This window comes from Kocuria sp. HSID17590 (assembly GCF_003989485.1).
Taxonomy (GTDB): Bacteria; Actinomycetota; Actinomycetes; order Actinomycetales; family Micrococcaceae; genus Kocuria; species Kocuria salsicia.
Genome location: NZ_RBMB01000001.1, coordinates 1 through 57,170 on the forward strand (window position 1 = coordinate 1; position 57,170 = coordinate 57,170).

The 57,170-nt window shown below is 69.9% G+C and carries 52 protein-coding genes and 1 pseudogene; 22 read left to right on the plus strand and 31 right to left on the minus strand.

Annotated features, from left to right (window positions below; all coding sequences use genetic code 11):
- The 4 genes from D8M39_RS00005 to D8M39_RS00020 all read right to left on the minus strand — a co-directional run.
- Positions 1 to 2,490, minus strand: a 2,490-nt coding sequence (locus D8M39_RS00005; protein ID WP_148111753.1) for an MMPL family transporter, incomplete at its 3' end; no start/stop codon positions are given.
- 135 nt (positions 2,491 to 2,625) lie between these two features.
- Positions 2,626 to 3,291 carry a TetR/AcrR family transcriptional regulator gene (locus D8M39_RS00010; protein ID WP_055082971.1) on the minus strand — a complete coding sequence of 222 codons (666 nt, stop codon included), beginning with the start codon at positions 3,289 to 3,291 and terminating at the stop codon, positions 2,626 to 2,628.
- Positions 3,292 to 3,381: 90 nt separating this feature from the next.
- The gene (locus tag D8M39_RS00015; protein WP_094393320.1) at positions 3,382 to 5,004 is read right to left on the minus strand and encodes a D-serine ammonia-lyase; all 1,623 of its coding nucleotides are present in this window, start codon (positions 5,002 to 5,004) and stop codon (positions 3,382 to 3,384) included.
- A gap of 47 nt (positions 5,005 to 5,051) precedes the next feature.
- Positions 5,052 to 6,308: an MFS transporter gene (locus tag D8M39_RS00020; RefSeq protein WP_055082949.1), complete on the minus strand. Its 1,257-nt coding sequence runs from the start codon at positions 6,306 to 6,308 to the stop codon at positions 5,052 to 5,054.
- A gap of 329 nt (positions 6,309 to 6,637) precedes the next feature.
- Between D8M39_RS00020 and D8M39_RS00025 the strand changes: the two genes are divergently transcribed.
- Entirely contained in the window at positions 6,638 to 8,239 is a 1,602-nt protein-coding gene (locus D8M39_RS00025) for a GMC family oxidoreductase (RefSeq protein ID WP_094393318.1), read from the plus strand.
- Between the two features lie 188 nt (positions 8,240 to 8,427).
- On the opposite strand, the gene D8M39_RS00030 is transcribed toward D8M39_RS00025, so the two are convergent.
- The 3 genes from D8M39_RS00030 to D8M39_RS00040 form a co-directional block, all read right to left on the minus strand.
- On the minus strand, positions 8,428 to 8,634 hold the full coding sequence (locus D8M39_RS00030; protein ID WP_012399300.1) for a cold-shock protein: 207 nt from the start codon (positions 8,632 to 8,634) through the stop codon (positions 8,428 to 8,430).
- Positions 8,635 to 8,881: 247 nt separating this feature from the next.
- Positions 8,882 to 9,964 (minus strand): alkene reductase, encoded by a 1,083-nt coding sequence (locus D8M39_RS00035; RefSeq protein ID WP_126874113.1) that lies wholly within the window; start codon positions 9,962 to 9,964, stop codon positions 8,882 to 8,884.
- Positions 9,965 to 10,200: 236 nt separating this feature from the next.
- Positions 10,201 to 11,607, minus strand: a complete 1,407-nt coding sequence (locus D8M39_RS00040) for an aldehyde dehydrogenase family protein (protein WP_126874114.1) — start codon at positions 11,605 to 11,607, stop codon at positions 10,201 to 10,203.
- A gap of 200 nt (positions 11,608 to 11,807) precedes the next feature.
- Between D8M39_RS00040 and D8M39_RS00045 the strand changes: the two genes are divergently transcribed.
- Positions 11,808 to 13,292, plus strand: a complete 1,485-nt coding sequence (locus D8M39_RS00045) for an APC family permease (RefSeq protein WP_126874115.1) — start codon at positions 11,808 to 11,810, stop codon at positions 13,290 to 13,292.
- A 169-nt stretch (positions 13,293 to 13,461) separates the two neighbouring features.
- Positions 13,462 to 14,793, plus strand: a complete 1,332-nt coding sequence (locus D8M39_RS00050) for an NAD(P)/FAD-dependent oxidoreductase (RefSeq protein WP_055082941.1) — start codon at positions 13,462 to 13,464, stop codon at positions 14,791 to 14,793.
- A gap of 216 nt (positions 14,794 to 15,009) precedes the next feature.
- On the opposite strand, the gene D8M39_RS00055 is transcribed toward D8M39_RS00050, so the two are convergent.
- Positions 15,010 to 15,960 (minus strand): helix-turn-helix domain-containing protein, encoded by a 951-nt coding sequence (locus tag D8M39_RS00055; RefSeq protein WP_126874116.1) that lies wholly within the window; start codon positions 15,958 to 15,960, stop codon positions 15,010 to 15,012.
- 201 nt (positions 15,961 to 16,161) lie between these two features.
- Here D8M39_RS00055 and D8M39_RS00060 point away from each other — a divergent pair, with 201 nt between their 5' ends.
- The gene (locus D8M39_RS00060; protein ID WP_012399306.1) at positions 16,162 to 16,602 is read left to right on the plus strand and encodes a PaaI family thioesterase; all 441 of its coding nucleotides are present in this window, start codon (positions 16,162 to 16,164) and stop codon (positions 16,600 to 16,602) included.
- Here the strand turns inward: D8M39_RS00060 and D8M39_RS00065 are convergent.
- From D8M39_RS00065 to D8M39_RS00075, 3 genes are read right to left on the minus strand one after another with little or no spacing between them, the layout of a single operon-like run.
- Positions 16,550 to 16,921 carry an SDR family oxidoreductase gene (locus D8M39_RS00065; protein ID WP_238693872.1) on the minus strand — a complete coding sequence of 124 codons (372 nt, stop codon included), beginning with the start codon at positions 16,919 to 16,921 and terminating at the stop codon, positions 16,550 to 16,552. The genes D8M39_RS00060 and D8M39_RS00065 overlap by 53 nt on opposite strands.
- A gap of 43 nt (positions 16,922 to 16,964) precedes the next feature.
- Complete coding sequence (locus D8M39_RS00070) at positions 16,965 to 18,626, minus strand: amidohydrolase (RefSeq protein ID WP_126874117.1); 1,662 nt, start codon at positions 18,624 to 18,626, stop codon at positions 16,965 to 16,967.
- 25 nt (positions 18,627 to 18,651) lie between these two features.
- Positions 18,652 to 20,046: an MFS transporter gene (locus tag D8M39_RS00075; protein WP_126874118.1), complete on the minus strand. Its 1,395-nt coding sequence runs from the start codon at positions 20,044 to 20,046 to the stop codon at positions 18,652 to 18,654.
- A 324-nt stretch (positions 20,047 to 20,370) separates the two neighbouring features.
- Here D8M39_RS00075 and D8M39_RS00080 point away from each other — a divergent pair, with 324 nt between their 5' ends.
- On the plus strand, positions 20,371 to 20,562 hold the full coding sequence (locus D8M39_RS00080) for a hypothetical protein (protein WP_012399310.1): 192 nt from the start codon (positions 20,371 to 20,373) through the stop codon (positions 20,560 to 20,562).
- A gap of 3 nt (positions 20,563 to 20,565) precedes the next feature.
- Positions 20,566 to 20,742 carry a hypothetical protein gene (locus tag D8M39_RS12710; protein ID WP_164497785.1) on the plus strand — a complete coding sequence of 59 codons (177 nt, stop codon included), beginning with the start codon at positions 20,566 to 20,568 and terminating at the stop codon, positions 20,740 to 20,742.
- Here the strand turns inward: D8M39_RS12710 and D8M39_RS00085 are convergent.
- The 4 genes from D8M39_RS00085 to D8M39_RS00100 form a co-directional block, all read right to left on the minus strand.
- Positions 20,739 to 22,472, minus strand: a complete 1,734-nt coding sequence (locus tag D8M39_RS00085) for a choline/carnitine O-acyltransferase (protein WP_126874119.1) — start codon at positions 22,470 to 22,472, stop codon at positions 20,739 to 20,741. The genes D8M39_RS12710 and D8M39_RS00085 overlap by 4 nt on opposite strands.
- Before the next feature lie 64 nt (positions 22,473 to 22,536).
- Positions 22,537 to 23,745, minus strand: coding sequence for a PLP-dependent aminotransferase family protein (locus D8M39_RS00090; RefSeq protein WP_126874120.1), 1,209 nt, complete (start codon positions 23,743 to 23,745; stop codon positions 22,537 to 22,539).
- Between the two features lie 173 nt (positions 23,746 to 23,918).
- Positions 23,919 to 24,143: a hypothetical protein gene (locus D8M39_RS00095; protein ID WP_126874121.1), complete on the minus strand. Its 225-nt coding sequence runs from the start codon at positions 24,141 to 24,143 to the stop codon at positions 23,919 to 23,921.
- Between the two features lie 34 nt (positions 24,144 to 24,177).
- Positions 24,178 to 24,849 (minus strand): DedA family protein, encoded by a 672-nt coding sequence (locus D8M39_RS00100; protein ID WP_126874122.1) that lies wholly within the window; start codon positions 24,847 to 24,849, stop codon positions 24,178 to 24,180.
- Between the two features lie 102 nt (positions 24,850 to 24,951).
- Between D8M39_RS00100 and D8M39_RS00105 the strand changes: the two genes are divergently transcribed.
- The 7 genes from D8M39_RS00105 (at position 24,952) to D8M39_RS00135 (ending at position 30,210) form a co-directional block, all read left to right on the plus strand.
- A complete protein-coding gene (locus D8M39_RS00105; RefSeq protein ID WP_012399315.1) occupies positions 24,952 to 25,401 on the plus strand; it encodes a pyrimidine dimer DNA glycosylase/endonuclease V in 450 nt (149 codons plus the stop codon).
- 26 nt (positions 25,402 to 25,427) lie between these two features.
- Entirely contained in the window at positions 25,428 to 26,105 is a 678-nt protein-coding gene (locus tag D8M39_RS00110) for an alpha/beta hydrolase (protein ID WP_238693873.1), read from the plus strand.
- Between the two features lie 124 nt (positions 26,106 to 26,229).
- A complete protein-coding gene (locus D8M39_RS12785) occupies positions 26,230 to 26,298 on the plus strand; it encodes a hypothetical protein (RefSeq protein ID WP_202975508.1) in 69 nt (22 codons plus the stop codon).
- A 71-nt stretch (positions 26,299 to 26,369) separates the two neighbouring features.
- Positions 26,370 to 27,968: an AlkA N-terminal domain-containing protein gene (locus tag D8M39_RS00120; RefSeq protein WP_126874123.1), complete on the plus strand. Its 1,599-nt coding sequence runs from the start codon at positions 26,370 to 26,372 to the stop codon at positions 27,966 to 27,968.
- Entirely contained in the window at positions 27,965 to 28,468 is a 504-nt protein-coding gene (locus D8M39_RS00125) for a methylated-DNA--[protein]-cysteine S-methyltransferase (RefSeq protein ID WP_126874124.1), read from the plus strand. The genes D8M39_RS00120 and D8M39_RS00125 overlap by 4 nt, the downstream gene beginning before the upstream one ends.
- 216 nt (positions 28,469 to 28,684) lie before the next feature.
- Positions 28,685 to 29,470 (plus strand): glycosyltransferase family A protein, encoded by a 786-nt coding sequence (locus tag D8M39_RS00130; RefSeq protein ID WP_238693874.1) that lies wholly within the window; start codon positions 28,685 to 28,687, stop codon positions 29,468 to 29,470.
- A gap of 263 nt (positions 29,471 to 29,733) precedes the next feature.
- On the plus strand, positions 29,734 to 30,210 hold the full coding sequence (locus D8M39_RS00135) for a hypothetical protein (RefSeq protein ID WP_238693875.1): 477 nt from the start codon (positions 29,734 to 29,736) through the stop codon (positions 30,208 to 30,210).
- A gap of 119 nt (positions 30,211 to 30,329) precedes the next feature.
- Here the strand turns inward: D8M39_RS00135 and D8M39_RS00140 are convergent, their stop codons facing one another.
- From D8M39_RS00140 to D8M39_RS00150, 3 genes are all read right to left on the minus strand, one after another.
- The gene (locus tag D8M39_RS00140; RefSeq protein ID WP_238693876.1) at positions 30,330 to 30,590 is read right to left on the minus strand and encodes a hypothetical protein; all 261 of its coding nucleotides are present in this window, start codon (positions 30,588 to 30,590) and stop codon (positions 30,330 to 30,332) included.
- Positions 30,590 to 31,012 (minus strand): organic hydroperoxide resistance protein, encoded by a 423-nt coding sequence (locus D8M39_RS00145; RefSeq protein ID WP_110920538.1) that lies wholly within the window; start codon positions 31,010 to 31,012, stop codon positions 30,590 to 30,592. The genes D8M39_RS00140 and D8M39_RS00145 overlap by 1 nt, the downstream gene beginning before the upstream one ends.
- A gap of 372 nt (positions 31,013 to 31,384) precedes the next feature.
- Positions 31,385 to 32,461 (minus strand): 2,3-butanediol dehydrogenase, encoded by a 1,077-nt coding sequence (locus D8M39_RS00150; RefSeq protein ID WP_058954294.1) that lies wholly within the window; start codon positions 32,459 to 32,461, stop codon positions 31,385 to 31,387.
- 309 nt (positions 32,462 to 32,770) lie between these two features.
- On the opposite strand from D8M39_RS00150, the gene D8M39_RS00155 reads away from it, so the two are divergent.
- From D8M39_RS00155 to D8M39_RS00170, 4 genes are read left to right on the plus strand one after another with little or no spacing between them, the layout of a single operon-like run.
- A complete protein-coding gene (locus D8M39_RS00155) occupies positions 32,771 to 33,610 on the plus strand; it encodes a PTS sugar transporter subunit IIA (RefSeq protein ID WP_012399324.1) in 840 nt (279 codons plus the stop codon).
- Between the two features lie 50 nt (positions 33,611 to 33,660).
- Entirely contained in the window at positions 33,661 to 35,247 is a 1,587-nt protein-coding gene (locus D8M39_RS00160; RefSeq protein ID WP_012399325.1) for a PTS ascorbate transporter subunit IIC, read from the plus strand.
- Positions 35,244 to 35,915: a hypothetical protein gene (locus D8M39_RS00165; protein ID WP_121031213.1), complete on the plus strand. Its 672-nt coding sequence runs from the start codon at positions 35,244 to 35,246 to the stop codon at positions 35,913 to 35,915. Before D8M39_RS00160 ends, D8M39_RS00165 begins: the two co-directional genes overlap by 4 nt.
- Entirely contained in the window at positions 35,916 to 36,422 is a 507-nt protein-coding gene (locus D8M39_RS00170) for a GNAT family N-acetyltransferase (protein ID WP_126874127.1), read from the plus strand.
- Positions 36,423 to 36,468: 46 nt separating this feature from the next.
- Here the strand turns inward: D8M39_RS00170 and D8M39_RS00175 are convergent, their stop codons facing one another.
- Positions 36,469 to 37,056: a GNAT family N-acetyltransferase gene (locus D8M39_RS00175; protein ID WP_110920721.1), complete on the minus strand. Its 588-nt coding sequence runs from the start codon at positions 37,054 to 37,056 to the stop codon at positions 36,469 to 36,471.
- 169 nt (positions 37,057 to 37,225) lie between these two features.
- On the opposite strand from D8M39_RS00175, the gene D8M39_RS00180 reads away from it, so the two are divergent.
- The 3 genes from D8M39_RS00180 (at position 37,226) to D8M39_RS00190 (ending at position 41,003) form a co-directional block, all read left to right on the plus strand.
- Positions 37,226 to 39,445, plus strand: coding sequence for a catalase (locus tag D8M39_RS00180; RefSeq protein ID WP_126874128.1), 2,220 nt, complete (start codon positions 37,226 to 37,228; stop codon positions 39,443 to 39,445).
- A 224-nt stretch (positions 39,446 to 39,669) separates the two neighbouring features.
- Positions 39,670 to 40,728 carry an iron-containing redox enzyme family protein gene (locus D8M39_RS00185; RefSeq protein WP_121031207.1) on the plus strand — a complete coding sequence of 353 codons (1,059 nt, stop codon included), beginning with the start codon at positions 39,670 to 39,672 and terminating at the stop codon, positions 40,726 to 40,728.
- Between the two features lie 38 nt (positions 40,729 to 40,766).
- Positions 40,767 to 41,003: a CDGSH iron-sulfur domain-containing protein gene (locus D8M39_RS00190; protein WP_371413713.1), complete on the plus strand. Its 237-nt coding sequence runs from the start codon at positions 40,767 to 40,769 to the stop codon at positions 41,001 to 41,003.
- Between the two features lie 68 nt (positions 41,004 to 41,071).
- On the opposite strand, the gene D8M39_RS12715 is transcribed toward D8M39_RS00190, so the two are convergent.
- Entirely contained in the window at positions 41,072 to 41,239 is a 168-nt protein-coding gene (locus tag D8M39_RS12715; RefSeq protein WP_164497786.1) for a hypothetical protein, read from the minus strand.
- 240 nt (positions 41,240 to 41,479) lie between these two features.
- Here D8M39_RS12715 and D8M39_RS00195 point away from each other — a divergent pair, with 240 nt between their 5' ends.
- Positions 41,480 to 42,394, plus strand: a complete 915-nt coding sequence (locus D8M39_RS00195) for a sulfite exporter TauE/SafE family protein (protein ID WP_126874129.1) — start codon at positions 41,480 to 41,482, stop codon at positions 42,392 to 42,394.
- A gap of 75 nt (positions 42,395 to 42,469) precedes the next feature.
- Here D8M39_RS00195 and D8M39_RS00200 read toward each other — a convergent pair.
- A pseudogene (locus D8M39_RS00200) lies at positions 42,470 to 43,308 on the minus strand (IS5/IS1182 family transposase).
- A gap of 201 nt (positions 43,309 to 43,509) precedes the next feature.
- On the opposite strand from D8M39_RS00200, the gene D8M39_RS00205 reads away from it, so the two are divergent.
- Positions 43,510 to 44,823 (plus strand): phospholipase D family protein, encoded by a 1,314-nt coding sequence (locus D8M39_RS00205; protein WP_121031203.1) that lies wholly within the window; start codon positions 43,510 to 43,512, stop codon positions 44,821 to 44,823.
- Here D8M39_RS00205 and D8M39_RS00210 read toward each other — a convergent pair.
- The 10 genes from D8M39_RS00210 to D8M39_RS00255 form a co-directional block, all read right to left on the minus strand.
- Positions 44,806 to 45,648 carry a DNA adenine methylase gene (locus D8M39_RS00210; RefSeq protein ID WP_121031201.1) on the minus strand — a complete coding sequence of 281 codons (843 nt, stop codon included), beginning with the start codon at positions 45,646 to 45,648 and terminating at the stop codon, positions 44,806 to 44,808. The genes D8M39_RS00205 and D8M39_RS00210 overlap by 18 nt on opposite strands.
- Entirely contained in the window at positions 45,649 to 46,893 is a 1,245-nt protein-coding gene (locus tag D8M39_RS00215; protein WP_126874130.1) for a type II toxin-antitoxin system RelB/DinJ family antitoxin, read from the minus strand.
- A 1,026-nt stretch (positions 46,894 to 47,919) separates the two neighbouring features.
- Complete coding sequence (locus tag D8M39_RS00220) at positions 47,920 to 48,174, minus strand: hypothetical protein (RefSeq protein ID WP_126874131.1); 255 nt, start codon at positions 48,172 to 48,174, stop codon at positions 47,920 to 47,922.
- 464 nt (positions 48,175 to 48,638) lie between these two features.
- Positions 48,639 to 49,583, minus strand: a complete 945-nt coding sequence (locus D8M39_RS00225) for an electron transfer flavoprotein subunit alpha/FixB family protein (protein ID WP_126874132.1) — start codon at positions 49,581 to 49,583, stop codon at positions 48,639 to 48,641.
- Positions 49,584 to 49,744: 161 nt separating this feature from the next.
- Entirely contained in the window at positions 49,745 to 50,551 is an 807-nt protein-coding gene (locus D8M39_RS00230) for an electron transfer flavoprotein subunit beta/FixA family protein (RefSeq protein ID WP_110920179.1), read from the minus strand.
- Complete coding sequence (locus D8M39_RS00235) at positions 50,548 to 51,396, minus strand: CoA ester lyase (protein WP_126874133.1); 849 nt, start codon at positions 51,394 to 51,396, stop codon at positions 50,548 to 50,550. Before D8M39_RS00235 ends, D8M39_RS00230 begins: the two co-directional genes overlap by 4 nt.
- A complete protein-coding gene (locus D8M39_RS00240; protein WP_238693877.1) occupies positions 51,393 to 52,016 on the minus strand; it encodes a MaoC family dehydratase in 624 nt (207 codons plus the stop codon). The genes D8M39_RS00235 and D8M39_RS00240 overlap by 4 nt, the downstream gene beginning before the upstream one ends.
- A 79-nt stretch (positions 52,017 to 52,095) precedes the next feature.
- Positions 52,096 to 53,259 (minus strand): acyl-CoA dehydrogenase family protein, encoded by a 1,164-nt coding sequence (locus tag D8M39_RS00245; protein ID WP_110920188.1) that lies wholly within the window; start codon positions 53,257 to 53,259, stop codon positions 52,096 to 52,098.
- A 137-nt stretch (positions 53,260 to 53,396) separates the two neighbouring features.
- Positions 53,397 to 55,469: a biotin carboxylase N-terminal domain-containing protein gene (locus D8M39_RS00250; RefSeq protein WP_126874134.1), complete on the minus strand. Its 2,073-nt coding sequence runs from the start codon at positions 55,467 to 55,469 to the stop codon at positions 53,397 to 53,399.
- A gap of 11 nt (positions 55,470 to 55,480) precedes the next feature.
- Positions 55,481 to 57,088, minus strand: coding sequence for a carboxyl transferase domain-containing protein (locus tag D8M39_RS00255; protein ID WP_194074922.1), 1,608 nt, complete (start codon positions 57,086 to 57,088; stop codon positions 55,481 to 55,483).
- Positions 57,089 to 57,170: the final 82 nt, after the last annotated feature.

The following is a 57,170-nucleotide window of genomic DNA, read 5'->3' on the forward strand; positions in this document are numbered from 1 at the left end:
CGCTCCGGTGTGCTGCGCGGTGCCGCGCTGGCGCCCGGGGGACTCCGCGCGGTGGCGACCCCTCGCGTGGGAGCGGCGTGCGGCGTCGTCGTCCGCCGAGGCCGTGCCAGCGGCGACCGCCACACCGGCGCTCGCGCGGGCCAGGGACTCGCCCTCGACGTCCACGTTCGGCATGATGCGGTCCAGCCAGCGCGGCAGCCACCAGGCCTTCTCGCCCAGCAGACGCATGACCGCCGGGACCAGGAGCATGCGCACCACGAAGGCGTCCAGCAGCACACCGCCCGCGAGCGCGAAGCCGATGGGCTTGATCATCGCCAGCTCCGAGAAGATGAAGCCCGCAAACACGGAGATCATGATGATCGCGGCCGCGGTGACCACGGAGCGCCCGGCCCGGAAGCCGTACACCACGGCCTGGCGCGCGGGGTGCCCGTGGACGTACGCCTCGCGCATGCCGGAGACCAGGAACAGCTGGTAGTCCATGGCCAGGCCGAAGAGGATGCCGATCATCAGGGTGGGCAGGAAGCTCAGGATGGGCCCGGGATCGTGCACGCCGAACACGGCACCGCCCCAGCCCCACTGGTACACGGCCACCACGGCGCCCAGGGAGGCGAGCACCGAGAGCAGGAAGCCCAGGGTGGCGATCACGGGAACCAGGATCGAGCGGAACACCATGAGCAGCAGCAGGATGGAGATGACCATGACCACGCCGAGGTAGAGCGGGAGCTTCTCGCCGAGCAGCTGGGAGACGTCGATGTTCGCGGCGGTGGTGCCCGCCACGCCCACGTGGACGTCCTGCTGGGAGCCGAGATCCCCGTTGAGGTCACGAATGCTGCCCACGAGGTTCTCGGTGGCCGCCTCCGCGGGACCGGACTCGGGGATCACCTGGATCACACCGGTGGCGCGGTCGTCCGTAAGCTGGCCGGGCAGGACGTTGGCCACGTCCTCCTGCTGCGCCAGGCGGTCCGAGACGGCGTCCATCTTCTCCTGCGCCCGGGCCTTGTCGAGACCCTCGGGCAGGTCCACGACGACGGCGATCGGGCCGTTCTCGCCCGCACCGAAGTCCTCGGCGATGCGCTGGTACGCCCTGTACTGGGTGCTGTCCTGGGCCTCGGTGGAGGCGTCCGGCAGCCCGAGGCGCATGCTCTGGGCCGGCAGGGCGAGCACGATCAGCACCGCCGCGCACGCCACGGTGCTCAGCCACGGGTGGCGCAGGTGCAGGGGCACGTTGTGCTCGTCGATCACGCCCTCGCGCGGCTCGGCGCCACGCTGCTTCCTGGGCAGCACCCGCGTGCCGGCCAGGGACAGCAGCGCGGGGGTGAGCGTGAGGGTCATGAGCAGGGCCACCAGCACGGCCAGACCCGCCGCGGTGCCCATCAGGCCCAGGAACGGGATGCCGGTGACGTTCAGCGCCACGAGCGCCACGATCACGGTCAGCGCCGCGAAGAACACCGCGGTGCCCGCGGTGCCCACGGCCATCCCGATGGACTCCCGCACGGGCATTCCCCCGCGCAGCTGCTGGCGGTGCCGGTTGAGCACGAACAGCGAGTAGTCGATGCCCACCGCCAGGCCCAGCATCACGCCGAGCATGGGCGTCACGGACATCATGTCCACCACGCCGGAGAAGGACAGGGTGATGCACGAGGCCACGGCCACGCCCAGCAGCGCGGTGAGCACGGGCAGCACCGCGGGCACCACCGCCCGCAGCATGATCAGCAGCACCAGCGCGGCCACGACCACGCCGATGACCTCCGAGGGGCCCAGCAGCGCGGTGATGTCCTGCGCTATCTCCTGGGAGAAGTCCACGTCCACGCCGTCCACCGGGTGGCTGCGGACCGCGTCCATCACGGCGTTCTTGGTGTCCGCCTCCACCGCGTTCTGCTCCTGCGTGAAGTTGACCACGCTGATCGCGGAGTTCTGGTCCTTGGACACCACGCGGTAGTCGCCCATGCGCTCGAAGGACTTCTCGCCCTCCTCGAGCTGGGCCTTCTGCTGCTCCATGGCGGCGGGATCCACCCCGCGCTGCTTGAGCACCTGCTCCGCGCTCACCCCGGGCGGCAGGCTCTGCTTGAGCTGGGCGATCTGCTTCTCGCCCTGGTCCAGCTTCGCGCGGCCGTCCTTGAGCTGCTGGCGGCCGTCGTCCAGCTGCTGCTGGCGTTCGAACGGGTTCACGGTGGAGGCCACGCCGGAGACGTCCTGCGTGGCCTTGAGCGCATCGGCGACGCCGTCCTTCTGCGCCTGCGTGAACGCGGAGCCGTCCGTGGTGTGGAAGACCACCCGTCCGGTGCCCTGGTTGGCCTCGGGCATCTCCGCCTTGAGCCGGTCCGCCAGGTTCTGGGTCTCGGTCCCGGGGATGGTGACCGCGTTGCTGAGGTTCACCCCCGAGAGGGCCACCCCGCCCACGGCCAGCGCCAGGACGGCGAGCCACACCAGGATCACCGCCCACGCGTGAGCGGCTGCGCTCTTGCCCAGCCTGTAGAGAAGTCGTGCCACGGGATGTCTCCTACTGAATCGGAAGGGTTCTCTTGCGTGCGCCGCCGGGTGTGCGCCGCAGCGCGTGCCCGGACGGTGCGGGGCGGGCCCCGCGCGAGGTCGGAGGGCGCCGGCGGACAGGCCGACGCCGCGTGGTCAGGAGTCGAAGCCCCGCCCCAGGACGTCCAGGGCGGTGGAGAGCAGCTCGTCCCACGTGCGGCGGCCCCGCTCGTCCAGGACGCCGCCGGTGCGGGCGAGCCACTCGTCCAGGCACTCGGCGAAGGAGTTGATGAGGGTGGTGGCCACCAGGTGCGTCTGGAACGGCGTGTACCGGGGCAGCCGTTCCCGCAGCACCTCGTCCAGGCGCTGCACCGCGGTGCTGGTGACCCGGAAGCTCCACAGGGACGCCGCCGGGGTGCCCTTGACGTCCACGGAGAGCACCGGCTGCAGCTCGGCGATCAGCCCGCGGGAGCGCAGGGCGTGGATCAGCTGCCGGTAGACGTCCCCCAGGCTCGCCTCCCCCGCCGGCCCGGGGTCCGGCAGCTCCTCCAGCACCCGGCCGATGAGGTCGGTGGCCAGTTCCGACAGGTGCTCGAACACCGCGTCCTGCGCCGAGGGGAAGTGGTTGAAGATGGTGCGGCGGGACACCCCCGCGCGCTCCGCGAGCTCGTTGACGGTCACACGGTCCGCGCCCCGCTCCGTGGCCAGCTCCCCCGCGGCCACGATGATGGCCCGGCGGTTGCGCAGCCGGATGGCCTCGCGCTTGTCCTTGGGCTCCGCCGCGGGCCGCTGGCGGCATCCGGAGATCAGCTGGGGTGTCACGTGCGCCATCGTACGGCAGTCATTGCACTGTGTGCACCTTTCTGTGCGGAGGGTCTCACCGGTCCGCACCCGGGGGCGCCGGTCTCCACCTCAGTGCAGGTAGCGCGCCCGCACGTCGGCGGGCAGCATGCCCCCGCCCGTGAGCCACGCGAGGTGGGTGGCGCCCTCCGGAACCCGCACCCCGGCACTCTCGGGGGAGCCACCACGCGCCGCGTCCCCCGCCACCCGGAGGATGGATTCCAGCGCCGCGGCAGCCGACGGTTCCACGACCATGCCTTCTGTGGCATACAGAGCCTTGACCTGGTCCGTCATCTGCTCGTCCGACGCCGTGACGCAGCCCGCGATCAGCCCCTGCATCGCACGTCCCACGAAGCCCGAGGGACGCCCCACGGCCAGACCGTCCGCGAGCGTGCGGGTGGTGAGTCCGAGCTCCGCCACGGAGATGCCGTCGTGGAGTCCCGTGTGCAGCCCCAGGAGCATGCACGGCGCCTGGGTGGGCTCCACGAACACGCAGCGCACCGCATCCCCGAACTCCCGCGCCAGACCGTAGGCCACCCCACCGGGTGCCCCTCCGATCCCGCACGGCAGGTACACGTAAAGGGGATGGTCCTGATCCACGGCGATGCCCTGGTCCGCGAGCTGGCGTGCCACGCGCGCGCCCGCCACGGCGTACCCGGCAAACAGGCTCAGGGAGTGCTCGTCGTCCACGAAGTGCACCGCATCGTCGTGCTCCGCCGCCCGGCGACCCGCCGCCACGGCCTCCGTGTAGTCCGTGCTGTGCTCCACCACCTCCACGCCCCGCGAGCGCAGCAGGTCCTTCTTCCACTGCTGGGCGTGGGTGGACATGTGCACCGTGGCCTGCAGTCCGAGCGCGGCGGAGATGATCCCGATGGACAGTCCCAAGTTGCCGGTGGAGCCCACCACCACGCGGTGCTCGGCCATGAGGGCGCGCAACGGTGCGCTGCTGAACGCCGTGCAGTCCACCGTGCGGGAGGCTGTGCCGTCGGTGGGGCGTGCCGCACCGGTCCGCGCAGCCTCGTCCGGACCGTCTGCTGCGCCGACCGCAACGCCCGCACTCAAGCCGGGGGCAGCAGCCCCGCCCGACGACGGCCGGTGGGCCGGGAGTGCCGGGGCCACGACCGGGGCCAGCCCTGCGCCTGCGTCCGAATCCGGGTCCGGGTTCTTCATCGGGCCCGGGCCCAATGTCGAGTCCGCGTCCGCCGTGGAGTCCCAGCCCGTTGTCGGGCCCGGGCCCGGGTCCGGCAGGAGGCCGTGGGCCACGGCCAGTGACTCCGCGTACTGCAGCACCTCGTGCACTCCTCCGCGCGCCTTGACGGAGCCGCTGACCGGGAGGATGTCATCCCTCTTGAGGAGCACCCGCCCACTCCGCACCCCGGCGGCGTCCTGCCAGGCCGAGGCCTCCTGCAGCGGCGACTCGATGAGTCCGCCCGCTGCGGCGGTGTCCGGGAAGGTCGCCGCGATCCAGGGGCGGAAGCGCTCGAGGCGCGCGGCGGCGTCGTCAACGATGGCGGGGTCCACCCCGGACGCCGCGAGCCCCTGCGCGGCGTCCGTCGCGGCGGGATTCCACCAGGTCAGGGGCTCTTCCCGGGCCAGGCGCGCGGTCAGCGGATCTGCGAGGAGACCGCCGGGGAAGACGTCCTCCCGAGCCGGGGGCAGGGATACGGGGCGCGGGTCGGGGCGCTGGGCTGTCATGCGTCCATCATGGCGCCGTCAGGGGAAGGGGACCACCGGGGGGCGCCTCACACCACCCGGCGCGTGCTCTCCGGGCGGGTGAGGTGCATGCCCACCGCGGCCACGAGGCCGGCGATGCCCGCGCCCAGGGTGATCAGGAACCCGCGCTGCGGCACCTCGGACAGGAACCCGCCCATCGCGGAGCCGAACGAGACCCCCAGGACGATGCACGTGGTGAGCATGGTCATCACACTGGCCATGCGGTGAGACGGCGCGGCCCGCTCGCCGCGCGTGTATGCGCTGACCAGCAGGGTCCCCACGCCGAGGCCCGTGGCCGCGTAGAGCACACCGAGGGGCACCGGGCCGGGGACGGTCATGAGGGCCACAGCCGTGGCGCCCACGATGAGACCACCGGCCGCCACCCGCACCGACAGGGGCACGCGCGACGGCAGCCGGGACACCAGCAGGCTCGCTAGCGCGCTGCCCACCCCCATGCAGCCGTAGATCAGACCTGTGTAGGCCTCCGTGCCGCGCTCGGCGTTGATGGCGGTCAGGGCCGTCTGCGTGGAGCCGAACACGGTGCCCACGCACAGGCACGCGAGCATGGGCGGCAGCACCGCGGCCCAGCGGATCCGGGGGGCGGTGCCGTCCGTGACCTCCATCGAGCGGGTGTCCAGGCTCAGGTTCCGGCGCTGCGCGAGGTAGACGATGAAGCAGCCCTGACCGAGCAGCACCCACACCATGAGCACCACGAGCGCGGGGTTCGGACCCAGCACCCCCACCAGCACGCCCGCGATCACGGGGCCCAAGACGAACCCCACCTCGTCGCACGCCGTTTCGTAGCCCAGCGCCCTGCTCACCAGCCCGGGCGTACGACGACGCCGCGCGAGCGCCGACCAGCGCGCCCTCGCGATCGCGCCGATCTGCGGATTGGCGGCGCCGATCACGGCACCGCACACGAGGATGAGGGAGGAGGGCGCCTCGAGCAGCACCACGGCCAGCAGGGAGCTCATGCCCAGCAGCTGCACCACGGTGGCGGACACGACCACGGGCAACGGTCCGAAGCGGTCCACCATCCGACCCAGCAGAGGGGCCCCCACCGCTGACCCCAGGCCCGTGGCGGCCACGGTGAGACCGGCGAGCCCCAGCCCCAGTCCCGCGCCGCTCACGTAGAGCAGCACCCCCAGCTGGACTGTGGCGGCGGGCAGGCGGCCGATCAGCCCCGTGATCAGGAACGGCCAACCACCCGCGGCCACGAGCGAAGGGGCACCTGCCGGCGCGGGCGTCGTCGTGCGCGGGGATTCGTGGGGCGGGGGTGTGCTCATGTGCGTGCTCCTGGGTACGTCGGACAACCGCGCACCCGACCACACACGCGGAGAACCCCTGTCTACGCCGCCGATTCTACCGGGGCGCCGCCGGGGGATGGTGCTGTCTTGTGGAGTAAACGCAGCCTGAGCAGCGAAAATCCGCGTTTGCTCCGTTGGTGCAGACACCCACCCCAGGATTAAGTGCAGCTTTTGCCGCTTACTCGGTGGTAGACAGCAAAACCTGCCCTTAATCCTCACCGGGGGGGGGCAGACGGCCCAGCACGCATCCCCAAATGTCCTGCACGCCAGGACCAGCGGCCGCGTGTCCCGCGTCACATACTGGGGGCATGACGGACACAGCAGACAGCGCCCGCCACACCGTCGTCGTGGGCGCGGGCACCGCAGGATCCATCGTCGCCGGGCGCCTCGCCGAGGCCGGGCACCGCGTCACCCTGATCGAGGCGGGCGGCGAGGACACCAACCCGGCCATCCCGCACCTCTCCCGCCTGGGCGAGCTCTGGCACAGCCCCGAGGACTGGGACTACTTCACCGTGCCGCAGGAGCACGCCTCCGGACGGGTGATCCACTGGCCCCGCGGGCGCGTGCTCGGCGGCTCCCACGCGCTCAACGCCGCCATTTGGGTGCGCGGCAACCCGCTCGACTACGACGACTGGGCCGCGGCCGGCTGCGTTGGCTGGGCATGGCGCGACGTCGCCCCCGTCTTCGAGGCGCTCGAGGCCTGGGACGGGCCCACCGCGGACGACGCCGCCGCGCCCCGCGGCACGGACGGTCCCGTTCCGGTGGTCGGCAGCTACCGGCGCAGCCCGATCTTCGACTCCATCATCGCGGCCGCGGAGGCCGTGGGGGTGCCGTTCAACGCCGACTACAACTCGGGCTCCCAGGAGGGCATCTCCCAGGAGCAGCTCACCGTGGCGGACGGCAGGCGCGTGACCACCTACATGGCGTACGCGAAGCCGTGGGTGGACCGGGGCGCCATCGAGATCCACACCGGGGCGGTGGTGGAACGGCTCGTGGTCACGGACAACCGGGTCACGGGGGTCCAGCTGCACGCGGGCCCGAACGCCGAAGTGGAGGGCGTCTCACCCGAGGAGCCCACCGCGGACCTCCGCTCGGACGGGGAGATCATCGAGGCGGACGAGGTGGTGCTGTGCGCCGGGGCGCTCGACAGCCCCAAGATCCTCATGCGCTCGGGCATCGGCCCCGCGGAGCACCTGCGGGAGGTGGGGATCGAGCCGGTAGTGGACCTGCCCGGCGTGGGCGAGAACCTGCACGACCACCTGCTCGTGCCCGTGATCGCGGAGGCCACCGCCCGGACCATCGAGCACCCCGAGAACGAGATCGCGGTGACCCAGACGCACCTGTTCTGGAAGTCCACCCCGGACCAGGACCGCCCGGACACCCAGCCCCTCCACTTCTGCGTGCCCATGTACGACGACCAGATGGAGGGACCCGCCAACTCCTTCACCCTGCACACCGGGCTGGTGCGCCCGTACTCGCGGGGCAGGATCACCCTGACCGGGCCCAGCAGCACGGACCCCGCCCACTACGACCCCAACATCTTCTCGGACCCCCGGGACCGGGAGGCGCTGCGGGCATCGCTGCGGCAGGGACGGGCCATGGCGGCGTCGTCCCCTCTGGCCGAGGAGTGGGGCGCGCGGGAGATCTACCCCGGACCGGACGTGGTCACCGAGGCGGACGAGGACGCCTACATGGACCGGGCCGTGACCACCTACCACCACCAGGTGGGCACGTGCCGCATGGGCACCGACGAGATGGCCGTGGTGGACCCCGCCACGCTGCGCGTGCGGGGGGTGGACGGCGTGCGGGTGGTGGACGCCTCCGTGATGCCGTTCATCACCAACGGCAACACGAACGCCCCCTCCGCCATGATCGGCGAGAAGGGGGCGCGGATGCTGCTGGGAGGGTGACCTGAGACCGGGTCACCGGGGCCGAGGCCCGGCCAGAGCCCGGGAGAGCGTGTGCACTCCGGGGCGGCGTGCAGACCCCCAGGCACCCGTCGGACCACGAGAAATGCGCCCCGCCGCAATCGGCAGAGCGCATTTCTCGTGGTCCCCGGGGAGCTGTCCTCGCCCGCGGACGAATGATCAGGGAGTGATCAGGAGATCACGGAGATGTTCGTGGCCTGCAGGCCGCGGTCGCCCTGCTGGACCTCGAACTCCACCTTGTCGCCCTCGTTGAGGGAGCGGAAGCCGCCGGAGTTGATGCCGGAGAAGTGGGCGAAGACGTCGTCGGAGCCGTCCTCGGGGGCGATGAAGCCGAAGCCCTTGTCAGCGTTGAACCATTTGACGGTGCCAGTAGTCATAGTCAGACCTGTCTTTCTGAGAGAAAGTGAGCTCGTCCCGAATTTCGGGGGCTCGGCGTTGCGATGCTTGCCACGAACGTTTCTTCAGAAAAACTGCCACACCTCAGACGGTGGGGTGATGCTTAAAAGACAAAACGAAACCTCAACAACTTCTCCTCAAGCTACGGCCCCGGCGTGCCGGAGTCAAACGCCGCGCCCCGGCGCCCCTCCGACCCGCCCTCCTCCAGACGGCCCCGGGTGCCCGGTCTCAGACGCGCGCTGCGGCGAACGGGTAGTCCACGTAGCCCTTGGGGCCGCCCAGGTAGAACGTCTTGGGATCCGGGGTGTTCAGCTCCAGGCCGTCGCGCCAGCGCTCCACGAGGTCCGGGTTGGCGATCAGCTCGCGCCCCACCATGACGCCGTCCGCGAGGTCCGCGGCCATGATGTGCTCGGACTCCTCGAGCTCCGTGTACTCGCTGAACCCGCTGTTGAGGTAGAACACCCCGTCGAACTGGCCGCGCAGCTCCTGCACGAACTCGCCGTCGATGTCCTTGTACAGCACGGACAGGTAGGCCAGCCCCAGGTCCCGCAGGCCGGCGAGCAGCGCGGAGTAGGTGGCCCGGACGTCGTCGTGGTCGTCCTCGATGGCGCCCTGGACGTTGTGCTCGGGGGAGATCCGCAGACCCACCCGGTCCCCGCCGATCTCCTCGACGACGGCGCGCACCACCTCGACCACGAAGCGCGCCCGGTTCTCGGGCGAGCCGCCGTACTCGTCCTCGCGGTGGTTGGCGGACGGGGCCAGGAACTCGTGGAGCAGGTACCCGTTGGCGCCGTGGATCTCCACGCCGTCGATCCCCGCGTCCACCGCACGGCGCGCGGCGGAGACGAACTCCTGCCGGATCCGCGGCAGCTCATCAACCTCCAGCGCGCGGGGCACCGGGATGGGCTGCTTACCGCTGGGCACGTGCGTCTGCTGGTCGATGCCGACGGCGCTCGGGGCCTCCGGCGTGGCACCTCCCGTGAGCTCAGGGTGCGAGACGCGGCCCGCGTTCATGACCTGCATGAACATCACGCCGCCCTTGTCGTGGACCCCCTCGGCCACGCGGGACCACCCGAGCGCCTGCTCGGTGGTCTCGATCCCGGCCTGTCCCCAGAACCCCCGGCCGGTCACGGCGGGGAACGTGCCCTCGGTGACCACCAGGCCCGCAGAGGCACGCTGGGCGTAGTACTCCACGTTCATGTCCTTGGGCACGCCGTCCTCGTCGGAGCGCATCCGGGTGAGCGGCGCCATGGCCACACGGTTCTTGAGCTCGAAGGCTCCTACGGTGATGGGGTCGAACAGGGTGGGCATGCGGGTCCCTCCGTCGGTAGAGTGCTACTGCTGAGTCATCTACGGAACACCCTTGCCGCGCTGATCATTCCCGCGGAAACTTCATGGTCCCGCACGAGCTTCGCCCACCGGTCCCGACATCCGCCAGGCGAGCGCCCCCGCAGCCCACAGACGGTCACGCGAATGGGCCGGATTCACCCGTCTTGCGATGGGTGCATCCGGCCCCGCGCATCAGGCCCGGCCACAAGGTGCGGTCGTCAGCGGGAGATCACCTTGCTCGCCGCCACGGACTTGAGGCCCTCCACGCCGAACTCCAGGCCGAAGCCGGACTTCTTGATGCCGCCGAAGGGGATGCGCGGGTCCACGGCGCCGTGCTTGTTGATCCACACCGTGCCGGCCTCGAGGCGCTGCGCCACGGCCATGGCGTTGTCCGTGCTGGAGCTCCACACGGAGGCACCGAGCCCCACGTCCAGGCCGTTGGCCATGGCCACGGCCTCGTCCACGTCCGAGTATCGGATGACGGGCAGTGCTGGGCCGAACTGCTCCTGGGTCACCAGGGGGTTGTCGTTGGGCAGGTCCGCGATGATCGTGGTGGGGTAGAAGTAGCCGGGCTGCTCGGCCACCGGGTCTCCGCCCATGAGCACGCGGCCGCCACCCTTCTTGGCGTCCTCCACGAGCCCGGCCACGATGTCGTACTGCTGCTTGTTCTGCAGCGGGCCCAGCACGTTCTGCTCCTCGCGGCCGTTGCCCATGGGCATCTGCCGGGCGACCTCCACGAGGGCCTCGCACACCTCCTCGTAGACGTCCTCGTGGACGTACAGCCGCTTGAGCGCCGCGCACGTCTGGCCGGTGTTGATGAACGCGCCCCAGAAGAGGTCCCCGGCCACCGCCCGGGCGTCCACGTCCGGGAGCACGACGCCGGCGTCGTTGCCTCCCAGCTCCAGGGTCAGGCGGGCGAGGCCGTCCGCCGCGGCGCGCATGATGGCCTGACCGGTCTTCGTGGAGCCGGTGAACATGATCTTGTCGACACCCTCGTGGGTGGACAGCGCCTTGCCCACCTCGCCGCCGCCGGGGACCACGCGCAGGACGTCCGCGGGCAGCGCCTGGTTGAGCACGCGCACCAGGCCCACCACTGACAGCGGCGTGTACTCGGAAGGCTTGACCACCACGGTGTTGCCCATGCGAAGCGATGCCGCGACCTGCCACACGGTGATCATCATGGGCCAGTTCCACGGCCCGATGGCCCCCACGACGCCGAGCGGCACGTACTGCATCTCCGCGTACCCGGACTCGTCGTCCACGAGCACCTCGGGCTCCAGCGGGAAGTCCGCGCTGGCACGCAGCCACCCCACGCAGCCGCCCACCTCGAACGCCGCGTTCGGCCCGTTCTTCACGGGCTTGCCCTGCTCGCGGGACAGCAGCTCGGCGAGCGCCTCCGCGTTCGCCTCGACGGCGTCCGCGGCCCGGTGCAGGTACTCGGAGCGCTTCGCGTGGCCCAGCCCCGCCCAGTCCGGCTGGGCCGCGCGGGCGGCGGCCACGGCGTCGTCGAGCTCGGCGGTGGTGGACTCGTGGACCGTGCCGACCACCTCCCCCGTGGCGGGGTCCAGGATCTCGCGGCCGGACGGGTCCGTGATGGCGGAGAGCAGGTCTTGGCAGGTGTTCACAGTGGCTCCTCTGGGGCGGTGGACGGGCGGCGCGGGTGAGCGCGGCCGGCTGCCCCCATTGTGCCGTGGATCACTCGCGCGCAGCAGGCGCCGGAGGTGCTGCGCAGGCAGAGACAAGTGGGGCGCACTGTGGGACAAGGTGCTGCGATGTGGTCCAGGACACACTGGGGACAACGATCCCCGGACCACAGGAGGCCCCCGTGGCAGAGACCACCACCCTTGCGAGACGTAACCTGTCCACCACGTCCGTGGTGTTCATGATCATTGCGGCATCCGCCCCGCTGACCGTGCTGGCGGGCGGCGTCCCCACCAGTTTCGCGGTGTCCGGGCTGCTGGGCGTGCCCCTGGGCTACCTGGCGCTGGGGATCGTGATCATGGTCTTCGCCGTGGGCTACGGCGCCATGAGCGGGCACGTGCAGAACGCCGGAGCGTTCTACGCCTACGTGACCGAGGGTCTGGGCAACCGACAGGGCATTGCCGCGGCCATCCTGGCCCTGGTGTCCTACAACATGATGCAGGTGGGCCTCTACGGCCTGTTCGGCTTCTCCCTGGCCACCCTGCTGTCCTCGACCCTGGGCGTGGCCGTCCCGTGGTGGGTGGCCGGGGGGATCGGGTGGCTGGTGGTCGCCGCGCTGGGCGTCAACAGCGTGGACCTCTCCGCGAAGGTGCTGGGCTTCCTTGTGGCCCTGGAGTTCCTGGTGGTCACCGTGGTCTCCGTGATGGCCCTGGTCAGTGCCCCGGAGGGCCTGTCCCTGGAGACCGTGAACCCCTCACACTTCCTCACCGGGGGTGTGGGCGTGCTGCTCGCCTTCGGCATCGCCGCGTTCATGGGCTTCGAGTCCGGCGCCATCTACTCGGAGGAGACCAGGAACCCGCGCCGCACCGTGGCCCGTGCCACGTACATCGCGGTGGGTGTGATCGCCGTGTTCTACGCGCTGTCCGCGTGGGCGCTCTCCGTGGGGGTGGGCCCGTCCGCGATCGTGGGGGCCTCCCAGGAGCTCGGGCCGGACCTGGTGTTCGCGTGGCTCGGCGAGCGCAGCCCCGCCCTGGCCACGGTGGCCAACGTCCTGTTCATCACCTCGCTGCTCGCGGCCCTCGTGGCGTTCCACAACGGCGCGGCCCGCTACTTCTTCGCCCTGGGCCGCACCGGCGTGCTGCCCCGCGTGCTGGGCCGGGTGTCCGCCCACTCCGGCGCCCCCTTCGCGGGGTCCCTCGCGCAGTCCGTGGTGGGCCTGGTGGTCATCGTGGTCTTCGCGGTGGCCGGAGCGGGGTCGGAGCTCGGGGAGATGTTCCCCGTGCTCACCCTGTTCACGTGGCTGACCAACGCCGCCGCCTTCGGCCTGGTGTTCTTGCTGGCCGTGACGTCCGTGGCCGTGGTGGCCTGGTTCGCACGGGACCACCACGGCCACGGGCTCTGGACCCGGCTGGTGGCCCCGGTGATCTCGGCCGTGGCCCTGATCGCCGTGGCCGCACTGATCCTCTCCAACTTCGACCTCATGATCGGCGCGGAGGGCTTCTCCCCGCTGGTGGTCGTGATGCCCGGGATCATCATCGGCTCCGGCGTGGTGGGCCTGCTGTGGGGCGAGGTGCTGCGCCGCACCCGCCCGGAGATCTACGCCGGGATGGACCACGTGGACCGGATCCCCGAGTCCCAGGAGATCCCCGTGGTCCCCGAGCGCCGCTGAGCCCACCCCGTTCCCGGACGACGACGCCGCACCCGGCCCACGGACGCCCTGCACCACCGTGCACCACCCGCCGGCACCGGGCGCCCGAGGCGCGCTCGGCACCCGGGTGACCGGGCGGCGTCGTCCGCACCCTGTTCGTCCCGATAACCCGCAACCCCTGGAGGTACCCGTGAGCAACCCGCATGTCGTGATCGTCGGAGCCGGTTTCGCCGGCCTGGTGGCCGCCCGTGAACTGCAGATGGCAGGCGTGGACGTGGAGATCGTGGAGGCCCGCGACCGCGTGGGCGGCCGCGCCTGGACCGAGGAGCGCATGGGCCGCCCCCTGGAACTGGGCGCCACGTGGGTGCACTGGATGCAGCCGCACGTGTGGAGCGAGATCACCCGCTACGACCAGAGCATCTACCCCAGCCCGTTCTGCGACGACGCCTACTGGATCACCGGGGGCCGGGTGGAGCACGGCACCGAGGCGGACCTGGATGCCGCTCTGGCCCGCCCCATGGCCAAGATCTTCGAGGACTCGCGGGAGTTCTTCCCGTACCCGTACGAGCCCCTGCACGTGCTGGACGAGAGCAGCGGCAGCACCCCCGAGCTGCGGGAGCGCTTCCGCGCGGCGGACCAGGGCAGTGTCCTGGACTGCCTCAAGGGCGGTGACTTCACCCAGGAGGAGCGGGACTTGTGCGACGCGTACTGGTCCGCCGCGTACATCGGGGACCCGCACCAGGGGTCACCGCTCATGGCCAAGCAGTGGGCGGCGCTGTCCGACCACCGGTTGAGCCTGGTGGACGAGCAGACCCTGCGCTTCAAGCTCACCCACGGCATGCGGGGACTGTACGAGAACATCGCCGCGGACCTGCGCTGCCCCATCCGCCTGAACACCCCGGTCACGGCGGTCGACCACCGCTCCGACGGCGCCACGGTCACCCTGGGCACCGGCGAGAAGATCTCGTGCGACAGCGTGATCGTCACGGTGCCGGTGGGGGCGCTGCCAACCATCGAGTTCACCCCGGGCCTGCCCTCGGGGATGCGCACCGTGATCGACCAGCGCTGGAACTCCACGGGCTGCAAGATCTGGGTCAAGGTCAAGGGCCACCACAGCATCCTGGGCTACGCCCCCACCCCTCACAAGGCCGCCGTGTTCCGCAGCGAGTTCTTCATGGACGACGACACCACCATCTGCGTGGGCTTCGGCTCCCACCACGACGCCGTGGACCTCACCGACCCGCGGGACGCCCAGGCAATCGTGGACCAGTGGCGCCCCGACCTGGAGGTCGTGGACTGCACGGGCCACGACTGGGTGGCGGACAGGTGGAGCGGTCAGGCGTGGGCCACGCTGCGCTCAGGGCAGTTCACCAACGGCTGGCACCACTTCCGCTCCACCGACTCGCGGCTGCGCTTCGCCGGGGCGGACTGGGCGCGCGGCTGGCGCGGCGTGGTGGTGGACGGCGCCATCGAGACGGGCCTGTCCACCGCCCGGGAGGTCCTCCGGGAAATCCGCGCCTGAGCCGCACCCCAGGACGACGCCGCTCGCGCCCTTCCCGGGGCGGGCGGCGTCTGCGCGTGCGAACCGTGCCGGGCCACCAGGTCCGCCCGGTCCGTGGCCACGCGGCCCTCGGTGCCGCGGCACATGCGGTGCACGGTGCCGGTGTGTCTGCGGCGCGCGGGATGCTCCGCGCGGTGCGACACGGAGGCCGCCGGGCGGCGTCGTGCGCCGGCACTTTCAGGAGGAGCTGAGCACGCGGCGCCGGTAGGCGGTGGGGGACTCCCCGTACTCGGCCTTGAAGGCCTTGCTCACGTGGGCGGGATCCGTGAGGCCGTGCCGGGCGCTGATGGTGTGGACGGTGTCGTCCCGGTGGGCCGGGTCCGCGAGCTCCGCGCGGATGGCGGCCAGGCGCACCGCGCGGATGTGGGCGGCCACCGTGAGGTGCTGCGCCGCGAACCGGCTGTGCAGCTGACGCACCGACACGTACAGGGCGCGGGCGATGGACCCCGGGGAGAGCTCCGGATCCGCGAGGTGGTCGGCGATGTACGCGGTGGCCTGCTGCACCAGGAGGTCCCCCGCGTGCGCCCCGGCCGGCTCCACCACCTCCGCGGAGAGCACACTGACCAGCATGTCCAGCGCGGAGCGCACCAGCTTGCTCGCGTGGGGGCCGCGCAGCAGGTCCATGTTCTCAGCCAGGTTGCGGAACATGGGAACGGCCACCCGGCCCAGACCGTCCTCCTGGCCGATGCGCTGGGCGGTCACCAGGTCCAGCTGGGCGGGGATCAGCTGCACCACCGAGCGCGGGAAGGTCATCACCAGGCTGTGCTGGGGGTCGTCGTAGACCAGCTCGTACGGGCGGTAGGCCGCGTACAGGCCCAGTCCGCCGGGGCCCAGCACGCACTCCCGCCCGTCCTGGCGCAGCCGCGCCCGACCCTGCAGCTGCAGGCTCAGCTTGAGGTACTCCCCCGCGTCCCGGGCCACCATCTCGGCGGTGCGCACCACCCGGTGGGCGCCGGTGGTCATGTCGAAGAGGTGGACGTCGTCCAGTTCCACCGTGGTGAGATCCGCACGGAACTCGCTGTCCACGGGAGCGGTGATCTCCAGGGCCGCGAAAGAGGCGTTGATGGTCTCGCGCCACTGCGCGAGGGTGAGGTCCGTGCGGCGCCCGGCGGCTTCCTGGCCCGTCATGCGCGCCCCCTCTCGGATCCGCCCGCGGCACTGCGGGCCCGTGTCCGCATGCTACGCCGCCGCGGGCCGCGGCTCCGGGCGTCACCGGGGAAACACCCGCACCCCCTGCCCCTAGAGTGTTCTCAGACCGCGCCGCCGCCCGCCCTCGGGTGCGGCTCCCCGGGCCTGCACCGCTGCGGCCCCGACGTCCGGAGGACCACCATGTACGCCGATCCCACCGACATGAACGCCATCCGCGAGCTGCTCCACGAGATCCTGCGCAACGACCCCGCCCCGCTGCACCTGGGGATCGACCTGGGCGAGATCGAGCAGGGGCGTGTGAGCATGTCCATGACCGTCTCGGACTTCATGGCCAACGGCCACGGCATCTGCCACGGCGGATACCTGTTCACCCTCGCGGACACCACGCTCGCCTACTGCTGCGCCACCGCGGGTGCCCCGATCGTCACGCGCAACGCCGAGATCACGTTCACTGCCCCCGCGCACACGGGCAAGACCGTGACCGCCACGGCCACGCGCCGGGTGAGCTTCGGCAGGAACCAGATCTGCGACGTCGTGCTGGAGGCCGACGGTCACGTGGTCGCCTACTTCACCGGGCAGGGCACCACCCCGCCGGCCCCGAAGACGCAGGTGCAGGCCTGAGCCCGGGCTCCTGAACGAGCGCGTCGACCCGGCCGTCACAGGCGGCCACGACCCGCTGGGCGGCGTCCTCCTCCGTGAGGTTCGCGGTCACGGGCACGAGGTTCTCCCCGAGCTCCTCGGCGAGGCTCGTGAGACCGTCCTCCGCGAGGTCCACGGCGATCACGCGGCCGCCCTCGGCCACCACGCGCACGGCCACGGCGCGGCCAATGCCCGACGCCGCTCCGGTCACCACCACGGTTTGGCCGGCGAACCTCTCGGGGGTGGTCTTCTCCACCCACTGGGCGTTGAGCATCTGGGGCATGGCGGGATTCTCGGACATCACGATCTCCTTCGATCAGCACATCGACGAGCAGTGGGGTGGTTCAGACGGAGTCCGTGCGGTGCACAATCCGTCCGTCGCACACGGTCAGCTCCGCGGTGACGTCCTTGAGCTCCTGGGCGTCCACCTCGAAGGGATGACGGTCCAACAGCACCAGGTCTCCCAGGAAGCCCTCCGCAATACAGCCCACCCTGTCCTCGTCGAAGGACGCCTTGGCGGCCTCCACGGTGTAGGCGTCCAGGGCCTCGGCCACCGTGATGTTCTGGGCGGTGTCCATGACCTGCCCGGACACGGACGTGCGGGTCACGCACGCGGAGATGCCCAGCCAGGGGTTGGCCGTGGTCACCGGGAAGTCCGAGTTGCTGGGTGCCACGATCCCGCGGTCCAGGAACGTGCGCATGGGGTAGGTCCGCCGCATCCGCTCCGGCCCGAGGTTCGCCAGGTAGGAGTCCCCCAGCTCGTACAGGAAGGCCGTGGAGGACGCCGCGATGATCCGGCTGCCGGCCAGGCACCGGAGGTCCTCCTCCGTGGGCAGGGCGCAGTGCTCCACCCGGTGACGCCGCGCGGTCACCAGCTCGTGGAACGCCGCCTCCGGGTCCTCGCTCTCGGACGCCACCTCACGCCCGGCGCCCTCGATGAGGTCCAGGGCCTGCTCCACGGCGCGCTCTCCGATCCCGTGGATGGCCAGGCGCAGCCCGTTGCGCAGGGCCTGCGCGGCCATGGGGGCCACGTCGGGAGTGTCGTAGTACAGGATGCCGCGGGAGTCCGAGCCCTCGAAGGGCTCCTCGACCGCGGCGGTGCGCCCGCCCACGGAGCCGTCCAGGATGAACTTCATGCCCTGGATCCGCACCATGTCGTCGCCCAGGCCGCTGCGGATCCCGGTGCCGATCACCTCGTCGTAGCTGCCGTGGAAGTCGCCGAGCTGCAGTGCGAAGTACCACGGGCGGAACCGGGTGGTCAGCTCCCCCGCGTCCTTCAGGCGCAGGTAGGCGCCCATCTCCACGGGCCCGGTGCTCATGTCGTGCACCGTGGTGAGCCCCCACGCCGCGAACTCCCGCTGTGCCACGCGCATCCCGGCCAGGAACTCGGAGGGCTCGGTGGCCGGCAGGTCCGCGAGGGACATGGCCTTCTCCTGCAGCAGCCCGGTGGCCTCGCCGTGCTCGTCCCGCACGATGCACCCTCCCGCGGGGTCCGGGGTCTCCCGCGTGATCCCCATGCGCTCCAGCGCCGCGGTGTTCACCAGGGCCATGTGCGCGCACGTGCGCTTGAGGAACACGGGGTGCTTCGGGGCCGCCTCGTCCAGGTCCGCACGGGTGGGGCCACCCCCGTCCATGCGGTGCTCGTCGTAGCCCCACCCCGACACCCAGTCCCCGGCGGGGGCCTCCCGGGCGGCGTCCCGGATCGTCTCGACGACGTCGCTCGCGCGCCGTGTGACCGACGGCCGGCAGTCCGCCTGCAGCGCCATCCGCGCGTACGTTCCCGGGTGGCCGTGGGACTCGATGAGACCGGGCATCAGGTACCGCCCGCCCGCCTCCACCACCGGCACCCCGGGTGCCGTGCGGCGTCGTGCCTCGCCCGGGTCCCCCACGAAGGTGATGACGCCGTCCTCGACCACCACCGCCTGCGGCTCGTCCAGGTACTGCCCGGCAGGTCGGTGCACCACGGCGTCGACGACGGTCACGCTGCGTGCGTTGTGAGCTGTCATGTGCGATTCCTCGTTTCCACCGGGGTCACCGGTTCAGCAGGTCCCCGGAGATCTGGTCCACGTCCCGCTCCTCGTCGCGGCGGATCACCCGCCGGGCCAGGAGCGAGGAGACCAGGGAGATCAGCGCGAGCGCCAGCAGGAGCAGGGTGGGCCCCGTGGACGTGCCGCCCGTGAGACCAAGGATCCAGGCGGCCAGGGCCGGCATGAACCCGGCCACCACACCCGCGATGTTGGCGCACAGGGCGATGGCCGAGTACCGCACCTTCACGGGGAACAGCTGCGTGAGCATCGTGCCCACGGGCGCGTAGGGGATGGAAGCGAAGCCGATGCCCAGGATCATCGCCACCGTGATCAGCGCGGCGCTGCGGGTGTCCACCAGCAGGAAGATCGGGACGGCGAGCACCGCGGCCACCGCGTAGCCCACGACCACCACGATGGACGGGGACGTCCTGTCCGCGACCTTCCCGGCCACCCCCATGGTGATGATCTCCGCCACCGCGCCCCACGTGATGGCGGTGAGGATCACGGTGGAGGGCATGCCCAGCTGCTTGGTCACGTAGCTGATCATGAACGTGGTGAGCACGAAGAACCCGGCGTTGCCGAACAGGTACGTGCCCACGCCCAGGACCAGCCGCCCGGGCACGGTCCGCAGGATCTCGACGGCGGGCAGGCCCTCCTTGACCTCCGGCGCGGCCGCGCGGGAGGCCTCGCGGGCGGCCTGGGCGGCCACGTAGTCGTCCGTCTCGTCCACGCGCAGCCGGATCCACACGCCCACGACCACCAGGAGGATGGAGATCAGGTACGGGATGCGCCACGCGCCCTCCAGGAACGACTCCCCGGACACGGCCACCACGGCGGCCACGATCATCGAGGACAGGATGGTGCCGGTGGGCGAGCCCATCTGGACCACCGCGCCGTAGAAGCCGCGCTTGCTCTCCGGTGCGTTCTCCACGGCCAGCAGCGTGGCCCCGCCCCACTCGCCGCCGGCGGCCATGCCCTGCACGAAGCGCATCACGGCCAGCAGGATTGGCGCCACGATGCCCGCCGTCTCGAACGTGGGCAGCACGCCGATCAGGGCGGAGGAGACCCCCATGGCCACGATCGTGATCATCAGGATGGTGCGGCGGCCCAGCCGGTCCCCGAAGTGCCCCGCGAGCAGGGCGCCGATGGGCCGGGCGATGAACCCGATGCCGAACAGCAGGAAGGACTGGATGACCCGCAGCGCGGGGTCGTCCCCGCCGAAGAACAGCGGCGCGAAGACGATGGACGAGGTGGTGCCGAACAGGAAGAAGTCGTACCACTCGAGCGACGTGCCCACGTACGCCCCGAGCAGCGCACGGCGGGCCTTGCGGGGGTCGTGCTGACGGACGGCGGGGCCGTCCGCGGCGTGGTCCGCGGGACCACCGTGCGTGTGGGACATGGGCACCTCTGGATCGGGGAGGGAAGAACCGGCCCGCGGTGTCGCGGGCTCTTCCCAGCAACTATGTGACCCAGGTCGCAGAGCGTCAAATGGTCCACGCCCCCGCAGCGCACGACGCCGCCCGTCCCGTCCCCGCCGGATCCCACCCGGGTGCGCCCCGCCCGGGCCAGGGCGCTCTGCGCGTGGCAGCCGTACGGCGTGGGGCCCGGCGCCCGTACCCCGTGGTGCCACCAGCCGTCGAGGACGAACGGTGCCCGGTGCATCTGTTCTTGCAATGCGGGCAAGACGGTTGTCGCATCCGTGCCCGAGTGGTCGAATGGGGTCATGAGTGACAACAGCATCTGGGAAGCCCTTCAGACCGCCCGCGACAAGGCCAAGGAGCGCGAGGACGAGGAGAAGCAGCGCGTCGAGGACGCTGACAACCACGAGCAGCAGCGTGCGGCGAGTTCGCGCGTGGCCGCTCGGCAGGCCGTCCGCGAGACCCTGGACGACATCCTCGCCGAGCGGGAGGGCTGAGTCGTGGCGGGCAGGCACACTGCGGACGACGGCCAGACCGCCAAGGAGCGCACGGTGGGCATGACTCCCGAGCAGGAGCAGGCGTACCTGACGGACGACCGCACCCAGCCGCAGCCCGCGGACGGCGGGATCGGCGCCATGACGGACGTGCAGGGCCGGGAGCCGGACACCAGCAACTAGCCCCGCAGGGACCCCACGAACTCCCACAGCGTCCGCGCCGCCGCGGTGAGGTGGTGCGCGAAGCCCTCGAGGTCCTCGCTCGTGTCCCGGCGGTGGTTCACGCAGAATTCGTAGCCGTCGGTGCACGTGGTGTAGGTGACGCCGAAGCCCTCCCGAGTGGTGGGTGCGAACGCATATCGCACGATCGTGTCCGGACCGCCGATCGACGTGGTCGAGAGGAAGTCGTGGCGCACGGCCGCGAGCGCAGGGGTGTCGAAGAACGCGGAGGGCTCACCCGTGCGCTCGGCGATCATCGCCAGCCCCAGCAGGTGCCGGTCCACCCCGCGGGCGCTCTTGCAGGCCTTGACCCACCCGCGGTGGGCGTCCAGCGCGGCGCGGAAGAGCTCCTCGGTAGCGATGCCCGCGTGCAGGGCGCGCACGAACGCCACGGCCTCGGGTGTCACCGGTCGCAGGCACTCGGTGCGCCCGGCCTGGTACTCGCGCATGTCCACCGCCTCGTACACCCCGCGCACGCGCCCGTACGTCGCGTACTGGGCGAGCAGCATGATGAGCTGCTGGGCGGCGTCGTCGCTGATCCGGAAGGGCAGCTCCGCGCGGTGCGGGCGGGGCACGAACACGCGGTGCACGCCCAGCAGCGCGGCCTGGGCGCGGTAGTCGGCCACGGCGGCCACCAGGTCACCGCGCAGCCCGTCGTCCAGCTGCCACGTGAGCGCGTCCGGGCGCGGGGCGTCCGGCAGCGGCGCCTCGTCCGGGACCGTCACGTCCTGCAGCTGCCCCGCCACCGCGAGGATCGTGGCGCCGTCCACCGTGCTGTGCTCCACGTGCACGGCCAGCCACTCGTCCTCCAGGCACGCCTCGTACGTGATGGGCTTGTACGCCCACGCGTGCCCCACCTCGAACGCCGAGCGCTCCAGGTGCTCCACGACCTCCGCGCGCGCCTCCACCAGGTTGACCACGAACAGCATGCGGGTGATGCGCTCGTAGACCTCCGCGTTGTGCGCGTCCGCGGTCAGCCGTTCCAGCAGGGGTGCCGCCACCTCGCTGCCCAGGTAGGACAGCGCGCCGAACGGCAGCTCGGTCTCGCGCGGCTCGTCCCGCGCCACCACCTCCCGCAGCCCCTCAGCCACGGTCCGCAGCGGCACCGGCTGACGGTCCTCGGTGGCGACCGGCAGCGCGTACAGCCGCCCGCGGTGGATCATCCCGATCTCCGGGGCACGCGCCTCGCCCCCGGACGACGACGCCGCTGCGCCCGGTCTGCGGATCTCGTCCCGTTCCGGGCGGGGGTGCCGCACGCCCCCGGCGAGGCACTGCCACTGCTCCATGCTCAGGGGGTTGCCGCGCGGATCCACCTGCTGGGGAGTCTCCCCGCGCAGCTGCCGCAGGTGCACCACCGCGGCCCGGTACACGAGCTCTGCGGCCCGTCCCACACCCGGCGCGCCGTAGTCACCGGTGATCTGGAAGCCCACGCTCGTGGTCAGGGGCAGCGGGGTGCGCACGGTGAGGTAGCCATCCAGCCACGCCCGGGACAGCCAGCTGCGCTCCTCGGCGTCCTCCGCGCGGGCGAACTCCTCCAGGGCGGCCTGCAGCCGCGGGCCCTCGTGGGATGCGAAGCGCTTGACCTCGCGGCGGGTGTCCTCCAGGGTTTCCCGGTCCACCAGGGGCTCGGCGGCGGTGAGGAACCGGGACAGCGTGTCCTGCAGGGCGGGCACGGGAAGGGGCTTCACGCTCACGGGTGGGTCCTTTCGGTGGGTGACGGATGCGGAGGGGCGGGCGGGGTGGCCCGGACGGGACCGCTCAGTCCCGCTCGGAGAGGTAGCGCTCGATGGCCCGCCGCAGCCGGTCCACGCCCTCGCGGATCACGTCCGGGGCGTGGGTCACGAAGGACAGCCGCATGGTGGAGGTGTCCGGATCGTGCGCGTAGAAGGAGACGCCGGGCACGAAGGCCACGCCCTCCTCCACGGCGATCTCCAGCAGCCGGGTGGTGTCGATGCCGTGGCCCAGGCGCGCCCACAGGAACATGCCGCCGTCCGGGCGGGTGATCTGCGCCCCGGCGGGGAGCACCCGCTCGAGCTCCGCGTGCATGGCGCGGGCCCGCTCGGCGTAGACGGGACGCACGCGCTCCAGGTGCGCCTCGACGTCGGCGGTGTCCAGGTAGCGGGCCACGGCCAGCTGGTCCGGCACCGGGGACTGCAGCCCGATGGCCTGCTTGGCCACCGTGAGCGTGAACTGGATGGGGCCCTCCGAGCGCATCCACCCCACGCGCACCCCCGGTGCGATGATCTTGGACACCGAGTTCAGCAGGATGGTCTGGGCGGACATCCCCGGCAGCGAGGCGATGGGCGGCAGGGGCCCGCCCCTGTAGCAGAGCTCGCCGTACGGGTCGTCCTCCACCAGGGCGGTGCCGGTGCGCTGCAGCACGTCCGCCACGGCACGGCGCCGCTCCATGGACATGCAGATCCCGGAGGGGTTCTGGAAGGAGGGGATCAGGTACACGAACGTGGGGTCGTGCTCCGCGATCAGCCGTTCCAGCTCGTCCGGGAGCACGCCGTGCTCGTCCGTGGGCACACCCACCATGTGGGCGCCGTTGAGATCGAAGGCCTGCACCGCGGCCAGGTAGGTGGGCCGCTCCACCAGGATGGTGTCCCCGCGGTTCACGAGGGCCTGGGCCACCACGAACAGCCCCTCCTGGGAGCCGGTGGTCACCTGGATCTGCTCCGCAGTGGTGGGCAGGTGGCGGCTGATCCGGCGGGCCGCCTGCTCCCGCAGCTCGACCTCCCCCTCGCTGGACGCGTACTGCAGGGCGCGCTGCGGCTGGTGCTCGAACACCCAGTCGTAGGCGGCCTTGATGTCTTCCACCTCGAAGTACGCGGGGTCCGGAACACCGCCCGCGAAGGAGATCACCCCCTCTGCGGAGACCACCTCCAGCAGATCGCGCACGGGAGAGGAGTCCACCCCTCGCAGTCGGTCGGCAATGCGGTACGAGAAGGTCTCCGAAGTACTCATGCCGCCATTCTCCCACCGCGTCCGAGCCGGTCGCCCACGGCGCAACCGGATCGGGCAGGGCGCAGCCGAATCGGGCGCCCGGCCGGGGGCGTCGCGGTGCGGGCACCTTGCCGGGTGGCGTCCGGCCGGGGACGTCCCAGATGGAGGACGCAGGGTCTCGGCCCCTCCGCGGTTCAGGCGTCCAGCGGCGTGCTCGTGCACCATGCGCGCAGCAGGGCGTGCACGTGACGGTCGTAGGCGGCGTCGGCGTCCTCGCCGGGGAGCACGGGGCGGTGCATCTCGATCGCGATCCACCCGTGCACCCCCGTGCAGAGGGAGGCGCCGATCCGGTTCGCGGGGACGTCGTGGAAGATGCCCTCCCGGATCCCGGTGCGCACCGCGCGGGGTGCCCCGGGCACGACGACGCCGCACGGCGTCCCGGGCGCGGAGGGTTCAGGCGATGCCGCGGGCCCGCCGGTTGCGCCGGATCCGCTTGAGCACCCACGTGAGCGTGAGCACGACCACGGTGACCACCACGATCCGGGAGAACACGCCCGCGTACTGCTCGGCAATGTGCCAGTTCTCGCCCAGCACGTACCCCGCGAGCACGAAGATCGTGTTCCAGACCAGGGACCCCGCGCCGCTCAGCAGCACGAACAGGCCGAAGCGCATCCGCTCGATGCCCGCGGGCACGGAGATCAGGGACCGGAAGATGGGGATCATCCGCCCGAAGAACACGGCCTTGCGGCCGTGGCGCTCGAACCAGGCCTCCGTGCGCTCCAGGTCCACGAGGTCCACCAGGGGCATCCGGTCCACCACCACGCGCAGCCGCCGCGGGCCGAGCGCGGCGCCGATCCAGTACAGCGCCACCGCGCCCACGACCGAGCCCAGGGTGGTCCAGAAGATCGCACCCCACAGGGTGAAGCCGCCCTGGCTCGCGGTGAACCCGGCGAGGGGGAGGATCACCTCGGAGGGCAGCGGGGGGAAGATGTTCTCCAGGGCCACGAGCAGTCCCGCACCGGGTGCCCCGATGGCCTCCATGACGTCCACCACCCATCCTGCGATGCCGGAGAGCTGGGAGGAGGGATCGGGGGTGGTGGCGGCCAGGGCGGCAGGCAGGGACATGTCGAGGTTCTCCGCACGTGGTCGTCAGGAGGACACCACGCTACTGGGGGTTGCTGGGGGGCCGCTTGGAGGTTCCGGGGCACTGCACGATTGAATGGGGTCATGCGTCTGTGGTCACTTCACCCGTCCCTGCTGGATCGTCGCGCCCTCGTGGCGGACTGGCGCGAGGGGCTGCTCGCCCAGAAGGTGCTGCTGGGCGAGACCACGGGCTACACGCGCCACCCGCAGCTGCAGCGCTTCCGGGCCACGAGCGACCCGGTCGGCTTCGTGGCCGCGTACCTGCACGGTGTCGCGGACGAGGCCGACCGGCGCGGCTACGCCTTCGACCGCACCCGGGTGGTGCGCCCGGTGGACGCCGAACCCCGGTCCATCACGGTGACCACGGGCCAGCTGCGCTACGAGTTCGAGTTCCTGCTGCAGAAGGTGCTCGCCCGCGATCCCGAGTGGGCGCGCACCGCGCTGGACGGCTCGGATCCCGACGCCGCCCCCGCCCACCCGCTGTTCGCGGTGGTCCCCGGGGAAGTGGCCGAGTGGGAACGGACCAGGAGCTGACCGGGGACGCCCGGTAGGAACCTGGCGTGCGGCGTCGTCGTGCGCGGCGGTGGCTCGTGGTCGCGGCGAGGGCACTGGCCGCGGTGCTGGCGCTGGCCGTGGGAGGGCTGCTGCTCTGGAGCGGCACCGGTGTGATGAGCGCCGAGCCCGGGCCCTGGGAGGGCGTGCAGCACGATCCCGCGATCCGTGTGGAGCAGAGGGACTCCGCCGTGGTGCTGCACCCGGCGCACCCCGTGGGCACGCAGCGCGGGCTGGTGTTCTGCCCGGGGGCCAAGGTGGAGCCGGAGGCCTGTGCGGCGCGGCTGTCCGGGTTGGTGGCCGAGGAGGGGATGACGGTGGTGATCCCGGACCCGTGGCTGCACCTGGCCCTGTTCGACCGCCGGGACGTCACCGCCTTCACCGCCGAGGCGCCGCAGGTGAACGACTGGTTCGTGGGAGGCCACTCGATGGGCGGGGTGCGGGCGTGCCGGCTGGCCCCGGAGTCCGAGGGCCTGCTGCTGGGCTCCTACTGCGCCACGGACCTCTCCGGGACGGCGCTGTCCGTGCTCAGCATCGGGTGCGGTCAGGACGGGCTGTCCACGCCGAAGAAGATCGCCGCGGCGCGTGACATGCTGCCCGCGGACGCCGCGATGGAGGAGATCCCGGAGGCCAGCCGCGCAAGCTTCGGGGACCACGGTCCGCAGACCGCTCGTTGCTCTGCCTGATCCCGTTCGTCCTGCTCGTCGCGGCGGTCGCCGCACTCGGTGACCTGGCGTCGTCCAGCGCCCAAGAAGTCCACGGGAACCTCGAGCTGCTGTTCTTCGCCCCGCCCGCGTGGCCGCCGGGCTCATGCTCCCGTATCTCGGGTGGGTCGCGTTCGCCGCGGCCCTGAACCTGGGGAACGCACTGCTCAACTGACGCCCGCCCCGCCGAGCGCCGTGTCCGAAACCCGCTAGCGTCCGGCGCCGGACGGTGCGAGTCTGGTGGGCATGCCCACCCAGGACACCGCCTCCGACGAGCGCTACCGCGCCGTTCGCTCACGGGACGCCCGCTTCGACGGGCAGTTCGTGATGGCCGTGCGCACCACCGGGATCTACTGCCGCCCCAGCTGTCCGGCCCGCACCCCGCGCCGCGAGAACGTGGAGTTCTTCCGCACGAGCGCGGCCGCCCACGCCGCGGGTTTCCGGGCGTGCAAGCGCTGCGCGCCTGAGGCCGTTCCGGGCTCCCCCGAGTGGGACGTGCGCGGGGACGTGGCCGGGCGCGCCATGCGGCTGATCGCCGAGGGCGTCGTGGACCGCGAAGGGATCGAGGGACTCGCGCGGCGAACCGGGTACTCGCCCCGCCACCTCACCCGTGTGCTGGGCGAGGAGCTCGGTGCGGGACCGCTCGCCCTGGCCCGGGCCCATCGCGCACAGACCGCCCGTGCCCTGCTCACGCAGACGGAGCTGAAGGTCTCCGAGATCGCCTTCTCTGCGGGGTTCTCCAGCGTGCGCCAGTGCAACGAGGTGATCCGTGCCGTCTACGACATGACACCCCTGCAGCTGCGCGAGCAGGGCCGGCGCACCCCCGGGGCTCGTGCGCCCTCCCACGGCCGCCCCGGGCACGACGCCGCGCGGCCCGCCTCCCTGCCCCGCCCCGCGGTGCAGCTGAACACCTCCCGCAACGCGACCCTCTCCTCGGCCGCGGACTTCGGTGAGGTGGACCTGGCCCTGAGCTACCGCGCACCCCTGGACCTGCACGGCCTGTTCGTGTGGTTCGCGGTGCACGCCGTCGAGGGGGTGGAGGTCGGGACGGCCACCTCCTACTCCCGGACCCTGCGCCTGCCGGGCGGCCCCGCGTGGCTGCGGGTGTACCGGCGGGGCGCGGACGAGCTGCGGATGCGCGCCCGTCTCACGGACCTCGCGGACCTGCCCGCCCTGATCGCACGGGTCCGGAGGCTCTTCGACCTGGACGCCGACCCCCTCGCCGTGGACGAGGCGCTCTCCCACGTGCCCGCCCTGCGCCCAATCGTCGCGGCCCGGCCGGGGCTGCGCGTCGTCGGCTCCGCGGACCCGGAGGAGACGCTGATCCGCACCCTGATCGGCCAGCAGATCTCCCTGGCCGCCGCGCGCACCGTGCTCGGCGCCCGAACGCGGGAGATGGGCGAGCCCGCCCCGGAGTTCGCCCCCGGGCTGAGCCACATGTTCCCCACCGCGGCGGCGATCGCGGAGCACGGCGAGCGCTTCCTGCGCGGCCCCGCGGGCAGGGTGCGCGCGGTGCTCGGGGCCGCGAGCGCCGTCGCCTCCGGGGAGCTGAGCCTCTCCCCCGGGGACGACGCCGCCCAGCAGCGTGCCGCTCTGCTCGCCCTTCCCTGGGTGGGGCCGTGGACCGCGGACCACGTGCGCATGCGGGTCACCGGGGACCCGGACGTGTTCCTGGTGGACGACGGCGCTCTGCGGGCCGGCGCGCAGCGGATCGGTCTGCCCGGGGACAAGAAGGCGCTGACCGCGTGGGCGCAGAGCGCCGCCCCGTGGCGCAGCTACGCCACCACCCACCTGTGGGGTCCGCTGACCCCACCCGCCACCTTCGACGAGAGCGAGCAGCCATGACCCACACCGTGGAGACCATCGACACCCCGGACGGCCCGTTCACGGCCGTGGCCGGGCCGGACGGGGCGGTGCTCGCCTCGGGGTGGACCGCGTCCCCCGAGGAGGCGCTCGCCCGGGTGCGGGCGGAGTGGCGCCCGCGGGACGTGCGCACCGGGCCCGTGGCCGCGATGGACGCCGTGCGGGCGTTCTACGCCGGTGAACTCAACCCGGTCATGGCCGTGCCCGTGGAGGTGCACGGCACGGACGGGCAGCTCGCCGGGTGGGAGCAGCTGCGGCGCATCCGGCCCGGTGACCCGCTCACGTACACGGAGTTCGCCGAGGCCCTGGGCACCCCGCGGGCGGTGCGGGCGGCGGCGTCCGTGTGCGCGCGCAATCCCGTGGCGCTGTTCGTGCCGTGCCACCGCGTGCTGCGCGCGGACGGCTCGATGGGTGGCTTCGCGTGGGGCGAGGACGTGAAGCGGAGCCTGCTGGAGCGGGAGGCGGCGGGGCGGGCGCGCTGAGCCCCGCGTGTGACCGAGCGGCCGTGGTGCCGGGGATGTTTTGGACGCCGCGGAGGCGGGCACCGTATAGGGGCGCCCGCCTCCCGCCCGCCCGGACCGCGCGTCGTCGCACCCGACCGTCAGCGCCCCGCGGCACCACCGTGCCGCGTGAGGGCGCCCGATGCACCGTCACTCCCCGCCCCCGGAGGTCCCCCGGGGGCGTGACAGACTGTGCGGGTGGAACGGGTGAGCGCGGCGCAGGGCAGGACGTGCAGCGTCGTCATCCCCGTGCGCAACGACGCCGCCTACCTGGAACGCTGCCTGCAAGCCCTCCGGCGCCAGACCCGCGTTCCGGACGAGATCGTGGTGGTGGACAACGCGTCCTCCGACCACCTGCGGGAGGTTCTCGCGCGGCACCCCGAGGTGCAGTGCGTGCGGGAGCCCGAGCCCGGCGTCGCCCACGCGGCCGCGGCGGGATACGACGCCGCACGCGGTGACCTGATCCTGCGCTGCGACGCGGACAGCCTGCCCGCGCCCACGTGGATCGAGCGGCACGTGAGCAGTCTGACCCGCGCACTGGACGAGCCCCGCGGCAGGGACGCGGTGGCGGTGTCCGGGGTGGCGCGCTTCGGCCCGCAGCGCCCGGGCCTCGGGCGTATCGCGGGTGCCGCCTACATCACGGCCTACCGGCTGGTGGCCGGGACCGCGCTGGGGCACTGGGCGCTGTGGGGCTCGGACATGGCCTTCACGCGCGAGTGGTGGCGGCGGGTCTCCGTCGAGGTCCACCGCGATGCCCGCGTGCACGACGACTTCGACCTCAGCTTCCGCGTGCGTCCCCACGAACGGGTGCTCATGGACCCCGGCAGTGCGGCGGTGGTCTCGTGGCGGGCGGTGGTCTCGCCCGCGCGCATCCGGCGCCAGCTGCGCATGGCATCGGCCACCGTGGCCGCCAACTGGCGCGCGCAGCGGCCGTGGGTGCGCATCCGGCGCCGCCTGCTCGGCGGACGGGGTGACCGCGAGTGACGCCCGGCTCCTCCCCTTCGGGCACGTCCCGGGGCAACGACGCCGCACGGTTCCCCGTGCGCGCCCGTCTTCAGCAGGCGTCGGCTCACCGGGGCCCGAGCTCGGGCTGCGAGTCAGACGGCGCGGCAGCGGCGTCGTTACCGTCGGAGCGAGCGGGCGCGGGGAGATCGACGGCAGCCGGGGACACCCCCGATCGACGCACGGGGTGGATACGGCGAGCCGGTGCGGGGGCGGCGTCGGCGACGTGCTTCACCGCCGTGGTCGTGGCCGGGGCCTACGCCCTGGACGCGCGCTGGGTGGATGCCGCCGTGCTGATGCTGGCCGGGCTGGGTCAGGTGCTCGCGTTCCTATGGTTCCGCGCGCCGTGGCCGCGTGCGCTGTGCTCGGTGGTGCTGCTCACCGCGGCGGTGAGCGCGGCCGAGCAGCTGTACAGCCGGATCTGGTGGTGGGACATCCTCATCCACTTCGTGGCACTGTACGCGCTGGTGTGGATGCTGTGGAACCGGGTGCTGCGCGGCAGCGGACAGCTGCGGGAGCGCGTGCGGAACGCGCGCCGGGAACCGTACCTGCTGTGCGCGCTGGCGGGTCTGGCGATCGCCACGGCGTGGGAGGTCATGGAGCTTCTGGGGTTCCTGTTCGTGACCCCGGAGATCCACATCCCGCCCCTGGACACTCTCGGGGACGTGACCGTGGGGGTGTTGGGTGCCGCCCTGGTGGGGCGGCATCGCGCGCCGCGGTGAGCACGAGTGCGCGTGACGGGCAGGGGGAATCCCAGCGGCTTGCCCGTGGCGGGCACCCGACCCGTGGGCCGGCCGGGGCGCACCGCTCGCGGCGCGCCCCGCCCGGCGGTGCGCGTGACTTACCTGCGCCGGTCCCGCAGGGCGCCGGTGGACCACAGTGCAGCGGCGATCAGGACGGGCTGGAAGAACAGGCGCACAAAGCGCTTGGTGTCCGTGTCCAGGGGAACGAACTCGGGCACCTGCGCCTGGAACTCGTCACGGGCGAAGGTCAGATGGCTGACGCCCGCGAAGGCCAGGAAGCCGCCGAGCGCGGTGCGGACGATGTGGCGGGCGGGGGAGAGCTTGGGTGCCTTGCGGCGAGACGGTGTGGGGAGGTCCATCACTCGTCCACTACCGTCACAGTGACCTCGATGTTGCCGCGCGTGGCGTTGGAGTAGGGGCAGACCTGGTGGGCGGCGTCGGCGAGTTCCTGGGCCTTGTCGTGCTCGAGCTCGGGAACGACCACCTCGAGCTGCACGGCCAGGCCGAAGCCACCCTCCCCGTTGTTGCCGATCTGCACGCGGGCACCCACCGCGGAATCGCCGAGCGAGACCTTCTGCTGGCGGGCGACCATCTGCAGCGCCGAGTGGAAGCACGCGGCGTACCCGGCGGCGAAGAGCTGCTCGGGGTTGGCGCCGTTGCCGGAACCACCCATCTCCTTCGGAATGGCGAGGTCGAACTGCAGGGAGCCGTCCTTGAGGGCCACGCTGCCGTTGCGGCCCGCGCCCTGGGCAAGTGCTTCTGCGGTGTAGAGAGCGTCCATGATGTTTTCTCCTTCGCTGGCGGGACTGGCAGGTCTCGACCCCCCAAGAACCGAGACCCGCCATGGTGGTACCGCGCGTGGGTGGGCACCTCCCGGACCGACGGTCCGCGGCGCCCGCTCATGACACGTGGTCGCGTCAGGTGCTCGGCGTGATGGCGGGGGGGGGACCGGACGCCGGGCAACGCGACCGAGGTCGAGTATAGTTGCGTGCTTTTTGGTTGTCCACAACCAATATATCGGCAATGGTCCGCGGTCGGCGCCGCCGTTGCCGGTGACCCGATGCGTTCCGGGGCAGGGCGAGGGACGTGCCCGGCGGCTTCCCCCGCCCCGGAAAGACACCCGAGACGGAGGAGACCGATCAGGCTCGATGGATCAGAGCCCCTTCCCGGAGGGTGAGACCAGGATCTTGACCGCGGTCTCATTGCGATGGATCAGGGTTTCGAAACCCTCCTCCACCAGACCGTCCACCCCGATCTTGCCGGTGATGAACGGCGCCAGGTCGATCTTCCCGGATTCCACCAGTTCGATGGTGGCCGGGTGCGAGTTCACATAGGCGATGGTGCCCCGTAGGTCGATCTCCTTCATCACGAGCTTGTGCATGTCAAAGTCCGCGCGCTTGCCCCAGATGGATACGACCACGAGCACGCCGGTGGGCCGTAGTACATCCATGAGGGTGTCCAGCACCACTTGCACACTGGTGCACTCGAAGGCCACGTCCGCACCCTTGCCGTTCGTGAGCCTTCGGACCTCCTGGGCGACATCTACCTCCCGGGGATCCAGGGCGTAGTCAGCCACGCCCGTATCCAAGGCCTTCTGCCGCCGCAGCGGGCTGAGCTCGGACACGACCACGGTGACGCTCAGGGCCTTCAGCACCGCAGCGGTCAGGAGGCCGATGGGCCCGGCGCCGCCCACAACGGCAACGTCCCCGGCCTTGGCCCCGGAGCGCTCCGCCGCGTGGTATCCCACTGAGAGCGGTTCGATCAGGGCGGCCTGGTCCAGTGGCACAACATCGGACACGGGGTGCACCCATCGACGCCGCACAGCGATCTTCTCGCCGAGACCACCCCCGCCTCCGGCCAGGCCGATGAAGTTCATGTCGCGGGAGAGGTGGTAGTCCTTGCTCTCGGGCCCGGTGTCCACGTCCTCGCCGATGATGTAGGGCTCCACAACCACGTGCTGGCCCACCCGCAGATCGCCCACTCCGTCGCCGAGCTCGTAGATCACCCCGGAGAATTCATGTCCCATGGTCACAGGCGCGGTCTCGCCGGAAATCGGATGAGGGGTGTCCGGGGTGGGACAGAAGATCGGGCCCTCGAGGTACTCGTGGAGGTCGGTGCCGCAGATGCCGCACCACGCGACATCGATTCCCACCATGCCGGGACCGACCTCGGGCTCGGGCAGTTCGTCGATTCGAATGTCATTGCGTCCGTAGTAGCGCGCCGCTCTCATGGAATCTCCTCACCTTGACGAGCGCGGACGCCCCGCGCCCTGACACTAATTCTAAGCCTTGTGCGCACAGATTCGAGGGTGCGGCGAGGGGACTGCCCATGGAGGGCAGACGTCCCGGGAGACGCTGCCGCAGTGCGTGCACGAACTCCCGAACTGGGGAGCAGGGTGCCAGTAGCATCAGCCTGGGCAGCACCGAACGCCGGCGTGGGTGCAGGACACTCTTGAAAGCATTCTGGTTTCCCGAGCGCCACCGCATTCAGGGTGCTGCCCCGGATTCCCGGCGTGACCATCGATCCAGGAGGAATCCCAGTGTCAGACCTCAGCGGCCTCGTCCCCACCTCGGCCATCCGGCTCGACGCCTCCGCGACAGACTGGCGGGATGCCATACGGCTCTCTGGTGACCTGTTGACGGCGGCGGGTACCGCGGGGCCCTCGTACACAGAAGCGATGATCGAGGTCGTGGAGGAGCACGGGCCGTACATCGTGATCGCCCCGGGTTTCGCTCTGGCCCATGCACGCCCGGACGGGTCCGTGGCCCGCACCGGCCTGTCGTTCGTCAGGCTGAGTGAGCCCGTGGAGTTCGGCAACAAGGCCAACGACCCCGTGCAGCTGGTGATGGCCCTGGCGTCCGTGGACTCGAAGGCGCACCAGAAGGCTCTCGCCTCGCTCGCCCGGGTGCTGGGCACCCCGGAACGTCGGCTTGCCCTGGACAATGCGACGTCGCCGGAAGGCGTGCTCGCCGCGCTGGAAACCGGGTCCGGGGCCAAGAAGAACCCGAGAGCGGTTCCAGCACCCGCGGTTTCTGGCGCCGCCAACGAAACGGCCCCCACGTCCGAGTCCGGGAGTTCCGACCAAGTCCCCTCCAAGGGGCTCGTGCTGACCGTGTGCGGCAACGGTCTGGGGACCAGCCTGTTCCTGAAGAACACGGCCGAACAGGTTCTGGACAGGTGGGGGTGGAGCCCCTATTTGACCATTGAGGCCACAGACACCATCTCCGCGAAAGGGCGTGCCAAGGAAGCAGACTTCCTCCTGACCTCCCAGGCCATTGCACAAACGCTGGGGGACGTCGGTGTGCCGGTCGAGATCATTGAGAACTTCACCTCCCAGGAGGAGATCGATGCCGCCATGCGACATCGGTACGCCGTCTGACCCCCTGCCCCCTTCGAGCCCTCTCGTCCTCTCCATTGGAAGAACCACCCATGAATGTTCTGGTCGCAACCTCGCAGTTCCTCGTCAACGAGATCCTCAGCGTGCCCGCCTACCTCATCGGCATCATCACGGCCATCGGCCTGATCGCGCTGCGCAAGAGCGCGGGGCAGGTTGCTGGCGGGGCCATCAAGGCAATCCTCGGGTTCCTGCTCATCGGGGCAGGCGCCACGCTGGTGGCGGCCTCGCTCACGCCCCTGGGCACCATGATTCAAGGCGCCCTCGGGGCCCAGGGAGTGGTGCCGACCAACGAGGCAATCGCTGGCATCGCCCAGCAGCAGTACGGGGCGCAGGTCTCCTGGCTGATGATCCTCGGGTTCGTAGTGGCCGTTCTTCTCGCGCGTTTCACACCCTTGCGCTACGTGTTCCTCACAGGACACCACTTGCTGTTCATGGCGACGCTGATCACGGTCGTGATGGCCTCCGCCGGGATGCCCACCCCGGTCGTGGTGATTCTCGGTGCGGTCCTGCTGGGGATCCTGATGGTGGCCCTGCCAGCTCTGGCACAACCGTGGACCCGCAAGGTCACGGGTGACGACTCCATAGCCATCGGGCACTTCGGAACGCTCGGGTACATCGCCTCGGGGGCCGTGGGCCGCTGGGTGGATCCGAGAGGGAAGAGCCGTTCCACGGAGGAGATCAAGGTCCCGGAAGGTCTGCGGTTCCTGCGCGATTCCATGGTCGCCACGGCACTGTCCATGGTGGTCATGTACGTCATCGTGGCCGTGGTCTACCTGTTTCGCGCTGGGTCGGAGACCGCGTTCCAGGCGTTCGAGGGCGGGGCAACGAACGCGGGGAACTACATCATGCAGGCCGTCACGCAGGGCCTGCAGTTCGGCATCGCCGTTGCGGTCATCCTGTTCGGTGTACGAACCATCCTCGGCGAGCTGGTGCCGGCCTTCCAGGGAATCGCCGCGAAAGTGGTTCCCGGTGCCGTACCCGCACTGGACGCTCCGATTGTCTTCCCGTTCGCTCAGAACGCCGTGCTCATCGGCTTCATTTCGAGTTTCGTGGGCGGCCTCGTGGGCCTGCTACTGCTGGGGACGGTCTTTGGACCGATGTTCGGCCTCGCACTGATCCTTCCGGGGCTGGTGCCCCACTTCTTCACTGGCGGCGCTGCAGGTGTCTACGGAAACGCGACGGGAGGTCGCCGCGGCGCAGTGGCCGGCGCATTCGTCAACGGTCTTCTGGTAACTTTCCTGCCCGCGCTGCTGCTCAAGGTCCTGGGCAGTTTCGGATCCGAGAACACCACGTTCGGAGACACCGACTTCGGGTGGTTCGGCATCCTCATCGGCTACGGCGCCAAGCCCGGCGTGGTCCTGGGCTCGATCATCCTCGCGCTCATCGGCCTGGCCCTGCTGATCGGAGCCATTGTCGTGCAGAAGCGAGTGGTCCGTGGCGGTTGGGATCCCTCCCCCGCCCGCGTCGCGTCACCAGCCGGAACTGCCACCGCAGTTGCGGCTGACAACTCCACGGGTAGCCTCACCTCCGGTGCAGAAGGAGCCACGAGCGGGAAGACCTACCCAAAAATTACGCCACCCGAAGGCGCGCCGGTCCCGCCGCCTACGCTTGCCCCATGACCTCCTCCACCACCCACCGCTTCACCGGCCACATCGCCGGCGTCGGCACCTCCGGGGGCACCCGCCTGGTGCTCGGCTGCTGGGACCGCACCCCGCAGGGTCCGTTCGCGGACGTCATGGTCGCCCATCCGGACGGCCGCCGCGAGCTGCTGGCTCCCAACGACTGGGTGGCCGGGTTCGTCTCGGACACCTACACCTTCGACACCGTCACCCGCGTCCCCGTGAACGTGCACCGCACCGGCTTCTCCCGCGCCTCGCGCTGGACCGTCACCGCAGGACCCCTCACGTGGCAGTTCAGCGTGGGTCCACGCTCACCGCTGGGCTGGCTGCTGCAGTCCGTGCCGCGACCTCTGGGCACTTCCCTGCCGTTCGCGCACCTCACGGACCCGGTGGCCCGCCGGGTGATGCCCGGCGTGCGCACCCTGGGCACCGCGGGCAACCACCGCACCGAGTGGTACTCCGCCTACGACCTGCACGCCATCACGTTTTCCCGCGCCGCATGGGACGGCCACGATCTGGGCACCCTCACGGACATGGTCCCGCCCCCGGACTTCGGCTTCAGCTCCACCCCCCGCCGGCCGAGCCTCACCGCCCTGACCAGCACGGTCCGGATTCCCGACGCCGCCCCGATCATCTCCCCCGTGCCCGTCACCCCGCCAGGGGCGTAGGTGTACGAGCTGCGCCGCCTCACCGCTGCCGATGCCCCCGCGGTTCATGACCTGCTGGAGTCGAGCCCCGGCTACACCCTGCGGATCAGCGGCCACCCGCCCTCCCCGGACGACGCCACCGAGATCCTCTCCGCCGCCCCTCCCGGGATCACGGGCGAGCGGAAGGTGGACCTGGGGCTCTTCGACGGTCCCGTCCTTGTGGGTGTCGCGGATGTCCTGCGCGGCTATCCCGCGGAGCACCAGGCCTACATCGGCCTCCTGCTCGTCCGGGGAGACCGCCACGGCCACGGCCTGGGTCGCCGGCTCCACGACCACGTCCTGGAACTGGTGCAGACCTGGCCCGAGGTGAGTACCCTGCGCCTGGGCGTGGTGGAGACGAACGCGGCGAGCGCCGTCGGCTTCTGGGAGGCCCTGGGCTACGAACCCACAGGCGAGACCGCGCCGTACGAGAACGGCGCGGTGCGCTGCTCGGTGGTCCGCTACGAGCGGCCCGTCCCGAAAGGCTGAGTACGCGCAGCGCTGGGAGCACGGCGGTCGACGCCGCCCGCTCGCCTCAGCGCCGCGCCACCCGCGCCTCGAGCCCCGCCTTCACGGACGGCCACTCGTGGGCGAGGACCGAGTAGACCACAGTGTCCCGCAGGGCACCGTTGGACTCCCGGCGGTCCCCGCGCAGCACGCCGTCCAGGCGGGCGCCGAGGTGCTCGATGGCCGTGCGGGACTGCTGGTTGGCCCAGCTGGTCTCGTAGCGCACGCACTGGCAGCCGAGCTCCTCGAACGCGTGGGTCATGAGCAGCAGCTTGGACTCCGCGTTGGTTCCCGTGCCGTGGGCGGACGCCCTGGCCCAGGTGTGCCCCACGCTCACGCGGGGGACGGCCCAGTGGGGGTCGTAGAAGGTGGTCATCCCCAGCACGGCGCCGTCCGAGCGCCGCACCGTGGTGAAGGGCAGCATGAAGCCGTCCTGCTGCCACGTGAGCCGCTGCTCGATCGCGGCGGCCATGCCGTCCGGGGAGGGGATGCTGGTGTACCAGCGCTCCCACATGCGCCCGTCCTCGGTGGCCTCGACCAGCCCCCGCAGATGCTCACGATTCAGGGGCTCCAGGCGCACGAGCCGCCCCTCCAGTGTCACGGGTGTCCACGTCATGGGCCCACTGTCTCACGGGCCGCCCCGGGGCGATCCGCCGAACCGTTCGGCACTTCGGCTGAGAGCACACCTAAAGGTGTAGCCACGACCGTCAGTGTGCTGTCATTGTGGTGACATGACACCCAACGTCCCATCCGTGGGTGTGCCGTCTCTTCGTAGGAGGATCTTCATGTCCACACACGAGAACCAGACACCGCAGGTTCCGGGCGTTCCCGGCACCGGGGAGCCGACCCTCGAGGAGCCCACGACGCCGCGTGAGCCCCTGCCGCCCAAGCCGGACCAGGGTGCGCCCGAGCGGGTGTCCCCCACCGGAGCGTCGACCGACGCACCCATGTCCAGCATGGCGCAGCAGGGTGAGTACCTCACCACCGCGCACGGCGCGCGCCTGACGAACTCCGACCAGTCCCTCAAGGCCGGTGCCCGCGGGCCCGTCCTGCTGCAGGACCACCACTTCCGCGAGAAGATCTCCCACTTCGACCACGAGCGCATCCCGGAGCGCGTGGTGCACGCCCGCGGCGCGGGTGCCCACGGCACGTTCCGCGGCTACGGCTCGGCCACCAAGCTCAGCCGCGCGGGCCTGTTCGCCAAGGACAAGGAAACCTCCGTGTTCGTGCGCTTCTCCACCGTGCTGGGCTCCCGCGGCTCGGGCGATCTGGCCCGTGACACCCGCGGCTTCGCCACCAAGTTCTACACGGACGAGGGCACCTGGGACCTGGTGGGCAACAACATGCCGGTGTTCTTCATCCAGGACGCCATCAAGTTCCCGGACGTCATCCACGCCGGGAAACCCCACCCGGACCGCGAGATCCCCCAGGCGCAATCCGCGCACGACACCTTCTGGGACTTCGTGTCCCTGCACACCGAAGCACAGCACCACGCCATCTGGAACATGTCTGACCGCGGCATCCCGCGCTCCTTCCGCACCATGGAGGGCTTCGGCGTCCACACCTTCCGCCTGGTGGCAGCGGACGGGAGCACCGTGCTGGTGAAGTTCCACTGGAAGCCGCACCTGGGTGTGCACTCGGTGGCGTGGGAAGAGGCCCAGCTGATCAACGGCGCAGATCCGGACTTCCACCGCCGTGACCTGGCGGACGCCATCGAGGCCGGGGCGTTCCCGCAGTGGGAGCTGGGCGTGCAGGTCTTCGAGGACAACGAGGAGCAGAGCTTCCAGGGCATCGACCTGCTCGATCCCACGAAGATCGTGCCGGAGGAACTGGTTCCCGTGCAGCCCGTGGGTCTCATGACCCTGGACAGGAACCCCTCCAACTACTTCGCGGAGACGGAGCAGGTGGCGTTCAACCCCAACAACCTGGTCCCGGGCATCGACGTGACCAACGACCCCCTGCTGCAGGGCCGGCTCTTCTCCTACCTGGACACCCAGATCACCCGTCTGGGCGGGCCGAACTGGAACCAGCTGCCCATCAACCGTCCGCACGCCGCGGTCAACGACATGCTGCGGGACGGCTACCACCAGAGCGCCGTGCACTCGGGAGTGGCCCCCTACCGCCCCAACTCGCTGGACGGCGGCAACCCGTTCGAGACGCCCGAGAGCGAGCACGCCTTCATCGACTACCCGGCCCCCGTGGCGGAGTCTGTGAAGGAACGCGCCCGGCCGCAGTCCTTCGACGACCACTTCTCCCAGGTGCGCATGTTCTGGCTCAGCCTGAGCGAGGTGGAGCGCGAGCACACCGCGCAGGCCTACGCGTTCGAGCTCGGCAAGTGCTGGGACGAGACCATCCGCACGCGCCAGCTGCGGCACCTCTTCGCCATCGACCCCGCCCTGGGACACGCGGTGGCGCAGGGGCTGGGTCTGCCGGACCAGGAGCCCACCGTGGCCCCGGCCCAGGACGTGCAGCCCTCGCCGGCGCTGTCCCAGGTGGGTGGCACGTGGCCCGTGGACGGCCGCCAGGTGGGCATCCTCGTGGGTCCGGACACGGACGCCGAGCAGCTCACCACGCTCGTCTCCCGGATCGACGCCGCGGACATGGTCCCGCTGGTGATCGCACCGCAGGGCGGCGAGGTGGCCCCGGGCGTCGTCGCCCACCGCACGCTGCTCACGGCGCGTTCCATCGAGTTCGACGCCGTGGTGGTCGCCACCGCGGGCGCGCCGGCCCACCAGGTGGCCGCGGGCATGGACGCGAAGGCGGGTGCCCCCAGCCCGGGTGACGTGGATCCGCGCGTGAGCCTGCTGGTCAACGAGATGTGGCGCCACGCCAAGGCGATCGTCGCGGTCGGACCCGGCGCCACGGCGCTACAGACCCTGCAGATCGCGCAGACGCCCGGCGTGGTCGCGGCGGACTCCGCCGAGGACGCACTGAGCACCGTGACCGAGCTGCTCGGCAGCCACCGGGTCTGGGAACGCTTCCCGACCACCGGTATGTTGGCATAGGGAACAACCGCAGCAGTTCACGTGGTTGCCCGCGGATCGTGACCCGGTCACGGTCCGCGGGCAACCGCCTGCTCCCCCACCCAGCGCGTGCGCGGTAGGACACCGTGCACGCCGTGCCGACGACGCCACCCCACCCGGTGCGCATCGCCGGCGGCACGTCCGCCAGCGGGCCACCCGACCCGTGGACGGAGCACTCGACGACTTCTTCACGGGAGACCACCATCATGACCACAACCCCCGTCCGCACTGCCGCCCCGGTCGCTCGGGGACCGGTGAGCACCGCCCTCCTGAGCGTCCTGACCGGACCGGAGGACACCCCGGAAGCCGCGTACCGGGAGCTGGCGAGCGCCGTCGAGAACGCGGTGGAGACCACGCAGGACGTGCTCGCCGACGAGGACCTCCAGCTGTCCCTGTTCCTGCTGTACCTGCTGCACTACGGCCCCGCCGAGTTCGTGACCGGCAACCGCGAGTGGGACCCCGAGCTGCTGCGTATCCGTGCGGTGCTCGAGGCCCGGTTCGAGTCCGAGCTGCGGGAGCGGGTGCCCATGCCGGACCCCATGCCGCAGGACGGCACCGAGCTGGTGGACACGATGTTCGCCATCACCGGCGGGGCCGAGAAGCCCACCCTGGCCACGTGGCTCGCCCGGCACCCCAGCGAGGAGATCCTGCGGGAGTTCCTCATCCACCGCTCCATCTACACGCTGCGCGAGGCGGACCCGCACTCGTGGGGCATCGCCCGGTTGCGCGGGCGCGCGAAGGCCGCCCTGGTGGAGATCCAGTCGGACGAGTACGGCGGGGGCCGCCCGGACCGGGTGCACGCCACGATCTTCGCCCAGAGCATGCGCGGCTTCGGGCTGGACGACACCCTGGACCACTATCTGGACCTCGTGCCCGCGCCCACGCTCGCGTCCATGAACGTGATGAGTCTCTTCGGGCTGCACCGCAGGCTGCGCGGCGCGATCGCCGGTCACCTCGCGGCGTTCGAGATGACCTCCTCGATCCCCAACAAGTACTACGGCCGCGCGTTCCGCAAGCTCGGCTACGGCGAGGACGTCACCTGGTACTACGACGAGCACGTGGAGGCCGACGCCGTCCACGAGCAGATCGCCGCACGTGACCTCGCCGGGGCGCTCGCCCAGGAGGAGCCCGAGTTGCTGCAGGACGTACTGTTCGGCGCTGCCGCGTGCCTGTACGTGGACGGGCTCATGGGCGATCACATGCTGGAGTGCTGGAGCAACGAGCGCTCCTCGCTGCGCGAGGTCGAGCCGGCGGCCGCCCTGTGAGGGAGGAGCGCCCCGAGGATCCCACCCCCGAGGACCCCGTGGTGATCACCCCCTGCCCCAACGGGCCGCTGCTGGTGCGCGGGGACGTGATGATCGCCCCGGAACCGGGGGCCGAGCCGCAGAAGCCGCCGCGCCGCGTCGTCGCCCTGTGCCGGTGCAACATGTCCTCGATCGCGCCGTTCTGCGACGGGTCGCACAAGCTCGCGAACTTCCGCACCAGGCCGCCGCGGTACAACATCGGCAGCCCGCGGGAGGACGCGGACGAGTCCGACTGATCCTCCCCCGCGCACGACGGCGGCCCGTGGCTCGTGCCACGGGCCGCCGTTCGTCTGCGTGGGGTGCGTCAGTTCTCGGTCGCGGGCTCGTCGCCCTTGTTGTCGGTCATGGCGCCCACGCCCTCGTCGGCGGGCTCGGCGTCCACCTGGGTGTCGCGGGCCATGGCCGCGCTCTCGTCCTGGGGATCCATCTTGATGGACTCTTCGCCGGCGTTGGCGGGATTCTTCTGTGCCACGGTCCTGCCCTCTCTGTGGACTGCTTGATCGGTGGAGTCACCGACACGCCCCATTTTCGTCAGTGTGCTGCCGGCTGACAAGGGGTGACACCGGCCACATCCCGGGGGTTCGTGTCAAGCACGTGACACGCGCCGACATGGGAGGACGCACGGCGACACATTCCTTGGGTGCGCTCGTTCCCCGTCCCTACGCTGGGGCGATTCACCGGTTACACCGTCCAGCCACCCGGGAGAGACATCGTGCGCACACTCATCGTGCTGGCCCTCGTGGGCTTCGGAGCGCAGCTCGTGGACGGCTCGCTGGGCATGGCCTACGGCGTGACCTCCTCCACCCTGCTGCTGGCCGCCGGGCTGACACCGGCGTCCGTGTCCGCGACCGTGCACCTCGCGGAGGTGGGCACCACCCTCGCGTCCGGGTTCTCGCACTGGCGCTTCGGCAACATCGACTGGCGCGTGGTCGGCTTCATGGCCGTGCCCGGCGGGATCGCGGCATTCTTCGGTGCCAACCTGCTCACCGTCTCCGGCGACGCCGCCGCGCCCGCCATGTCCACCATCCTCCTGCTGCTCGGGTGCTACGTGGTGTGGCGGTTCCTGAGCATCGGCGGGCGGCGCCCCTCGTTCCGCGGCCGGGTGCCCGCCGGGTTCCTGGTGCCCCTGGCCGCGGTGGCCGGGTTCATGGACGCGATCGGAGGCGGTGGCTGGGGCCCGGTGGGCACGCCCACGCTGCTGGCGTCCGGCAGAATCGCGCCCCGCAAGGTCATCGGATCGATCGACACGTCCGAGTTCGTGGTCAGCCTGGGCGCCTCCGCGGGATTCCTGCTGGCGCTCGGCAGCCAGAACATCAACTACGGGATGGTGGTCGCCCTGCTCATCGGCGGCGTCGCGGCCGCACCGCTCGCCGCGTGGCTCGTGCGCCTGCTCGCCCCGCGCATCCTGGCGATCGGCGCCGGCGGGCTCATCATCATCACCAATGCGCGCACGCTGCTGAACGTCGACGCCGTCCGCTCCGCTCTTCCCGACGCCGCTCCCATCCTGCTCCTCGCGGCTCTCGCCGTTCTGTGGGCCGGCGCGCTGGTGTGGGTGATCCGCCGGGAGATCGCGGACCGCCGCATGGCACCCGCGCGCACGGAGGTGCGGGTGCCGGAAAAGGTGTGAGGGCGGCGTCGGCCTTGTGCTGGGACAGCCCGCTGAACCGCTGTGCGGCTAGGGCATGTCCGACAAAGCCTTGGCTCAGGTGATAGCGGAGTGCGGGGCCACGGCGGCGCCGCAGGTCAGGGCATGCTTGTCATAGCGGGATGCGATGGCGCGCCGTCGCTTGAGGCGGCAGTAGCTGCGCTCGATGACGTTGCGGCACTTACAGTCATTGGTGTCAACGTTCACCGGGCGGCCAACGGGTGAGCCGCAATGGCGGCGGTGGTATTTCTGGTTGTCGGGTTCGGCGATGACGGACCCAACTTCACATGATCGTAGGTGCGCGTGGATCGCTTTTGATGGGTAGGCTCTTTCGCTCCTGCTGGCATCCGGACGCGCGCGAGCGGCCAGTGGGCCGGGACACCCGTAATCCGTTCCTCTATGGGATCAACATCGGCGAATCGCCTGCCTGCCCGGGCGTCAGCAAAGTGACAAGCGATCTTCCGTAAGTCTCGACAAGCTGATGGGTCTTCGACGACAACCCGCCACATGAGCGAGCAACAGCACGCTCGGAAGGCTCGATGCAAGAATTCTTAGAATTCGCTCCAGCCGCCTTCGAGACGCCTGGTGTTCGTCGCGTGCTGACGCGCGTACAAATTGGCGCCCCCCGGCAGCGACCAGTCGATCAACCCGGCCACGTCAGCCGCAGTCAGCTCGGTGTGAATGCGGTCCCAGATGCAGTCAACGGCGGGGCGCCGATCACAGGTCCAAACCATCGGCCGCAGCCCGTACACCTTGGGTAGGTCGCGCTAGGCAATGCCCATGCGGTATTGGCACATAGTGCCTCCGGCCATCCTGCACGCCTCGGAGAACTCACGGCGCGGGTTGCCTGTCGGGCGGGGCAGCAACTCCTCGATCAGCGACCGCTGATCAGGCAATAGCGCCTAAAATCGTGACACGCCCTGACCGCTTCAGGCCCCGCGACCAAATTTCGCCAGACACGCCCTAGACTACTGATCGTCGGGTGGGTTGCTGAGTAGGCTTGTCAGGTGGTGAAGACCGTACGACACGTTCGACGCTTCCAATTCTGGAGTAAATAGCAGGTATATTGCCTGCCCTTTGCGCATAAGGTGGTGTTCATGGAACTTATTCATCAGCCAATTAGCGGACATGTTGGGGAGCGGGTCATTTCGTTCCTAAACTCCCAGCGTTTCGACAGAGCAAAATTTGTGGTGGCATTCGCTCGCGAGGCAGGGATTAAGCGCCTTGCGCCCTATCTCGACAGTTTCCGCGCTAGAGGTGGTCAAGTCGAAGTGACCTGTGGAATTGACTTGGATGGGACCTCTTATGAGGGCCTGAAAGAGCTATATCGGCAGTGCGATTCACTCAGTGTTTTTCATGCAGAGGGTAATCAAACATTTCACCCAAAAATGTATTGTTTCCTCGGCCAGCGCGACACAAGTCTAATCGTGGGGTCAAGTAACCTGACCGCTGGCGGTCTTTGGACAAACATAGAAAGCTCACTTATTGTTACCCACAGCTCGGAGGAGCCCGCGCCAATATCTCTGGATATCGACTCGTACGTAGCGTCTCTTCGGTCTGCGGACGATTCGTACCGCGCCCTCGAAAGCGAAGAGGACATACAAGAGCTCTTGGTGGCTGGGTACATTAAAAGCGAAACGGCGCTTCGGGAGGAGCAGAAATCTCACCACAGAGGTTCGGGCGCTCGAAAACGAGGAGCACCACTATTCGGCAAGGGCATTCCAACCCTTGCCTCACCTTACGAAAAACCTCTGAAAATTCAGAAAGAATCTGGCGATCAATGTGTGGACGTGCGCACAGAGGAAGATGTTGAGGCTGGTGTTCCGATTGGCTCGGTCTTTTGGATTTATCTGCGGTCAATCACGAGCGGATCGGGAAACCAGGTGGATCTATCCATGAAGTGCCGTCTGGAAAATAATATGGATGCATCGGGGACACCGTTTGAAGGCACGTCGAAAGGCTACATGATCGGCTTCGTAGAGTACTTCGGGGTGGACCCATCTGCCAGGTCCCTCGTACGACATCCCATTCTTAATTATGAGGGAGTGGACTACTACGGGAGCAACATTGTTTTCCCAGACGCCACCAACAAGGGTAAGCGCCCAAACGGTTCGTGGCGGCTACAGCTGAACGGCAAAGATGAAACTGGGAGTAAATTGACGGAAGCCATTAAGAACAATGGTGGCTTGAAGGAGAAGATTATGGCATTTACAAAATTGGACAGTCACTACTACCAGATTGACGTTTACCCTGCACATGAATTGCTAAATATTCAACACCGATCGCACCTGCTGGGGTGGAATGGCAAAAACGCTGACACTGGACAGCTGCGTCCCCCGAAGCCGGTTGGTGTGATCTGGACCCCAGAATCTCGAGCGGCGGGCGGGGAAAACTCAAGGGAAATAATTTAGCCACTCCTCATGTTTGCCCGTCTTCGCGCCGCTAATTCCGCCTTTTGCCCCACCGAAGGTTAGTAGACGCGCATTTTCACCGAGTTTGCGGCCCTCAGACACAAAGATCGGGACCGAGTTTCGCGCGCGAATTCCTTCAATGACAGATTTGACCTCGAATGTGTAGCCGTACCCTGTTGTCTGAGCATAAGGCGGATCGATATAGATCACCGCGTTCTTCGGAATCGCGATTTGAAGAACCGTAACAATGTCGGCCCGCAAACAAGTGAGTCCTTGCATCCCGGAGGCCAGGGCTTCAATGCGCCTGCGGAGTTCTTGTACGGAAGGCTGCATTGGGTTAGCGGGACTGCGGCGCACGCTAGTGGCGGTGGGAACCCAGTAGTCTCGAAAGAACGCGTTCTCCCACATCCCGTTGTGCTGCCAAATTTGCTTCCCGCCGAAAGAGCATGATTGGAGCACCGGGTAGGTTTCCGCTTCATATTGGCCAACTGGTTCGGCAGCAATGCGCGCCATGTGCGCTTTGACGGCGCGCTTATCGTCGGGAATCGCGTCGAGTATGCTCACGAACACATCCATATTGAAGGTGCTGTTCCCGATGGCTTGCCAAAACGCAGCCCAGGGGCTGAGGTCCAGCATGACGATCTGTGATGGTCTAACGCCCTGGTTGACTAGCTCAATGGAGATAGCGCCCGACCCACAACATAGGTCGTAGAACGTCGCGTCCCGGCTTGGGCTTGCCGCGATCAGTGACCGAGCAATCTGTTCAGCGACTCGCTGCTTTCCACCCTGATACGCGCATGCTACTCGCAGCTTACTCGCACTCATTTACTTTCGCTTCCTAATGAGGATGCGCGCATAGGAGCGCCGTCCATTCAGCATTGCGACACCGCCACGGTCATCTGGGTGGCGTGAGTAGCGGGCCTCGCCCAGCACTCTCTCACTCGTGTTGGTCCTGGCGTTGCCGTTAGCCAACATAAGGATGTCGAATTGGTCAGGGCTGTAACTATCTAGAAAGGTGATGGGGACTCCCATGATTCCACCGTAGTCCATCGGAATGTGCTTCGTTCGGGGAACTTCTATAGCGTCATAATTGTCGTACACGGGATTTGTTTCTGGGCTGTAGGTGTGCGTGAGTTCCAGGCCTGCGTGAAGCGCCTCATGATCTAAGTTTGTGAACCAACGGACACCCTTGACGCGAATAAATTTTCTGCCGTTTTGGTCCACGCCGCAACCCGCAGCGTGAAGGGGATAGGAGTCGGGGACGTAAAATTTGCGGTCACCAGAACGGATCGATGGTCCGTACCATGCCTTCCCGTCACGGAACAACGGGAATATGTCGCGGGTTGTTGCCGCGTTCATATTTCCCAGGACGAGGAACTGCTTGTTCTTGGCAACCAGGCATCGCATATAGTCTCGAAATAGACTGAACGGTGGATTAGTGACCACAATGTCGGCTTGCTCGAGCAGTTCAAAGCATTCAGTAGAGCGAAAGTCACCGTCACCCAATAATTGGTTTAGACTGTTACCGTTATCGGTGAAGAGGTTTTCCACGTCAAGCGATCCGTCGGGCAACAATAACGGCTCCTCCGGAACGGCGGTTACGATTGCTTTGTAGGCGCGGTGCGGCGTCGTAAGAGGGTACTCGGTACCGGCCATGGCTGACTCAGCATAGGATGTCGAAATTAGCTTTGCGAGGCCTAGGTTATTAAAGTTTTGGGCGAAAAATCGAAAGAACGCAGACTCGAATGGGTCGTCACAGTTGCACAAAACTACTTTGCCCTCGAATGCATCAGGGTAGTTGCTGACCTCTGCTTCGATGTCTCCATAGTCCGTGTAGAATTCGTCTTTGCGGGCGATGAAGGCGCTATTCAGGGCCGAGTTTGCGGTATCGCCCGAAGTTTTATCTGTTGCAATTTTCAACTCGAAGGGCATCCCTTGTTCTCGAATGGCGGCTTTCAAGAAACTCGTGATGGCTGCGGACATGGTGATCCCAAGCTCATCAAACAGGTCAGTCGCCTGCTGCTTGATTTCTGTGTCAATTCGAATTGTGGTTGTAACGCTATCAGCCATGTGTCGCCCTCATGACATACAATATAGCACATTGTATGTCATGGACCAAATGGGGCTTAAGCGTTTCCGGTAGCTGTTGGGAGGAAGTGCTTCGACCCGAAGCGACGCGGGAGCCTCGATGCCTGTAGTGAAGCGTGTGCAGGGTGTCGATGCGCGTTCCTGGGGTGTAGCTGTCCCGACCCCGGCGGGTGCGGCCATGTGTGATCCAGGTTAGGCAAGCCTTCGGCGGGCTCGCCATGCCCGCATCTCCATGCGGTTCACCTGCGCGCAGTGAGCAGGCTCTTCCCGCAGCGCGAGTTCCAGTTTGAATACCCGTGCAACGAGGGCACAGGGTTGGGTCCAAAGGATTCTGCGCTACATGGTTCTTGACCTGTGGAAGGCTAATGGGCGAGTGACGGCCTCTGACTAACTATGCAGCTTTCGACTGCGCGCATCTACGAACCCTCTCCACGTCGTTCATACTCTCAGCGGCACGAGAATTTTACTGGGAATGCCGTCCGCAAATCACTAAGCCCCTCCCTTTAGAGATACCCGGGTGGTACGAATAGGACGCCCGTCCCGCCGTGGAACTTGATACTGGCGTAGCACCGCCTGGATTTGACAATTTCTAAGCCGAAGGGCCGGTGCAGCTCGAGCGACAGCGCATTGCGGGAGTTCACCATGCTGTACAGGTGCCCGTCGTCGTCTAATCTCGACCGCGTGGACCATCGCCTGCAACAGGCGTCGGCTGACGCCGGTCCATCCCATGACCCAAGAGGCGTCGGAACAGGTGACTTCGGTGACGAGCAGCGCCGGTGCATGCTCCGGCAACCGCTGCGCAGCCCGTGCGCAGTCCGAGGGGTGCTACCGCGTGTGGCCAGGGCGGCGGCGTCCTGGGGACGGGCGCCACGGATCTGCGGGGCGCGTTCTAGGGGCAAAGGACACATATAGACCATCCTGGGGCACTGGCTAGAGGCCAGGGAAGGACTTTTCTCGTCCGGGCACCCCTGCCAAACTTCCTATGGACTACAAGCAACGCTTCGGCAATTAGTCCCCCAGGTTGTCCGGGAGGACAGCATCACGAGGGACGGAGAAGGTCTCGAAGCCCCGGGGGGCTAGGTGCCGGACGAAGTCATCCGCCGCCACGGTGAGAACGCCCCAGTCCGGATACAGCGGCGCACCCCATCCGAACTGCCGGGTGGAGGACCACATGAAATCCGGCATTCCCAGCTCAGCAATGCTGGTCATCGCGCCGTCAAGGTCCAGGACCTGCTGAGCGCAGTCCAGACCCCTCAGGGTCACCCGTGTCGCATCCGCCTGGTCGTGCCGATAGCCCCGCCAACGGGCCAGTGTCCACGTGGCCTGAGGGGGCACAACCCCCCAGGGCCTCCCGGAGGGTGTGCACGAAGTCTCCGGACACAGCACCTCGGCAGGTGTCCCAGCCGGTCATGTCCTGCCCTGCCTCCAGTGCGCGGTGCCGGAGGTCCTCCAGGTCACTGCTCCGCAGCTGATCGCGTGCATCCATCCCGCCGGGAAAGAAGGCAGACCACGGCCTGTAGACGTCGCGCTCCTCGTGGCGCAGCGGCAGCAGCAACCTGTAGTGCGCCAGGTCCACCCCGGCCAGGGCTGGAGGCACCAGTTCCGCTGCGACCGGGTTACCGCGCGCCATCGCATGCCACCCATCTGATCGGCCAGACCGTTGCAACGGCCTCCATGCCGACCTCCTTCACCAGTGGCCAGGACGACTGGGCCACGCGCTCGCCCATCTATCCCCTGCGTTCCCGCAACGCCTCGATCAGCTGCGGGATCACCTTGTTGAGGTCCCCCACCACGCCGTAGTCGGCGATGTCGAAGATCTGGGCGTTCTCGTCCTTGTTGATCGCCACGATGGTCTGCGAGGTCTGCATGCCCGCCCGGTGCTGGATGGCGCCGGAGACACCCGCGCACAGGTACAGCTGCGGGGACACGGTCACGCCCGTCTGCCCCACCTGCGCGGAGTGCTCCGCCCAGCCGGCGTCCACGACCGCGCGCGACGCACCCACCGCGGCACCCAGCTCGTCCGCCAGCTCCTCCACCAGGGAGAAGTTCTCGCCAACGCCGCGTCCGCCCACCACGACCACCCGGGCCTCCGTGAGCTTCGGGCGCGACGACGCCGGCGCCTCCCGCGTGCCCGTCACCGTGGCCGCCGCGCCGGAGACGGAGGCCGACAGCGGCTTCACCTCGGGCGCCGGGCCCTCCTCCGGCTCCTCCGCCTGCACCGAGTTGGGGGCGAGCGTGACGAACGCCAGGTCCGTGGTGGGCGCTGCGGTGGTGGTGTACCCGCCCGCGAGCACGGACTTGGTCACGGTGCGGTCGGCGGCCATGCCCACGGCGTCCGTGATGACGGCCGCCGAGTGGCGCACGGCCAGCCGCGCGAACGCGTCGGTGGTCTCGGCGTCGTTGGGACCGAGCACCAGCGTGGCGCCGGACTCCCCCAGCGCGGCGTCGAGCAGGGCGGTGTCCGTGAGGGACAGGTCGGTCGCCTCGCCCTCCGGGGCGTACAGGATGCTCACGCCGTAGCCGCCGAGCTCCGCGGCGACGTCCTCCGCGCGGGGCGCGTGCGTGAGGGCGGTGACCGCGCCACCCGCGGCGAGAGTGCGCGCAAGCGTGAGGACCTCGCGGTCCGGGGAGCGGAGCCGGCCGGTCTGGCCGAGGTCTACGAGGACGTTCATGGTGTTTCCTCTCGAACGGAGTGGAAGAAGGAGACAGTTCGTGGGGGCGCAGCGGGAACGCGGTGCCCCCACGCGCCGAGAAGGGAGCAGGACGCCAGCTGAGCGGGCCAGTCCAGGAACCGGGACCGTGGGGCGGTCGTCATCCCCGGGCCCCGCTGGGATCAAAGCAGGCGCTGCTCCGCCAGGTAGGCCGCGAGCTGGACCCCGGCCTCGCCCTCGTCCTGCACCTTCGTCCCGGCCGCGCGCGGGGGCCGAGCGGTGGCGGACTGCACGGACGCGGCCGCGGCGTCGCGCCCCACGGCGGTGGGGTCCACCCCGATCTCCGCGAGGGAGAGCACCGCGGACGGCTTCTTCTTGGCCGCCATGATCGCCTTGAAGTTGGGGTAGCGCGGCTCGTTCGCCTGGTCCGTCACGGAGACCACCGCGGGGAAGGACACCGCCACGGTCTGGGTGGCGTCCGCGGTCGCGCGGGTCAGGGCCAGACCGTTGTGGTCCTCGCCCCACTCCACGGTCCCCGCCCGCGACACGAGCGCGAAGTCCAGGCGCTCCGCGAGCATCGCGGGCACCACGGACATCTCGCCGTCCGTGGACGCCAGGCCCGTGAGCACCAGATCCACGCCGCCGTGCTCCTCGCCCACGTGCTGGATCGCGGCGGCGAGCACCGCGGAGGTGCCGAGCGCGTCGGAGCCCGCCAGGGCGGCGTCGTTCACGTGGAAGGCGGCGTCCGCACCCATCTGCAGGGCCTTCTTCACCGCGCCCGCGGCCTCGTCCGGCCCCACGGTGACGGCCACGATGGTGACCTCCGCCTCCGGGGCGGCCTCGCGCAGGGCGAGCGCGGCCTCCAGGGGGTACTCGTCCAGCTCGGACAGGATCGCGTCCGAGCGGTCCACGGTCAGGTCCTCCCGGAACTGCCGCTGCTTCTGTGCGTCCGGCACGTACTTCACCGGCACCACGATGTTCACGCTCATGGGGTCTCCCTCGTCTCGGTCCGGGGTGCTCGGGCCAGCGTGCGCTCCGCGTGGCGCAGCAGCGGCCCGTCGATCATGTGGCCCTCGAAGCGGAAGACGCCGGGGGCGCCCTTCGCGGCCTCGAGCAGGCGGCGTGCGTGGTCCACGTCCTCGGCGGTCGGCAGGTAGGCCTCCCGGATCACGGCCACCTGGCCCGGGTGGATGCACGCGGTGGCGGCGAACCCGCTCCCCGCGGCGTCCTCCGCCTCCGCGGCGAGACCCTCGGTGTCCGCGATGTCCACGTGCACGGCGTCGATCGCGGCCTTCCCGTGCGCGCCCGCGGCCAGCAGCACCGCGGCGCGCGCGGCCACGGCCACGTCCCGGTAGGAGCCGTTCGGGCGGCGGCTGGAGCGCCCGCCCAGGGACGCCACCAGGTCCTCCGCGCCCCACATCAGGGCGACGACGCCGCTCGCCGCCGCGATCTCCGGCGCCGCCACGATCCCGGCGGCCGTCTCGCACAGCGCGATGACCCGCACGCCCGGCAGGGCGTCCGTGACCCGGCGGACCTGCTCGGCGGACTCCACCTTCGCGAGCATCACGGTGGTGAACGGGGTGCCCTGCAGGGCGGTGAGGTCGGCCTCGAAGAACTCCGAGGCGGCGTCGTTGACGCGCACCACCGCGGTGGCGGGATCGAGGTCCGCGGCGCGCACGTTCTCCCGCGCGGCGGGCTTGGCGTCCGGGGCCACGGCGTCCTCGAGGTCGAGGATCACCGCGTCCGCCCGCTCGGCCGCCTTGGCGAAGCGCTCGGGGCGGTCCGCAGGGCAGAAGAGGATGGCCGGGCCCATCGTGAACGTGGGGGTCGTCATGACTGGTCCTTCCCTGTCGGGTCCGCGACCGGCGAGGGGGCCGCGGCGTTGGTCGGCGCCTGCCGACCGGGAAGCCCGGCCCCGGAGGTCCCCGCGGGCTCGGATGACCCGCCCTGGGGAGCCTGCCCGGCGGCGTCGTGGTGACCGGCGCCCGCGGGAGCGCCCTGCATCAGCACCGAACGCACGCACGTGGCCACCACGGTGCCGTCCTGGTTGCGGCCCACGTGCTTGACCCTGATGATGCCCTGGCCCGGCCGGGACCTGGAGGGGCGCGCGTCCAGGATCTCGGACTCGCTGTAGAGGGTGTCCCCGTGGTGCATGGGGTGCGGGAACGCGACCTCCTCGAAGCCCAGGTTCGCCACGATCGTGCCCTGCGTGAGCTGCGCGACGGACGCGCCCACGATGATCGACAGCGTCATCATGGAGTTCACCAGCCGCTCCCCGAACTCCTGGCGCTCGCTCCACGCGGCGTCCAGGTGCAGGGACTGCGTGTTCATGGTGAGGGTGGTGAACAGGACATTGTCCGCCTCCGTGACGGTGCGCCCGGGGGCGTGCTTGTAGACGGCGCCCACCTCGAACTCGTCGAAGTACAGCCCGCGCTGCTCGATGACCTTGGCCATGCGGTTCTCCTTGCCGGTGCGCCCCGGAGGGGGCGGCGCGTTCAGTCGTGCTCGGGTGACGTGGTGCCCGGAGCCCCGGTCACAGACCCAGCTCGCGGGCGATCAGCATGAGCTGGACCTCCGTGGTGCCCTCGCCCACCTCCAGGATCTTGGAGTCGCGGTAGTGGCGGGCCACGCGGAACTCGTTGATGAAGCCGTAGCCGCCGAACACCTGGGTGGCGTCCCGGGCGTTGTCCATCGCGGCTTCACCGGCCACGAGCTTGGCGATCGCGGCCTCCGTCTTGAACGGCTTGCCCTTGAGCATGCGGGACGCGGCGTCGTAGTAGGCCAGGCGGGCCTGGTGCACGCGGGCGCGCATCCGGGCGATCTTGAACGCGATCGCCTGGTTCTTGCCGATCGAGCGGCCGAACTGCTCGCGCTCGGTGGCGTAGCGGATGGCCTCCTCCAAGCAGCCCTGCGCGGCACCCGTGGACAGCGCGGCGATCGCGATGCGGCCCTCGTCCAGGATGCGCAGGAAGTTCGCGTAGCCGCGGCCCTGCTGACCCAGCAGGTTGGCCTCCGGGACGGTGACGTCCTCGAACGTGAGGGGATGGGTGTCGGAGGCGTTCCAGCCCACCTTGTTGTACGCCTTCTGCGCGGTGAAGCCCGGGGTGTCCGTGGGGACCAGGATGGTGGAGATCTCCTTCTTCTCCCGGCCGTCCGACGTGGTGGTGGTGCCCGTGACCGCGGTGACGGTCACGAGCGTGGTGATGTCCGTGCCGGAGTTGGTGATGAACTCCTTGCCGCCGTTGATCACCCAGTTGCCGTCCTTGAGCTCCGCGCGGGTGCGGGTGCCGCCGGCGTCGGACCCGGCCTCCGGCTCGGTGAGCCCGAACCCGGCGAGCGCCTGGCCGCTCGCGAGCTGCGGCAGCCACTGCTGCTTCTGCTCCTCGGTGCCGAAGAGGTACACGGGCATGGCACCCAGGGACACGCCGGCCTCCAGGGTGATGGCCACGGACTGGTCCACGCGGGCGATCTGCTCCAGGGCCAGGCACAGCGCGAAGTAGTCACCGCCCTGTCCGCCGTACTCCTCCGGGAAGGGCAGCCCGAACAGGCCCATCTCCGCCATCTGGGACTGGATCTCGTACGGGAACGAGTGCTCCTCGTCGTGCTTCGCGGAGACCGGGGCGATCTCCTCGTCCGCGAACTCGCGCACGGCGTCAGAGAGCGCCTGGTACTCCTCGGACAGTTCGAACGTGTTCAGTTCGGTGTTCTCACTCATGGCTGTTCCTCCGTGTGGGCGGTCGAGGGGTGCTCGGCCGGTGGGGTCTGCTGTCTCGTCGTGGTGGCGGCCGCGGGGGCCGGTCCGTCGCGCCGTGCGGGCGTGCCCGGCGCCGCGGGCTATCCGGCGGGGGCCGCTCCGTCCGCGTTCTCGGGGGTGTCAGTCTCGATCGTGGCGACCACCTGGTCCACCTTCACGCGGTCCCCCACGCACACCAGGACCGTCACGGTCCCGGGCAGGGTGGCGGTGATCGGGTGCTCCATCTTCATGGCCTCCACGGAGACCACGGTGCGGCCCTCCGCCACGTGCTCGCCGGTCTCGGCCAGCACCGCGACCACGGTGCCCGGCATGGGTGAGCGCAGTTCCGGTCCGCCCGCGTGCACCTCGCGCTCGATCCGCGCCAGCTGCGCCTGCACGGCCCCGGTGCGGGTCCGCACGGGGATCTCGAACGACGCCGCACCCTCGCTCACGTGCACCGTGCGCCCCTCGGCGGTGTCCGGGTTCCCGGCTCCTACGGCGGTCACGACGTTGCGCGCCGCATCCGCCTCGAACGGCGCCGGACCGGGCAGGGCGGTGGTGGCGGAGAAGCCGTCCGCGCGCCACGCGGTGCCGCCGATGCGGCGCGCCGCCAGCCGGTCCCGGTGGCCGGCGAAGTCAGCGGCGGGGCTCCCATTGACCGGCCCGTTCCCCTCGACCCCGGCGGGGACCACGGGATCCGTGCCGCTCCCCGCACCGTGGTGGGCGCCCGGCAGGGAACGCGCGCGGGCGGCGTCGTCGTCCTGGGTGCTGAGACCCACGTGGGCGGCGAGCGCCTCCAGGTAGGCGTCCGGCCGGGAGAACTGCAGCTCCGGCAGCTTGCGCTCGATCAGGCCGGTGTCCATGCGCCCGGCCACCACGTCCTCGTCCGTGAGCAGCATGTGCAGGTACTCCACGTTGGTGCCCACACTCAGGATCACGGTGTCCTCCAGGGCCGCGCCGAGCCGCTGCAGCGCGGTGCGGCGGTCCGGGCCGTGGGCGATGACCTTGGCGAGCATGGGGTCGTAGTCCAGGCCCACGCGCTGACCCGTCATGATGCCGGAGTCCACACGCACGCCCGGGCCGGTGGGGTCCCGCAGCGCCACCACGGTGCCCTCGGTGGGCAGGAAGCCCCGCTCGGGGTTCTCGGCGTAGACACGCGCCTCCACGGCGTGGCCGTCCAGGCGAACGTCCTCCTGGGTGAGCGTGAGGTGCTCACCGTCCGCGATCCGCACCTGCCACTCCACGAGGTCCACGCCCGTGACCAGCTCGGTCACGGGGTGCTCCACCTGCAGGCGGGTGTTCATCTCCATGAAGTAGAAGGTGTCCGGGTCCCGGTCCGAGACCAGGAACTCCACGGTGCCCGCGCCCACGTAGTCCACGGCCTTCGCGGCGGCCACGGCGGCCTCGCCGATGCGCTCGCGCGTGGCGGCGTCCAGCAGGGCGGACGGCGCCTCCTCGATCACCTTCTGGTGGCGGCGCTGCAGCGAGCACTCCCGCTCCCCCAGGTGGATCACGTGGCCGTGGGTGTCCGCGAGGACCTGCACCTCGATGTGGCGCGGGGTGGCCACGAGCTGCTCGATCAGCAGGGTGTCGTCCCCGAAGCTCTGCCTGGCCACGCGGCGTGCGGCGGGCAGGGCCTCGGCGAGGTCCTCATACCGCTCGACCACGTGCATGCCCTTGCCGCCGCCACCGGCGGAGGGCTTGATGAGCACGGGGAACGGCATGTCCGCCGCGGCCGCCACGAGCTGCTCGTCGCTGAGCCCGGGTTCCGAGACGCCCTGCACCAGGGGGACGCCGTGGTCCGCGACCTGCAGCTTGGAGGCGATCTTGTCCCCCATGATCTCCAGGGCGCGCTCCCGGGGACCGATGAACGCGATGCCCGCGGCGGTGCACGCGCGGGCGAAGGCCACGTTCTCGGCCAGGAAACCGTAACCGGGGTGGATGGCCTCCGCACCCGTCTCACGCGCGGCGGACAGGACGGCGTCGATGTCCAGGTAGCTCTCCGCGGCGGGAGCGGGACCGATGCGCACGGCCACGTCCGCCTCCTGCACGTGGCGGGCCCCGGCGTCGGCATCGGAGTGGACGGCCACGGAGCGGATGCCCATGGCACGCAGGGTGCGCATCACGCGCACGGCGATCTCGCCTCGGTTGGCGACGAGCACGGTGGAGAACATGGTCGGGGCTCCTACATCCGGAAGAGGCCGAAGCCCGGGTCGGGAAGGGGTTGCAGGGAGGCCGCGGACAGGGCCATGGCCAGCACGCGGCGGGTGTCCTCGGGGGCGATCACACCGTCGTCCCACAGCCGGGCCGTGGAGTAGTACGGGTTGCCCTGGGACTCGAACTGCTCGCGGATGGGCGCCTCGAAGCGCTCCTGCTCCTCCGGGGCCATCTGCTCCCCGCGCGCCGCCAGCTGGTCCTTCTTGACCGTGGACAGCACGGACGCCGCCTGCGGGCCACCCATCACGGAGATCCGGGCGTTGGCCCACATGAACAGGAACCGCGGGGAGTACGCGCGCCCGCACATCGAGTAGTTGCCGGCGCCGAAGGACCCGCCCACCACCACCGTGAACTTGGGGACCCGGGTGGAGGCCACCGAGGTGACCATCTTGGCGCCGTTCTTGGCGATGCCCCCGGCCTCGGCGTCCCGGCCCACCATGAAGCCCGTGATGTTCTGCAGGAAGACCAGGGGCACACCGCGCTGGTCGCACAGCTCGATGAAGTGTGCGCCCTTCAGCGCGGCCTCGGAGAAGAGGATGCCGTTGTTCGCCACGATCCCCACGGGGTGCCCGTCGAGGTGCGCGAAACCCGTGACCAGCGTGGTGCCGTAGTCCCTCTTGAACTCGTGGAACTCGCTGCCGTCCACGATCCGCCCGATGACCTCCCGCACGTCGTAGGAGCCGTTGACGTCCGCGGGGATGATGCCGGCCAGGTCCGAGACGTCTAGGTCCGGCTCACGGGCGGCGATCACGTCCCACGCCACGGTCTTCTGCTCGGGCAGGGTGCCCACGACGTCCCGGACGATCTCCAGGGCGTGCTCGTCGTTCTCCGCGAGGTGGTCGGTCACACCGGAGGTGAGGGTGTGCAGCTCACCGCCGCCCAGCTCCTCCGGGGTCACCTCCTCCCCGATGGCCGCCTTCACCAGCGGCGGGCCGCCCAGGAAGATGGTGCCCTGGTTGCGCACGATCACGGTCTCGTCGCTCATCGCGGGCACGTAGGCGCCACCGGCGGTGCACGAACCGAGCACGGCGGAGATCTGCGGGATGCCCCGGGCGGAGAGGTTCGCCTGGTTGTAGAAGATCCGCCCGAAGTGCTCGCGGTCCGGGAACACGTCGTCCTGCATCGGCAGGAACGCCCCGCCGGAGTCCACCAGGTACACGCACGGCAGCCGGTTCTCCGCCGCGATCTCCTGGGCCCGCAGGTGCTTCTTGACGGTCATGGGGTAGTACGCGCCGCCCTTGACGGTGGCGTCGTTGCACACCACCACCACGAGGCGCCCCCGGACCATGCCGATCCCGGCGATGACCCCGGCGGCCGGGCACGCGCCGTCGTACATGTCCTCCGCGGCCAGGGCGCCGATCTCCAGAAACGGGGAGCCCTCGTCCAGCAGCCGCGCCACGCGCTCGCGGGGCAGCAGCTTGCCGCGGGAGCGGTGGCGTTCACGGCTCTTCGCGGGACCGCCCAGGGCCGCCTTCGCGGTGCGCTCACGCAGCTCGTCCCGCAGCCGGGCGTTGGTCTCGCCGTTGCTGCGGAACGCGGCGGCATCGCGGTCGAGCGCGCTCGTGAGGAAAGCCATGTCGTCCCTTCGGCCAATTTCAGTTAATGCTCGATAACTAGGATGGACTATAGTGATGCGCATCACCGTTGTCCACGCCCCA

Excerpts from the sequence above, each read along its gene's own strand:
- D8M39_RS00015 (WP_094393320.1), bottom strand. The coding sequence starts at position 5,004 with ATGACAGCCCAGCGCCCCGACCCGCGCCCCGTATCCCTGCCCCCGGCT.
- D8M39_RS00020 (WP_055082949.1), bottom strand. The coding sequence starts at position 6,308 with ATGAGCACACCCCCGCCCCACGAATCCCCGCGCACGACGACGCCCGCG.
- D8M39_RS00025 (WP_094393318.1), top strand. The coding sequence starts at position 6,638 with ATGACGGACACAGCAGACAGCGCCCGCCACACCGTCGTCGTGGGCGCG.
- D8M39_RS00030 (WP_012399300.1), bottom strand. The coding sequence starts at position 8,634 with ATGACTACTGGCACCGTCAAATGGTTCAACGCTGACAAGGGCTTCGGC.
- D8M39_RS00035 (WP_126874113.1), bottom strand. The coding sequence starts at position 9,964 with ATGCCCACCCTGTTCGACCCCATCACCGTAGGAGCCTTCGAGCTCAAG.
- D8M39_RS00055 (WP_126874116.1), bottom strand. The coding sequence starts at position 15,960 with ATGACGGGCCAGGAAGCCGCCGGGCGCCGCACGGACCTCACCCTCGCG.
- D8M39_RS00060 (WP_012399306.1), top strand. The coding sequence starts at position 16,162 with ATGTACGCCGATCCCACCGACATGAACGCCATCCGCGAGCTGCTCCAC.
- D8M39_RS00065 (WP_238693872.1), bottom strand. The coding sequence starts at position 16,921 with ATGTCCGAGAATCCCGCCATGCCCCAGATGCTCAACGCCCAGTGGGTG.
- D8M39_RS00070 (WP_126874117.1), bottom strand. The coding sequence starts at position 18,626 with ATGACAGCTCACAACGCACGCAGCGTGACCGTCGTCGACGCCGTGGTG.
- D8M39_RS00075 (WP_126874118.1), bottom strand. The coding sequence starts at position 20,046 with ATGTCCCACACGCACGGTGGTCCCGCGGACCACGCCGCGGACGGCCCC.
- D8M39_RS00080 (WP_012399310.1), top strand. The coding sequence starts at position 20,371 with ATGAGTGACAACAGCATCTGGGAAGCCCTTCAGACCGCCCGCGACAAG.
- D8M39_RS00090 (WP_126874120.1), bottom strand. The coding sequence starts at position 23,745 with ATGAGTACTTCGGAGACCTTCTCGTACCGCATTGCCGACCGACTGCGA.
- D8M39_RS00100 (WP_126874122.1), bottom strand. The coding sequence starts at position 24,849 with ATGTCCCTGCCTGCCGCCCTGGCCGCCACCACCCCCGATCCCTCCTCC.
- D8M39_RS00105 (WP_012399315.1), top strand. The coding sequence starts at position 24,952 with ATGCGTCTGTGGTCACTTCACCCGTCCCTGCTGGATCGTCGCGCCCTC.
- D8M39_RS00120 (WP_126874123.1), top strand. The coding sequence starts at position 26,370 with ATGCCCACCCAGGACACCGCCTCCGACGAGCGCTACCGCGCCGTTCGC.
- D8M39_RS00125 (WP_126874124.1), top strand. The coding sequence starts at position 27,965 with ATGACCCACACCGTGGAGACCATCGACACCCCGGACGGCCCGTTCACG.
- D8M39_RS00140 (WP_238693876.1), bottom strand. The coding sequence starts at position 30,590 with ATGGACCTCCCCACACCGTCTCGCCGCAAGGCACCCAAGCTCTCCCCC.
- D8M39_RS00145 (WP_110920538.1), bottom strand. The coding sequence starts at position 31,012 with ATGGACGCTCTCTACACCGCAGAAGCACTTGCCCAGGGCGCGGGCCGC.
- D8M39_RS00150 (WP_058954294.1), bottom strand. The coding sequence starts at position 32,461 with ATGAGAGCGGCGCGCTACTACGGACGCAATGACATTCGAATCGACGAA.
- D8M39_RS00160 (WP_012399325.1), top strand. The coding sequence starts at position 33,661 with ATGAATGTTCTGGTCGCAACCTCGCAGTTCCTCGTCAACGAGATCCTC.
- D8M39_RS00165 (WP_121031213.1), top strand. The coding sequence starts at position 35,244 with ATGACCTCCTCCACCACCCACCGCTTCACCGGCCACATCGCCGGCGTC.
- D8M39_RS00175 (WP_110920721.1), bottom strand. The coding sequence starts at position 37,056 with ATGACGTGGACACCCGTGACACTGGAGGGGCGGCTCGTGCGCCTGGAG.
- D8M39_RS00180 (WP_126874128.1), top strand. The coding sequence starts at position 37,226 with ATGTCCACACACGAGAACCAGACACCGCAGGTTCCGGGCGTTCCCGGC.
- D8M39_RS00185 (WP_121031207.1), top strand. The coding sequence starts at position 39,670 with ATGACCACAACCCCCGTCCGCACTGCCGCCCCGGTCGCTCGGGGACCG.
- D8M39_RS00205 (WP_121031203.1), top strand. The coding sequence starts at position 43,510 with ATGGAACTTATTCATCAGCCAATTAGCGGACATGTTGGGGAGCGGGTC.
- D8M39_RS00210 (WP_121031201.1), bottom strand. The coding sequence starts at position 45,648 with ATGAGTGCGAGTAAGCTGCGAGTAGCATGCGCGTATCAGGGTGGAAAG.
- D8M39_RS00215 (WP_126874130.1), bottom strand. The coding sequence starts at position 46,893 with ATGGCTGATAGCGTTACAACCACAATTCGAATTGACACAGAAATCAAG.
- D8M39_RS00225 (WP_126874132.1), bottom strand. The coding sequence starts at position 49,583 with ATGAACGTCCTCGTAGACCTCGGCCAGACCGGCCGGCTCCGCTCCCCG.
- D8M39_RS00230 (WP_110920179.1), bottom strand. The coding sequence starts at position 50,551 with ATGAGCGTGAACATCGTGGTGCCGGTGAAGTACGTGCCGGACGCACAG.
- D8M39_RS00235 (WP_126874133.1), bottom strand. The coding sequence starts at position 51,396 with ATGACGACCCCCACGTTCACGATGGGCCCGGCCATCCTCTTCTGCCCT.
- D8M39_RS00240 (WP_238693877.1), bottom strand. The coding sequence starts at position 52,016 with ATGGCCAAGGTCATCGAGCAGCGCGGGCTGTACTTCGACGAGTTCGAG.
- D8M39_RS00250 (WP_126874134.1), bottom strand. The coding sequence starts at position 55,469 with ATGTTCTCCACCGTGCTCGTCGCCAACCGAGGCGAGATCGCCGTGCGC.
- D8M39_RS00255 (WP_194074922.1), bottom strand. The coding sequence starts at position 57,088 with ATGGCTTTCCTCACGAGCGCGCTCGACCGCGATGCCGCCGCGTTCCGC.